54 protein-coding genes (1 of these 54 running past the window's edge) are annotated in these 57,671 nt (G+C 36.5%); 22 read left to right on the top strand and 32 right to left on the bottom strand.

The genetic code is table 11. From position 1 onward, the window contains the following. Positions 1-44: 44 nt before the first annotated feature. Complete coding sequence (locus ES948_RS07160; protein ID WP_152184270.1) at positions 45-797, bottom strand: glycosyltransferase family 2 protein; 753 nt, start codon at positions 795-797, stop codon at positions 45-47. 95 nt (positions 798-892) lie between these two features. Next, positions 893-1,954 carry an aminofutalosine synthase MqnE gene (gene mqnE / locus ES948_RS07165; protein WP_152184271.1) on the bottom strand — a complete coding sequence of 354 codons (1,062 nt, stop codon included), beginning with the start codon at positions 1,952-1,954 and terminating at the stop codon, positions 893-895. A gap of 94 nt (positions 1,955-2,048) precedes the next feature. Here mqnE and ES948_RS07170 point away from each other — a divergent pair, with 94 nt between their 5' ends. Beyond that, a complete protein-coding gene (locus tag ES948_RS07170) occupies positions 2,049-2,585 on the top strand; it encodes a Uma2 family endonuclease (RefSeq protein WP_152184272.1) in 537 nt (178 codons plus the stop codon). Between the two features lie 45 nt (positions 2,586-2,630). Here the strand turns inward: ES948_RS07170 and lsrK are convergent, their stop codons facing one another. Genes lsrK through ES948_RS07185 form a run of 3 tightly spaced genes read right to left on the bottom strand, consistent with a single transcriptional unit; the run spans position 2,631 to position 5,654 of the window. Beyond that, positions 2,631-4,190 (bottom strand): autoinducer-2 kinase, encoded by a 1,560-nt coding sequence (lsrK, locus tag ES948_RS07175; protein WP_152184273.1) that lies wholly within the window; start codon positions 4,188-4,190, stop codon positions 2,631-2,633. Further along, positions 4,187-5,362, bottom strand: coding sequence for a class II aldolase/adducin family protein (locus ES948_RS07180; protein ID WP_152184274.1), 1,176 nt, complete (start codon positions 5,360-5,362; stop codon positions 4,187-4,189). The genes lsrK and ES948_RS07180 overlap by 4 nt, the downstream gene beginning before the upstream one ends. 4 nt (positions 5,363-5,366) lie before the next feature. Further along, positions 5,367-5,654 carry a putative quinol monooxygenase gene (locus ES948_RS07185; RefSeq protein WP_152184275.1) on the bottom strand — a complete coding sequence of 96 codons (288 nt, stop codon included), beginning with the start codon at positions 5,652-5,654 and terminating at the stop codon, positions 5,367-5,369. 69 nt (positions 5,655-5,723) lie between these two features. Between ES948_RS07185 and ES948_RS07190 the strand changes: the two genes are divergently transcribed. The 3 genes from ES948_RS07190 to ES948_RS07200 are packed head-to-tail and all read left to right on the top strand — an operon-like array spanning position 5,724 to position 11,913. Beyond that, positions 5,724-8,234, top strand: coding sequence for a [protein-PII] uridylyltransferase family protein (locus ES948_RS07190; RefSeq protein ID WP_152184276.1), 2,511 nt, complete (start codon positions 5,724-5,726; stop codon positions 8,232-8,234). 12 nt (positions 8,235-8,246) lie between these two features. Next, positions 8,247-10,061: a glutamine--fructose-6-phosphate transaminase (isomerizing) gene (gene glmS / locus ES948_RS07195; protein ID WP_152184277.1), complete on the top strand. Its 1,815-nt coding sequence runs from the start codon at positions 8,247-8,249 to the stop codon at positions 10,059-10,061. 4 nt (positions 10,062-10,065) lie between these two features. Next, entirely contained in the window at positions 10,066-11,913 is a 1,848-nt protein-coding gene (locus ES948_RS07200) for a GGDEF domain-containing protein (protein ID WP_152184278.1), read from the top strand. A 66-nt stretch (positions 11,914-11,979) separates the two neighbouring features. Here ES948_RS07200 and ES948_RS07205 read toward each other — a convergent pair whose 3' ends face one another. Continuing rightward, positions 11,980-13,137, bottom strand: coding sequence for an Mrp/NBP35 family ATP-binding protein (locus ES948_RS07205; RefSeq protein ID WP_152184279.1), 1,158 nt, complete (start codon positions 13,135-13,137; stop codon positions 11,980-11,982). A 105-nt stretch (positions 13,138-13,242) separates the two neighbouring features. Continuing rightward, positions 13,243-14,631, bottom strand: coding sequence for a phosphomethylpyrimidine synthase ThiC (thiC, locus tag ES948_RS07210; protein WP_152184280.1), 1,389 nt, complete (start codon positions 14,629-14,631; stop codon positions 13,243-13,245). A gap of 192 nt (positions 14,632-14,823) precedes the next feature. Here thiC and ES948_RS07215 point away from each other — a divergent pair, with 192 nt between their 5' ends. Genes ES948_RS07215 through ES948_RS07230 form a run of 4 tightly spaced genes read left to right on the top strand, consistent with a single transcriptional unit; the run spans position 14,824 to position 18,520 of the window. Continuing rightward, the gene (locus tag ES948_RS07215) at positions 14,824-15,948 is read left to right on the top strand and encodes a bifunctional 2-C-methyl-D-erythritol 4-phosphate cytidylyltransferase/2-C-methyl-D-erythritol 2,4-cyclodiphosphate synthase (RefSeq protein WP_152184281.1); all 1,125 of its coding nucleotides are present in this window, start codon (positions 14,824-14,826) and stop codon (positions 15,946-15,948) included. Position 15,949: 1 nt separating this feature from the next. Then, on the top strand, positions 15,950-16,837 hold the full coding sequence (locus ES948_RS07220) for a response regulator (RefSeq protein ID WP_152184282.1): 888 nt from the start codon (positions 15,950-15,952) through the stop codon (positions 16,835-16,837). Continuing rightward, complete coding sequence (locus ES948_RS07225; protein ID WP_152184283.1) at positions 16,815-18,005, top strand: sulfate adenylyltransferase; 1,191 nt, start codon at positions 16,815-16,817, stop codon at positions 18,003-18,005. The genes ES948_RS07220 and ES948_RS07225 overlap by 23 nt, the downstream gene beginning before the upstream one ends. A gap of 8 nt (positions 18,006-18,013) precedes the next feature. After that, entirely contained in the window at positions 18,014-18,520 is a 507-nt protein-coding gene (locus ES948_RS07230; protein WP_152184284.1) for a phosphatidylglycerophosphatase A family protein, read from the top strand. Here ES948_RS07230 and ES948_RS07235 read toward each other — a convergent pair. From ES948_RS07235 to gdhA, 4 genes are all read right to left on the bottom strand, one after another. Then, the gene (locus tag ES948_RS07235; RefSeq protein WP_152184285.1) at positions 18,513-19,277 is read right to left on the bottom strand and encodes a hypothetical protein; all 765 of its coding nucleotides are present in this window, start codon (positions 19,275-19,277) and stop codon (positions 18,513-18,515) included. The two genes, ES948_RS07230 and ES948_RS07235, sit on opposite strands and share 8 nt — an antisense overlap. A 263-nt stretch (positions 19,278-19,540) precedes the next feature. After that, complete coding sequence (locus ES948_RS07240; protein WP_152184286.1) at positions 19,541-20,638, bottom strand: 4Fe-4S binding protein; 1,098 nt, start codon at positions 20,636-20,638, stop codon at positions 19,541-19,543. Positions 20,639-20,699: 61 nt separating this feature from the next. Continuing rightward, positions 20,700-22,541, bottom strand: a complete 1,842-nt coding sequence (locus ES948_RS07245) for a mechanosensitive ion channel family protein (protein WP_188109476.1) — start codon at positions 22,539-22,541, stop codon at positions 20,700-20,702. Positions 22,542-22,544: 3 nt separating this feature from the next. Next, positions 22,545-23,900, bottom strand: a complete 1,356-nt coding sequence (gene gdhA, locus ES948_RS07250; protein WP_152184287.1) for an NADP-specific glutamate dehydrogenase — start codon at positions 23,898-23,900, stop codon at positions 22,545-22,547. 180 nt (positions 23,901-24,080) lie between these two features. On the opposite strand from gdhA, the gene ES948_RS07255 reads away from it, so the two are divergent. Then, positions 24,081-26,006: a methyl-accepting chemotaxis protein gene (locus ES948_RS07255; RefSeq protein WP_152184288.1), complete on the top strand. Its 1,926-nt coding sequence runs from the start codon at positions 24,081-24,083 to the stop codon at positions 26,004-26,006. Positions 26,007-26,026: 20 nt separating this feature from the next. On the opposite strand, the gene ES948_RS07260 is transcribed toward ES948_RS07255, so the two are convergent. Then, the gene (locus ES948_RS07260; protein WP_152184289.1) at positions 26,027-26,398 is read right to left on the bottom strand and encodes a hypothetical protein; all 372 of its coding nucleotides are present in this window, start codon (positions 26,396-26,398) and stop codon (positions 26,027-26,029) included. Between the two features lie 57 nt (positions 26,399-26,455). On the opposite strand from ES948_RS07260, the gene ES948_RS07265 reads away from it, so the two are divergent. Beyond that, a complete protein-coding gene (locus ES948_RS07265) occupies positions 26,456-26,854 on the top strand; it encodes a rhodanese-like domain-containing protein (protein WP_152184290.1) in 399 nt (132 codons plus the stop codon). A gap of 112 nt (positions 26,855-26,966) precedes the next feature. On the opposite strand, the gene ES948_RS07270 is transcribed toward ES948_RS07265, so the two are convergent. Next, a complete protein-coding gene (locus tag ES948_RS07270; protein ID WP_152184291.1) occupies positions 26,967-27,440 on the bottom strand; it encodes a hypothetical protein in 474 nt (157 codons plus the stop codon). 74 nt (positions 27,441-27,514) lie between these two features. Here ES948_RS07270 and ES948_RS07275 point away from each other — a divergent pair, with 74 nt between their 5' ends. Further along, positions 27,515-28,222, top strand: a complete 708-nt coding sequence (locus ES948_RS07275) for a DUF445 domain-containing protein (RefSeq protein WP_152184292.1) — start codon at positions 27,515-27,517, stop codon at positions 28,220-28,222. Positions 28,223-28,226: 4 nt separating this feature from the next. Here ES948_RS07275 and ES948_RS07280 read toward each other — a convergent pair whose 3' ends face one another. From ES948_RS07280 to ES948_RS07290, 4 genes are all read right to left on the bottom strand, one after another. Next, positions 28,227-28,436 (bottom strand): RNA-binding S4 domain-containing protein, encoded by a 210-nt coding sequence (locus ES948_RS07280; protein WP_246153843.1) that lies wholly within the window; start codon positions 28,434-28,436, stop codon positions 28,227-28,229. A gap of 77 nt (positions 28,437-28,513) precedes the next feature. Next, the gene (gene msrA / locus ES948_RS10975; RefSeq protein WP_223176043.1) at positions 28,514-29,008 is read right to left on the bottom strand and encodes a peptide-methionine (S)-S-oxide reductase MsrA; all 495 of its coding nucleotides are present in this window, start codon (positions 29,006-29,008) and stop codon (positions 28,514-28,516) included. Then, positions 28,950-29,441: a methionine-R-sulfoxide reductase gene (locus ES948_RS10980; RefSeq protein ID WP_223176044.1), complete on the bottom strand. Its 492-nt coding sequence runs from the start codon at positions 29,439-29,441 to the stop codon at positions 28,950-28,952. The genes msrA and ES948_RS10980 overlap by 59 nt, the downstream gene beginning before the upstream one ends. A gap of 42 nt (positions 29,442-29,483) precedes the next feature. Next, entirely contained in the window at positions 29,484-29,738 is a 255-nt protein-coding gene (locus ES948_RS07290; RefSeq protein ID WP_152184293.1) for a GIY-YIG nuclease family protein, read from the bottom strand. 184 nt (positions 29,739-29,922) lie between these two features. Here ES948_RS07290 and ES948_RS07295 point away from each other — a divergent pair, with 184 nt between their 5' ends. Further along, complete coding sequence (locus tag ES948_RS07295; RefSeq protein WP_152184294.1) at positions 29,923-30,672, top strand: response regulator transcription factor; 750 nt, start codon at positions 29,923-29,925, stop codon at positions 30,670-30,672. A gap of 5 nt (positions 30,673-30,677) precedes the next feature. Here ES948_RS07295 and ES948_RS07300 read toward each other — a convergent pair whose 3' ends face one another. The 6 genes from ES948_RS07300 to truC all read right to left on the bottom strand — a co-directional run bounded on the left by ES948_RS07300 (position 30,678) and on the right by truC (position 39,026). Continuing rightward, positions 30,678-32,969 carry an ATP-binding protein gene (locus ES948_RS07300; RefSeq protein ID WP_152184295.1) on the bottom strand — a complete coding sequence of 764 codons (2,292 nt, stop codon included), beginning with the start codon at positions 32,967-32,969 and terminating at the stop codon, positions 30,678-30,680. A gap of 11 nt (positions 32,970-32,980) precedes the next feature. Then, a complete protein-coding gene (locus ES948_RS07305; RefSeq protein ID WP_152184296.1) occupies positions 32,981-33,796 on the bottom strand; it encodes a peptide deformylase in 816 nt (271 codons plus the stop codon). A gap of 75 nt (positions 33,797-33,871) precedes the next feature. Continuing rightward, the gene (locus ES948_RS10860; RefSeq protein WP_188109477.1) at positions 33,872-34,048 is read right to left on the bottom strand and encodes a hypothetical protein; all 177 of its coding nucleotides are present in this window, start codon (positions 34,046-34,048) and stop codon (positions 33,872-33,874) included. A gap of 16 nt (positions 34,049-34,064) precedes the next feature. Continuing rightward, entirely contained in the window at positions 34,065-35,534 is a 1,470-nt protein-coding gene (locus ES948_RS07310) for an NAD(P)/FAD-dependent oxidoreductase (RefSeq protein WP_152184297.1), read from the bottom strand. 161 nt (positions 35,535-35,695) lie between these two features. Beyond that, positions 35,696-38,257, bottom strand: a complete 2,562-nt coding sequence (gene pepN, locus ES948_RS07315) for an aminopeptidase N (protein ID WP_152184298.1) — start codon at positions 38,255-38,257, stop codon at positions 35,696-35,698. Positions 38,258-38,276: 19 nt separating this feature from the next. Further along, on the bottom strand, positions 38,277-39,026 hold the full coding sequence (gene truC, locus ES948_RS07320; protein WP_152184299.1) for a tRNA pseudouridine(65) synthase TruC: 750 nt from the start codon (positions 39,024-39,026) through the stop codon (positions 38,277-38,279). A gap of 27 nt (positions 39,027-39,053) precedes the next feature. On the opposite strand from truC, the gene ES948_RS07325 reads away from it, so the two are divergent. Then, positions 39,054-39,371, top strand: a complete 318-nt coding sequence (locus ES948_RS07325) for a cupin domain-containing protein (protein WP_152184300.1) — start codon at positions 39,054-39,056, stop codon at positions 39,369-39,371. Positions 39,372-39,407: 36 nt separating this feature from the next. Continuing rightward, positions 39,408-40,124, top strand: coding sequence for a DUF2189 domain-containing protein (locus tag ES948_RS07330; protein WP_188109478.1), 717 nt, complete (start codon positions 39,408-39,410; stop codon positions 40,122-40,124). Here the strand turns inward: ES948_RS07330 and ES948_RS07335 are convergent, their stop codons facing one another. Further along, positions 40,125-41,408, bottom strand: a complete 1,284-nt coding sequence (locus ES948_RS07335; protein ID WP_152184301.1) for a DEAD/DEAH box helicase — start codon at positions 41,406-41,408, stop codon at positions 40,125-40,127. A gap of 153 nt (positions 41,409-41,561) precedes the next feature. Between ES948_RS07335 and ES948_RS07340 the strand changes: the two genes are divergently transcribed. Together ES948_RS07340 and ES948_RS07345 are read left to right on the top strand one after the other, a co-directional pair. Beyond that, positions 41,562-43,412, top strand: a complete 1,851-nt coding sequence (locus tag ES948_RS07340; protein WP_188109479.1) for a bifunctional diguanylate cyclase/phosphodiesterase — start codon at positions 41,562-41,564, stop codon at positions 43,410-43,412. Between the two features lie 44 nt (positions 43,413-43,456). Further along, the gene (locus ES948_RS07345; RefSeq protein ID WP_152184303.1) at positions 43,457-43,945 is read left to right on the top strand and encodes a DUF2062 domain-containing protein; all 489 of its coding nucleotides are present in this window, start codon (positions 43,457-43,459) and stop codon (positions 43,943-43,945) included. Here the strand turns inward: ES948_RS07345 and ES948_RS07350 are convergent, their stop codons facing one another. From ES948_RS07350 to ES948_RS07370, 5 genes are all read right to left on the bottom strand, one after another. Next, the gene (locus tag ES948_RS07350) at positions 43,946-44,239 is read right to left on the bottom strand and encodes a DUF1294 domain-containing protein (protein WP_152184304.1); all 294 of its coding nucleotides are present in this window, start codon (positions 44,237-44,239) and stop codon (positions 43,946-43,948) included. Then, positions 44,239-45,018 carry a prolipoprotein diacylglyceryl transferase gene (gene lgt / locus ES948_RS07355; protein WP_152184305.1) on the bottom strand — a complete coding sequence of 260 codons (780 nt, stop codon included), beginning with the start codon at positions 45,016-45,018 and terminating at the stop codon, positions 44,239-44,241. The genes ES948_RS07350 and lgt overlap by 1 nt, the downstream gene beginning before the upstream one ends. Further along, entirely contained in the window at positions 45,019-46,302 is a 1,284-nt protein-coding gene (locus ES948_RS07360) for a (Fe-S)-binding protein (protein ID WP_152184306.1), read from the bottom strand. Positions 46,303-46,304: 2 nt separating this feature from the next. Then, positions 46,305-47,675, bottom strand: a complete 1,371-nt coding sequence (hemN, locus tag ES948_RS07365) for an oxygen-independent coproporphyrinogen III oxidase (protein ID WP_152184307.1) — start codon at positions 47,673-47,675, stop codon at positions 46,305-46,307. 216 nt (positions 47,676-47,891) lie between these two features. Then, entirely contained in the window at positions 47,892-49,604 is a 1,713-nt protein-coding gene (locus ES948_RS07370) for an ABC transporter ATP-binding protein (RefSeq protein WP_152184308.1), read from the bottom strand. Between the two features lie 138 nt (positions 49,605-49,742). Between ES948_RS07370 and ES948_RS07375 the strand changes: the two genes are divergently transcribed. Then, positions 49,743-50,813 (top strand): glycosyltransferase family 9 protein, encoded by a 1,071-nt coding sequence (locus tag ES948_RS07375; protein WP_152184309.1) that lies wholly within the window; start codon positions 49,743-49,745, stop codon positions 50,811-50,813. On the opposite strand, the gene ES948_RS07380 is transcribed toward ES948_RS07375, so the two are convergent. Genes ES948_RS07380 through ES948_RS07390 form a run of 3 tightly spaced genes read right to left on the bottom strand, consistent with a single transcriptional unit; the run spans position 50,788 to position 53,376 of the window. Further along, entirely contained in the window at positions 50,788-52,077 is a 1,290-nt protein-coding gene (locus ES948_RS07380) for a 3-deoxy-D-manno-octulosonic acid transferase (protein ID WP_152184310.1), read from the bottom strand. The genes ES948_RS07375 and ES948_RS07380 overlap by 26 nt on opposite strands. Beyond that, positions 52,077-52,427, bottom strand: coding sequence for a GtrA family protein (locus ES948_RS07385; RefSeq protein ID WP_188109480.1), 351 nt, complete (start codon positions 52,425-52,427; stop codon positions 52,077-52,079). The genes ES948_RS07380 and ES948_RS07385 overlap by 1 nt, the downstream gene beginning before the upstream one ends. Positions 52,428-52,443: 16 nt before the next feature. Next, a complete protein-coding gene (locus ES948_RS07390; protein ID WP_152184312.1) occupies positions 52,444-53,376 on the bottom strand; it encodes a glycosyltransferase family 2 protein in 933 nt (310 codons plus the stop codon). 97 nt (positions 53,377-53,473) lie between these two features. Here ES948_RS07390 and ES948_RS07395 point away from each other — a divergent pair, with 97 nt between their 5' ends. The 5 genes in view from ES948_RS07395 to rfbC are tightly spaced (at most 10 nt apart) and all read left to right on the top strand, a layout consistent with a single transcriptional unit that may run on beyond the window. Beyond that, the gene (locus tag ES948_RS07395; protein WP_246153844.1) at positions 53,474-54,529 is read left to right on the top strand and encodes a glycosyltransferase; all 1,056 of its coding nucleotides are present in this window, start codon (positions 53,474-53,476) and stop codon (positions 54,527-54,529) included. Between the two features lie 10 nt (positions 54,530-54,539). After that, entirely contained in the window at positions 54,540-55,376 is an 837-nt protein-coding gene (locus ES948_RS07400) for an SDR family oxidoreductase (protein ID WP_152184313.1), read from the top strand. Further along, on the top strand, positions 55,373-56,260 hold the full coding sequence (locus ES948_RS07405) for a glycosyltransferase (RefSeq protein ID WP_152184314.1): 888 nt from the start codon (positions 55,373-55,375) through the stop codon (positions 56,258-56,260). Before ES948_RS07400 ends, ES948_RS07405 begins: the two co-directional genes overlap by 4 nt. Next, the gene (rfbA, locus tag ES948_RS07410; RefSeq protein ID WP_152184315.1) at positions 56,260-57,162 is read left to right on the top strand and encodes a glucose-1-phosphate thymidylyltransferase RfbA; all 903 of its coding nucleotides are present in this window, start codon (positions 56,260-56,262) and stop codon (positions 57,160-57,162) included. The genes ES948_RS07405 and rfbA overlap by 1 nt, the downstream gene beginning before the upstream one ends. After that, positions 57,152-57,671 carry the 5' portion of a dTDP-4-dehydrorhamnose 3,5-epimerase gene (gene rfbC, locus ES948_RS07415; RefSeq protein WP_152184316.1) on the top strand. It continues 29 nt past the right edge of the window, so only the first 520 of its 549 coding nucleotides appear in the window; its start codon is at positions 57,152-57,154; the stop codon falls past the right edge of the window. Before rfbA ends, rfbC begins: the two co-directional genes overlap by 11 nt.

Genomic DNA, 57,671 nt, shown 5'->3' on the forward strand with positions numbered 1-57,671 from the left:
TTTTGAAGAGTTGGAATTATAATCATACTTAACTGAATAGTTCCTTACAAAGTAGAAATTCCATGATAATTCATTTTTGCTTCCAATTCTTTTGCTATTTCTTCTTTCATCTCTTTTTGTTCAACAAATTGAAGTAGTTTTTCTAAAGCATACATACGGTACTTGTCCAAATCTTTCGAAAAACCCAACTGTTTATCGTGTCCTGCATGTTTTATGATGAGTTTTTCATTAATGAGTCCTACTTTGTGTTTTAGTAGTATTCGCAACCACAGATCATAATCTTCACACACCGGTAAGCTCTCGTCAAAAAGTCCAACACTCTCAAAAAGTTTTTTGTGCATAACTACAGAAGATGGTGCGATGTTACAGTAAGAGAGGTTTTCCATAAAAATATCATCTCCTACTTTTCTATATTTTTTAGGTATTTTGATGACCTGCTCATTTCGAACCCACTGCTCTGCTGTATAGCTCATCAAAATATCTGGATTACTCTCATGGAAGCTTACTTGTTTCTCAAGTTTCTTTTCATCCCACTCATCATCAGAGTCCAAAAAAGCTATCCATTCATACTTTGCTGCTTTTATGCCAACATTTCTAGCGCACGATACACCTCTGTTTTCTTGGTATATGTAAATGATGTCTGGGAAATCTTTTGTTATTTGTTTCGTATTATCAGTTGAGCCATCATCAATGATTATAAGCTCTTTTGGTGGATGCGTTTGGGCATATACTGAAGTGATAGCCCTTTTTAACAGTTCATAGCGGTTGTATGTGGGGATAATGACTGTAATATCCAATCTATTCTCCTATTTTTGCCTGGGATGAATCCCGGGATCCGACAAAACTGCCAACCTCTCCGGAAGCAGGGATTTATCCCTGCCCCTCTAAACGCCTACCAAACCTTTATCTCATTATAGACACTGTCCCTCTCTACAGGAATAAATCCACTGTTTTTAATAAGTGCCGTAAATTCATTGACATCCACACCGTTTGCACTCTTTGCACCTGCTGCAGAGTTAATGGACTCTTTTTCAATTGTCCCATCTAAATCATTTGCTCCGAATTCCTGTGCAACAAGGGCCAAGTTTACAGTAGATGTCACCCAGTAGGCTTTTAAGTTTGGTACATTATCAAGAACTAATCTTGCAATAGCATAGGTTTTTAAAATCTCATTAGCAGTGATTGGCTTGTCAATATTTAAGTAGTTATTTTCCGTTTGATAGACCAGAGGAATGAAGGCATTAAACCCACCTGTTTTATCTTGCAGCTCACGTATACGCATCATATGATCGATTCGGTTCTCACGTGACTCTACATGACCAAAGAGCATCGTAACATTTGACTTTTTTCCACGTTCATGCCATTTTCTGTGAATCTCAAACCATTGATCCGATGTCACTTTACCTTTACAGATATAATCCCTAACCTTTTCATCAAAAATCTCAGCACCACCACCCGGCATAGAGTCTACTCCGTTTTCAACCATCAAGTCAAGTACCTCATCATAACTAAGACCATGATGGCGTGAGAGAAAGTCAACCTCAGCAGCAGTAAGTGCTTTTACATGAAGCTCAGGGTACTTCTCTTTTATCTTTTTAAAAATATCCAAATACCAATCAAGTGTCACACTGGGATTGTGTGCAGAGACGATGTGAACCTCTTTGGCATCATTTGCCACGATATTGTCAACAATTTGCATAATCTCTTCATGGCTCATTGTGTACTGGTTTGGATTTTTTCGTGTTGCAGAGTAAGCACAAAACTTACAGACATCTGCACAGACATTTGTCGGATTGATATGACGGTTGATGTTAAAGTATGTCTTTTTTCCATGAAACTCTTGACGCTTTTTATCAGCAAGCTCTCCGAGTTCAAAAAGGTCCATCTCATAAAGCGCTACACCATCGCTCAAAGAGAGTCGTTCACCCACTGCAATTTTTTCACTTATGCTCATACCCACCAGCCTCAATTTTTTCGCAAATTATATCTAAAAGAGATTAATCTTTGTTGTGTTATAATAGTGCATATTAAAGTAAGGGAGTCGTTTTATGTGTGCCATTGAATACTACACTTATGAAGACTATGTCAAATGGGAAGGAGACTGGGAGCTTATCAACGGTGTACCGCTTGCTATGAGTCCAGCGCCCATGATTACCCATCAGGCATTAGCAACAAACATAGCATATGAACTAAAAAATTCATCAGACAACTGCAAGGAGTGTTTAGTTTTACATGAAGTTGACTATAAAATCAATGATGACACCATCTTACGCCCTGATGTTGTACTGACATGCAATGAAACAAATGACGCCTACCTGACAAAAGCACCACAAATCATCGTCGAGGTCATCAGCCACTCCACTGCAAAACGCGATGAGAAGTTTAAATTTGAGATTTATGAAAAAGAGAAGGTAAAGTACTACCTCTTGGTCTATCCTGATGATTTAAAAGCCAAAATCTATAAACTCGATGGCAAAGAGTATGACAAACAGGGAGACTTCACTACTGAGAGCTACACATTTGAAGAGAGCAGTTGCAAAGCTTCTATTGATTTTGAGAGAGTTTTTAAAAAATTTAGAAAATAAAGTTTTTCTGCACTCTCTTCCCACCCTAAAGGATGGGTTCCGAAACTACACTAATCCCGGTGCCATCCACATACTCTGTGTCACACCGCTATCAACCAAGCCAAGTTGCACTTCATACGCTTTTTGCCACTTCTTTTTTAACTTGTCATAAACCTCTTTGTTTTTTCTATTTGGCATATATTTTTTGTCCAAAACGACAAGCTTCTCTGCCGCATCTTCAAGCGTATCATAAACACCGACACCCACACCAGCAGCCATTGCCCCACCAAGTGCTGTTGCCTCTGTCACTTTTGGGATCGTCACTTCACATCCTGTTACATCCGCGAGTATCTGTGACCAAAGCTCTCCTTTACTTGCTCCACCTGCAAAGACGATTTTTTCTATCTTTATGCCAGAGAAAGCTTCTATCTTTTCAAGATTGATACTTGAGACGATTGCTGCATTCTCTTCTAAAGCTCGAAATATTGAGATAGTATTGTATTTTTCGCTATCAAGACCGAGATTTAAAAAAGATGGCGATGCATGATACCACTTGCCATACTTCATAGAGTCTGAAAATATTGGGAGGATTTCATATGAGCCAACAGGAACATTTTGTGCCTTGTTCTCCAAAACCTCATATACATCACACCCCTGCTCTTTTGCCTCAAGCTTTTCTAACTGACAAAAAGCATCTCGAAACCATCTCATTACAAGTCCCGAGAAAAATGTAATCCCCTCTGCCTGAGAGAGGCCCTCTACTACATGGGGGTTAACACGTATGCCCATATCGTTAGGAGGTGTCACATCACTTTTAATATTTACTACCTGCTGCCAAAAACTCCCGCCAAGAACTGCTACATCACCCTCATTTACTACACCAAGTCCAACAGAGCCAAGTTGCACATCTCCACCACCCATCACTACCTGCGTGAGTTTATTGAGTCCTGTTTCGTGAGATGCCTCTTGTGTCACGTTTCCTAGAACTTCACCTGTCTCTAAAACCGCAGGAAAAATATCATCTTTAAGTCCAACTCTCTTTGCCATTTCTTTCTCCCACTTGCGTGAGACAAGAGAAAAAATGCCTGTTGTTCCTGCATTACTTGGATCCACTGCTATTTTTCCACTGAGTTTTGCTAATATCCAGTCCCCTATCATCGAGATAGAAGCTACTTTTTTATAGATGTCAGGGCGATTATTTTTCAGCCATAAAAGACGAGGCAAGGCTCCAAGAGCAAAAGTCTGTCCACTCTTTTTGTAAAACTCTTCTTCGATGCCGGGATAGTTCTCTTTTAAATACTTCACCTCATCAGCTGCTCGTGCATCGACATTTGCCACACCCCAAAGCTCATTCCCATCTGCATCATAAAGTACTATCCCCTCACGCATACTTGTAGCCGAGAGTGCCAAAATATCATCAGCATTGACATCTTGAATAGCCTCTTGAATACAGCTACAAACCAGAGACCAGTTCTGCTCAAAATCAAAGCTCATAGAGTTTGGAATACCATCCTCTTCTAAGTGTGTCCACTCTCTTTGACTCATTGCAAGTTGATTTCCTTTGGTATCAAAAAGCACCGCACGGATGCTTCCTGTTCCTGCATCTATGGCTAGTAGGTATTTCATTTTTTAAGTTTTGCCTGTTCTAATTCCCAGTACTCCATCGCAAAACTATCTTTCTCACTAATGCTTTGATACCCACCAAGTTTATCGGCGCGAAGTACTGCCAACATCGTATGTTCTACAATGTCATAAATTATCTTTGCCTCTTCACGACTTTTACCAAAACAGACAACCGCCAAATTTTTGATAATCATATAATTTGGTGCAGGATTGAGCATTACCTCATCCGTAGCATACTTGTTAAAGTACTCTTTATAAGCTGCAATATATTGTTCTATCCCACCAATAAGGTCCGTATCTTCCATAATAAGCGGTACACGTTTTGTTCTAATAATATGCTCTGGTGTTAAAACCCCACGTGAAGCGAACTCACGCAGATTTGGTTGTGATGCATAAAAAGCGGCAAGTGGTGTTTGGTTGATAGCAATGTGAACTTCATGCCCTTTATACTCACTCATCGTTTTTATAACCCGTGCAATATCACAATCACTGTGTACATAATTATGTTCTATATGAACAATGGCATTTTCATCCAAAAACTCCTCTGCACGGCTCACGGCATCTATCATTTTAGAGTACGAAGCTTTTGCATCATCATCAAAGGTAAAAATTCCATGATTATGTAAAATGATACCCTCTATCTCATCCCAGTTCATATTTTTTGTCAATTCATAAATCTTATGCGCCAACTCAAAGCCCGGCATCACATAATCAACTATCAAAAAGTTCCCAAAAAGCTTGACAATGTGCTCATCTCCATTGACTGAATTTGAGATAGTCACGATTGCATCTGCATGGGTATGGTCCACAAATTTGTAGGGTATGAGTGCGTGCAGTATAGCTTCAACCGAAGGGTTTGGAGCATTTTCATCAAGCATCGCCTCACGCTGCAGTGCTACCATTTCCGAATCACTCAAATGCTCTCTCTTTGCCATATCAAGCAGCGTGTCAAGATAGACCCCAGAAAAACCTTCCGGTTTAATCGTTGCCAGGTCCCAACCACTCCCTTTTACATAAAGAACATCTTCACCGTTTACTTTGCTCTTAACGGAAGTATTACCACCGCCATGTAGAACCAGTTCATCATTTTCACCAAGTAAATTTGATGTATATACCCGCAATTCCAAGTCATTTTTACAAGCCTCAGCCTGTTTATCTATCCATAAATTATCCATAACACTAGCCTAATACTTCCAGCTCATCTGTGTATTTCTTTTCACAGTATGGCTTATAACTTGATTTATAGACTGCATAGTGAGCAGAAGCTTTATGTCCATCAAGTGCGGCTTCATCTTCCCAAGTCTCTACTGCCATAAATTTACGGCGATTGTTCTCATACTGAAATATCTCATAAAAGATACACCCTTTTTCAGCTTTGCTTGGCTTGACCATTGCCCCAAGCAACTCTTTCATCTTATCTTCGCAACCCTCTTTCGCGATGAATGTCACCCTTTTTGTAATTGTCATTTTATTTCTCTCTTCTTCTTTTTTTTAGTTTTAAAGAGAGATTATAGCAAAAATTCAATATAATCATATATGGACTTATTATTACATATTGAAGATATCATAGAAAATAACGGCTCAGACTTTGAACTCTCAAAACTTTTTAAGCAATATATCAAAGAGTACAAAGAGTCACTTCCAGAACTTTTTAAAGAGAATCAGGGAAAAGACTTTCTTGTTAAACATACGAAGAAACTCGACTCTATCATTACACTGATGTACAAAACTGTACTGCGCCGTCTTTTTGGAAACTATCTGCCTATGCGAAGTCAAATTCCGATAGCAATCGTAGCACTCGGCAGTTACGGACGTGAACAGCTCTGTGTCCACAGTGACATTGACCTGCTTATCGTTTATGAAAGAGTTGAAGGGTATCAGACTGAACTCATCATAGAAAAACTTTTCTATCTTGCCCTTGATGCAGGAATGAAACTCGGGCATCGTGTCCATGAGACAAAAGATCTCTTTAAAGCCGCGAATGAGGAGATCACCATTCGTACATCACTAATGGAATCCCGTTTTATTACCGGTTCTCCTTTTACCTGGCATGCAACAGAGAGAGAACTGGGTAAAATCAGATCATATCAGCCAAAAAAGTTTATCTTGGCAAAAATTGAAGAGGCGCAAAAAAGACGGAAAAAGTACCCTATCTCAATGCAGCCTAACATCAAAGAGGGAGTTGGCGGACTGCGTGACTCGCAACTTATCTTCTGGGTGGCAAAGACCATTTACAATGTCAACAACATTAAAGAACTCAGTGGCAAAATATTTTCAGACGAAGAGTATAAAGAGTTTCGCATCGCATTAGAGCTTCTTTATCGTGTCCGTTCTGCTCTGCATCTCATCACAGGGAAACAAGAAGACAAACTTCTTTTAGAACACATCCCGCAAGTCAGCTCTATGCTTGGTTTTAAAAAGCAGGAGAAGTTTGCGTCAAAAGTCCTTCAAGCCGGATGGAGAATCAATAACTTCACGCAGATATTTATCAAAAAAATGGTACGTCCTTTCATTGTCGATCCAGCATATATAACAAAGTTCCGTCATGCGAGACTTCGTAAAGGTGTCTATCTCTTAAACGACAGGCTCTTCGCATCTTACAATCTCAAGCCTCTGCCGATCAATACACTTTTAGAGTTGCTCATCTCTCTTGAAGATAATGATTACCGTTTTGATGCAGGTTTTTTAAACCAGTTTACCTATACAAAAATCTCACACCCTTTGAATAAAAAAACATACACGCTTATTAAAAAGCTCTTTTACAAAAAACATATAGCATCATTTTTAAAACTTTTCTATGATGCAGGTATTTTGGCTGAGCTCTTTGCTAACTTCAAAAAAGTGATGCACCTGCCACAATTTGACGGCTATCATCACTACCCTGTCGATATCCACTCCATTAAGTGTGTTCAGGCTTTGGAAAACATCAAAGAAGACTTCATACAAGAACTCTTTGATAAACTGAGTGAAGAAGAGAAACTGCTTCTAAAAACCGTTGTCTTTTTTCATGACAGCGGAAAAGGCAGAAAACAAGACCACAGTGAAGTGGGTGCAAAACTCATGCTGCAATTTGCAAAGCACATAGGGCTTGGCGAAGAGCTGAGCTCACGTGCAGTAACACTGGTCAAACACCATATATTAATGAGCAATGTTGCCTTTAAAGAGAACATTCATAATGAAAAAACTCTCTATAAGTTTATGTCAAGTGTCGGTGATACGAAAAACCTCAAGCTCCTTTATATCTTGACCTATGCAGACATTAACGGTGTCGGTGGCGATACATACAACTCCTTTAATGCAAAACTGCTTTATGATCTTTATAACAGTGCCCTTGAAATCGCAGAAAACAGTGAGAGAATCACCGATGCGAAAAAACGCCTTATCATAGAAAGACGTGTCAAAAACCTTGAAGCCTTTAAAGCGCTGCCACGTCTTCTACAGAAAAAGATCCTCGCTGTCGAGTCCAATCTTTTCTTTTTTAAACACATACCGCAAGATATCATTGAGATTGCAAAAAAAGCAAATGCTACTAAAGAGTACAGTTTTACGACAAAAAACAAAGAGTCCCTTACGATTGAAATCTACAGACGTATTCCACTCAATGTCGGCTACCTGCTTGCAACACTCTCTCATTTAGATGTTGCCTCTATGGAGATTTTTACACTCTTTGACGATATCAAATACTTTAAAATCGAGTTTATTAAAAATGTACAAGGCAATGAGCTCATCGAAGTGCAAGATATCATTGATAATGCCTTTGATATGAGCAGAGAAGTCCCACTGAAAAAGGTCAATATCAAACGTGATGAGATAAAAATCGACTGTGAGCATTCAAAAACACATGCCGAACTGAGCATTCATACGCAAAATCAGATGGGACTGCTGGCTTATGTCATGCATAGATTTGAAGAGATGCATATCAATATCATTACAGCAAAAATCCATTCAAGCAAATATAAAGTGCGAGACAGCTTCTTAATGGAAAAACAACATGACATATGCGATAATGTCGATAAAATTTATGAAATGCTATCAAATGAACAGTAGAGGACTTTTTTTATGTGCGGAATAGTTGGTTATATCGGTCAAAAGAATACAAAAGAGATTTTACTCGAAGGGCTTAAAGAGTTAGAGTACCGTGGGTATGACTCAGCAGGTATTGCAGTACTGAGTGATGGGGTATTTTCAAGTTTTAAAGCAACAGGAAAACTTGTCAATCTTGAGGAAAAGACAAAAGATTTCACTACAGACAAATTTGCTGTAGGTATCGGCCATACACGCTGGGCGACACATGGAAAACCAACAGAACTCAATGCACACCCTCACGTAGGAGAAAACTCTTATGTTGTTCATAACGGTATCATAGAGAATTATGCAGAATTAAAAAAAGCACTCATTGATGATGGTGTAACTTTTCTTTCACAGACCGATACCGAAGTCATTGTCCATCAGTTTGAGAAAAATCTTAAAGGCAGTGATGATGCATTTGATGCCTTTAAGAAGACAATAGCAGAACTTGAAGGTGCTTATGCCATCTTACTTGTGACAAAAGCAGAAAATGACAAAATCTTCTTTGCAAAACACGGTTCACCTATGCTTGTCGGTATCAATGCTGAAGATGAGAAATATTTTGCCTCTTCAGATACACCGCTTATCGGTCACTGCACAGATGTAAATTATTTTGAAGATGGAGATTATGGGTATGTCTCACGTGAGGATATTCTTATATTTGACAAAGACAACCAGCAAAAACAACCTCATTTTGTAAAACTCTCTACAAACAAACTCTCTGCTCAAAAGGATGGCTACCGCTTCTTTATGGAAAAAGAGATTTATGAGCAAAGCGATGTCATAGCCGATACACTGCTTGGACGTGTTACGGAAAAAGAGGTCATCTTTGAAGAGCTCGATTCTAAGCTGTTTGAAGGCATCAATGAGATAAAACTCTGTGCATGTGGGACATCCTACCATGCAGCACTTACAGCTTCTTATATGTTTGAGCGCTACTCAAAAATAAAAACATCGGTAGAAATAGCATCAGAATTCCGCTATCGTGAGCCGATTATGACCAAAGATACTCTTTTCGTCGTTATCAGCCAGAGTGGTGAAACAGCAGATACACTTGAAACATTAAAAATGGCGAAAGAAGCAGCTCTTAAGACACTTGTTATATGTAATGTTGACAACTCTTCTATGGTGCGTCTTGCAGATGCAACAATCCTCACGCGAGCAGGAGTAGAAAAAGGTGTCGCATCAACAAAAGCATTTGCAACACAGGTCACTCTGTTTTGGATGCTCTCTCTCTATCTGGCAAAAATAAAAAGCTCTCTCACGCAAGAAGAAATTATGCATCAACTTGAGCTTTTGCGCACCATTCCAACATCTGTAAAAGTTGAGGACAGCATGCATGAACGCATCAAACGACTCTCAAAACGCTATCTTCACGGACATGGATTCTTCTTTATCGGACGTGATATATTTTTCCCACTTGCATTAGAGGGTGCACTTAAACTCAAAGAGATAAGCTATCTTCACGCAGAGGGTTATCCAAGTGGTGAGATGAAACACGGACCTATCGCTTTGGCAGATCCTGAGCTTTTTACTATTGCCCTGCTTCCGGAACACCTTTTATATGAAAAGTCCAAATCAAATGTAGAAGAGCTTAGTGCAAGAGACTCAACAATTTGTGCCATTAGTCCGATAGCATTTGAGAAAGCAGATGACTTTATCCAAACAAAAAAACAAAAAGATTATATGTTGGAATTTTTTGAGATGATGGTTGTTGTTCAACTATTATCACTTGAAATTTCTGTACGTCTTGGTAACGATGTAGATATGCCAAGAAATTTGGCAAAAAGTGTAACGGTGGAGTAATAAGATGAAAAGTAAATTAAAACTATTAATTATTGTCACCTTAATGCTTCTTGGTTTAGGAGTTGCGACCATTGTTAATATCTCTTTGAATTTTAGAGAATACAGCCTAAAAAGTGCCACAGAGAAAGCAACTACTACAGCAGCAATTGTAAAAGATGGTCTTACTGCCCATATGGTAAACGGCATTATGGATAAAAGACAATACTTTTTAGAACAGATATCTTCCAATAATACTGACATCAAATCTCTTTGGTTGGTACGTTCACCTAATGTTATCAAACAGTTCGGACCTGGTTTTAACAGTGAAACCATCAGAGACTCTCTGGATAAAGAGGTTTTAAAAACAGGAAAAACTACGAAACAGATACATGAGACTACAGATGCTATTACCCTAAGAGTTTCCATTCCATATAAGGCAACAGCAATAGGTCGTCCAAACTGTTTAAACTGTCATGATGTCCAACGAGGTGATACGCTTGGTGTTATCAGTATGGAGTTTGATATTACAAATATGCGAAATGCAGGACTGATTACTATTTTAAAGATTCTTGGTATGAACCTCGTATTTATAATCGTAGTATTATTGCTTATAAATCATTATATTACACCCTATATGCACCTATTCTCCAACATGCAAGAAGGCATACAAAAAGCCTATAGTGGTGATTTTACGCATAAGTTCACAACAACCGTTCAGGGTGATGCTAAAAAAATCGTAGAACAACTCAACACTCTTTTTCGAAAAATGCAAGATACCTTTGGCGATATCAAATATAATCTTGCAACCTTTATTCCCCAAGGTTCTGTATCTTCCACTGATCCACTCTATGAAGCAAAGATGATCATAAAAGAGCTCTCAGATATCTATAAATTTAAAAAGACGATAGAACTCGACCTTTCAAAAAATGCAGTATATGACAGAATTATTGATGTATTAAGAACTAAATATAATTTTACTCATTTTGCTTTTTATGAAATAAATACCAATAATAACTCTCGAAAGCTCATCTATATATCCACGGGTGAAAGCATTTGTGATTTGGAAGTAGAAGAAGATGCTATTCTCTGTCGTGCATATCGAACAAAATCGGATGTCATATCTACAGAGTTTGTCAATTTATGTCAATCATGTTCCTCTGATGATCTTGATTATATTTGTATTCCGTTTGATATCAATGATGAATATTCACTCGTCATTTCAATCACAACAAAAGAGAGTTCAGAAATCAGTAAAATAAATTCTTACATTCCAAGTATAAAAAACTATCTGGAAGCTGCAAAACCGGTAATTGAGAGTAGAATTCTCACAGATAAGTTACGAGAAAGCTCTTTAAAAGATGGTATGACTGGACTTTATAACAGAAGATTTTTAGAAGAGTTTATCGACACTTTCATGAAACAGGCACAAAGAAGTAAAGAGAGCTATAGTCTTTTAATGCTCGATGTTGATTTCTTTAAACAGGTTAATGATACTTATGGCCATGATGTAGGTGACAAAGTTATTGTCGCTATTGGTGAAGTGTTAAAGGAAAATATCCGTGAATCAGACTTAGCTGTCCGATATGGTGGTGAAGAGTTTTTAGTACTGCTTCATAATGCCAGTGATGAAGGAGCACTCATGGTTGCCAAAAAGATTCATGAAGCATTTGCCGCACTTATTTTTGATGTCGGTCATAGCGAAACTATACAAAAAACAATGAGCATCGGCATAGCAAAATTCCCTTATAATGGTGATACTATCTGGAAATGTATAAAGCTCGCAGATACAGCTCTATATGTTGCAAAAACAACAGGTAGAAATAAAATCGTAGAATATACAAAAGAGATGAGTGAAAATAAAGATTTACGTTAGAGGAAACATACTTAATAGTATGTGACGAGCAAAGCAACGCAAAAGAAGCGTTGCTATTATACTTTTTTAGCTACAGCCGCATCCGCCGCCGCTACTCTGTGGTGCTGAAGACGCCCCACCAGTAGAACAAGCCGATACACCTGGAGGTGTTGTAGGCTGAACAGCTTCATTGTCCACTCCACCATTAGCATTGATTTCTTCGATAGTTGCCCAAATAGACTCTGCTGCTTTCATATAGCGTTTTGCAGACTCAGAATCTGGAGCTACGAAAGTGATAGGTTTTCCTTCATCACCACCCGTTCTGATTGCCGGCTCGATTGGAATCTCAGCGATAACTTTTGTATCGAACTCTTTTGCCATAGGCTCAGAAGTTCCTTTACCAAAGATATCATACTCTACACCGGTATCCGGTGCAATGAATCCACTCATATTCTCAACGATTCCAGCGATTGGGATGTTCAGTTTTTTGAACATATCAAGTGAACGACGTGAGTCATCGAGAGATACCCCTTGTGGCGTTGTAACTGTAAGACCAGCTGTTACTGGAACAGATTGTGCAAGTGTAAGCTGTGCATCACCAGTTCCCGGTGGCATATCAATTACAAGTACATCTAGCTCTGACCATAAGATATCACGTAAGAACTGCTCGATTGCCTTCATGATCATAGCACCACGCCAGATTAAAGATTGTCCCTCTTCCATGAGTGAACCCATAGACATTACTTCAATGCCATAAGCCTTGATAGGAAGCACTTTGTTTCCGTTTACTTCTGGTTTTACATCAGCAACACCAAGCATACGAGGAACATTTGGACCATAGATATCTGCATCTAAAAGACCTACTTTTTTCCCTTGCTGTGCAAGAGCGATAGCAATGTTTACAGATGTTGTAGATTTACCAACGCCACCTTTTCCAGAACTTACCATCAAGAAGTTTTTAATTTGCGGTGCGATATTTTTACCTCTTGAAGAGCTCTCTCTTGGCATTACTGGTGCTTTAATATTTAGAGTTACATTTATTGCACCTGCACGCTTTAGCTCCTGTGTTGCTTCATCTTTAATCTGCTGTGCAACTTCTGGTGCTGATGAAGTGATATCTACTGTCAGACTCACATCATTACCATTGATTGCAATATCTTTTACAAAACCAAATGTTACGATGTCCTTGGTAAAACCAGGGTACATAACTTTTGACAATGCTGATTTTACTATTTCTTCAGTCATTTGTATTTTCCTTTAATTTATTTTATAAATGTTATTTTCGAAGCTTATCATATCTAAATAAGACAAATATTGTCTTATTTAAGATCAATTTTTTCAAAAAAACGTTTAAGCTAAGGCTTCAGCCTCTTCTTTTGCTTTTGACTCATCGATGATTTTCTGGATTCCTTCTGGATTATCCATAATATCCTGTGTAATTTTGTATGAACAGAATTTCGGTCCACACATAGAACAGAACTCTGCTTCTTTAAATACATCTTGAGGCAGTGTCTCATCATGATACTCACGTGCACGTTCACTATCAAGTGCCAACTCAAACTGTTTCTCCCAGTCAAATGTATAACGAGCATCACTCATAGCATCATCAACATCACGTGCACCTTTGCGACCACGAGCGATGTCAGCTGCGTGAGCTGCAATTTTATACGCGATGATTCCCTCACGTACATCATCTGCATTAGGCAGTCCCAAGTGCTCTTTTGGTGTTACATAACAAAGCATACTAGCCCCATGCCATCCACCAACAGCAGCACCGATTGCAGATGAGATATGGTCATATCCAGCTGCGATGTCAGTTACTAAAGGTCCTAAGATATAAAAAGGTGCTTCATGACAAAGCTCACGCTGAATCTTCATATTACGCTCGATTTGATTAAGAGGTACATGTCCCGGACCCTCAATCATAACCTGAACATTTTTCTCCCATGCGCGAAGTGTTAGCTCTCCAAGAACTTTCAACTCACCAAGCTGTGCATCATCAGATGCATCTGCCAAACAACCAGGGCGCAGTGAATCACCTAAAGAGAGACTTACATCATACTTTGCACAGATATCCAAGATATCATCAAATGCTGTATAGAAAGGATTTTCTCTATGATAGTGCATCATCCACGCAGCCATTAATGACCCACCACGAGATACGATTCCCATTTTACGTTTTGCAACTTTTGGCATAGTCTCTAACAGGAAGCCTGCATGAATTGTAAAGTATGAAACACCCTGCTTTGCTTGACGTTCTAGAACTTCAAGCATTACATCAATAGTTAAATCCTCAATCTTATTACCAACATCATGTAAGATCTGATAGATTGGCACTGTACCGATTGGGATCTTAGAGTTTGCGATAACAGCTTTTCTGATCTCATCAAGATCTCCACCTGTACTTAAATCCATCGCTGTATCTGCTTTATAGTGTTGTGACACTTGAACTTTCTCTATCTCACCTTGTACATCAGAAGCGATTGCCGATGAACCTATATTTGCATTAATCTTACATTTACTAGCGATTCCGATTGCCATCGGCTCTAATGATGTATGATTTACATTTGCAGGTATAATTAATCTTCCTCTTGCTATTTCACTACGAACGAGCTCAGGAGACAAATCTTCTATTTTTGCGACATACTCCATCTCTTCTGTGATGATGCCTTGCTTTGCGTAATACATCTGTGTTCTAACAGGATCATTCTCACGCTTTTTTACCCATGAAGATCTCATAAGTCTCTCCTCAAAATTATCTTTGTCTTTATATATATGATGGAAATATAATCAAATAAAGTTAATCTAATATAAAGTGGATAGATTTATTGGTGAGCTAAAGGAACTCTCAGTAGGAAAGCTGCTCTTTTAAGATTTAAAAAGCTTTTGATGTGTATAATTTCGTAACACTTTTAATCACGAGGAGACTTTTTGTCCAACTTGACACTTATTTTACTTGCAGCTGGAACTTCTAGACGCTTTGCCCAAGATGTCAAAAAACAGTGGCTTCGCATCGAGCATAAGCCTTTGTGGCAATTTGTAGCAGATAATTTGAAAAAAAGTGAGTTTTTTTCTCAAATTATTATCGTAGGTTCTGCTGATGAAATAGAGTTTATGAAACTATACTCCTCATACCAGTTTGTAGCAGGTGGAGCGACAAGACAAGAGTCTCTTAAAAATGCACTTGAAATTGTTACAAATGAATATGTTCTTGTAAATGACATAGCACGTGCCTGTATCTCGACAAATTTACTAGAACGCATTATCTCACGCAAGGGTTCGGCTGATGTTATCGTACCCTTTTTAAATGTAACCGATACTATTGTATATGAGAACGAAACCATTGACAGAGATAAAGTAAAAAGAATCCAAACCCCACAACTCTCCACAACAAAAGCACTCAAAGCTGCACTTGATACAAATCAAACATTTACAGATGAGAGTAGTGCTATAGTTGCAAATGGGGGCTCACGTGAGTTTGTTACAGGTGAAGATGAAGCCCACAAGATTACATACCCACAAGATTTAAACAAAGTCCCATGTCTGAGTGCACCAAGCAGTGACATGCTCAGTGGGAACGGTTTTGATGTCCATGCCTTTGATGACAAAGGTACAATGTGGCTAGGTGGTGTAAAAATAGAATCTGACTTTGGATTTAAAGCGCACAGTGATGGTGATGTAGCCATTCATGCGCTCATAGATGCCCTCTTGGGAGCTGCAGGAATGGGTGATATAGGAATGCTTTTTCCTGATAGTGATGATGCGTATAAAGGGATCGATTCAAAAGAGTTACTCAAAAATGTTGTAGCAAAAATTTATAGCTTTGGTTTTGTCATCATCAATGCAGACATAACCATAGCAGCACAAACGCCTCGTATAGGAAAGTATAAACTGCAAATGCGTAGAGTTTTAGCTGAAATCTTAGGTATTGATGCATCGCGTATGAATATCAAAGCAACTACAACAGAAAAACTAGGCTTCATTGGAAGAAGCGAAGGTGTTGGCGTCATTGCCAATGCAAACTTAAAATATTTAGATTGGAAGATGATAGGATAGTATGAAGATATTAATTATAGAAAATGAAGTATATTTGGCACAGAGTATTGCAACAAAATTAGGTGAATTAGGGCATATATGTGAAATGTGTACCTCAACAAAAGATGCCATTCGTGGCGTTAGTTATGATGTGGTACTCCTCTCTACAAATATAAATGGGCAAGATTTTAATCCGGTTATAGAAACATTTAAAAACTCCATCGTTATTTTGATGGTCTCATACATTTCAAATGACACAGTATCAAAACCACTATCAGCAGGGGCAAAAGACTACATTTTAAAACCATTTATGATAGAAGAGCTTGTCCGTAAGATTGACCACTATCAAGATTATGAAAAGCTCAAAAAAAGAAATGAGGCGTATGAGAAATATCTTGCACACACATTTGCAAATGCAAAACATGGTCAGGATTTAGAAAATATCGAACTGCCTCTCTTTGTCTCATCAAACTTTCAAAAATATGCGGATGCTTTTGCCTTTGAATATGCACAAAAAAAGAATCTTCCACTTCATTTTATCTCACTCAGTGATACAAAAGCACTCAGTGAAATAGAATCACTGCCGCAAAATTCCATAATTTACATTATCGACTATCAAACACTCAAAAAATCAGACAAAAAAATCTTTTGTGAGCTAATAACAGATAAAAAGGCTATCATTGTCAGCAGTGATAAGATTGAAGATGTAGAGCATCCTGTTATTGAGATTAAAAGTGAGAGCAATGTCTTTGACAAAGGGGAAATCCTTCCAATTGAAGATTATGTAAAATTTATTGTACTCAATTACCAAGACAAATATCCAGATACAGAACTCTCCAAAAAACTAGGTATCAGCCGTAAAAGCCTTTGGGAAAAAAGAAAGAAATATGACATCGTCAAGAAAAAATAAAACGCTCTATATCGATAAAGAGGCAGCTTCAGCATTAGAACTTGTAGATGACGGATTACTGCATCCGGTAACAAAACTAATGAATGAAGCAGAGTCTGCAGAAGTTTTAAAAACTGGACTCATCGATGGAAAATCTTTTCCTTTCCCTTTTATACTAGCACCCTCTGGAAAGAAAAATGAAGAAATAATCTCTTCCCTTGAAGTAGGTGAAGAGATCACAATCATCTGTGATAAAGAGGAGTTCGCAACACTTATTGTTGAAGAGATTTTTAGAATAGACCCAAATGAGCGTGTAAAACACATTTATGGCACAGATGACCTCTCTCACCCTGGTGTTATGGCAACCATCAAGCGTATCGGTAGATGGGCAGTAAGTGGTAACTATACTATACTGAACAAAAAAGAGAATATCAACAAGAAAAATATTGCCAAAGCAAAAGAGCTCATAGGTGCCAACCATACAAGTTCTCTTGTGATGGGTGTTAATCCTCTGCATCGTGCACATGAGCGTCTTATCCGTCAAACTTTAGAGACTACAGACCTGCTCATCATTTTTCTCTTAAAGCCTTATGACAGTGCAAATATTGCTTTTGATGTGAGATATGAGGCTTTATCATATTTTATAAATAACTTTTTACCTAAAAACCGTGTGGTTATCGTACCACTTGAGAACAGTTACATCTTTGCAGGCTATAATGAGATCATCATTGATGCTATTGTTGCAAAGAACTATGGTTGTGACAGACTCACAATCGGACGAAACCATGCAGGTCTTGGTATGTTTTACGATTGTAACTCAAACAAGTCTATTATTGACAAAGTAACCGGTATCGATATTGAGATAACAGTGGCAAGTGAGTATGTTTATTGTGATGAGTGTAAAACACTGGTAAGTAAAAATACCTGTCCTCACGGGCAACATCATCAAATCTCTTACCATGCAGACTCAATACTCGAGTTGCTTGAAGCCGGCCTTTTACCACCAGCTGTACTTATTCGTAAAGAGATAAGCTCCTTTTTACTCTCAAAACTCTTTCCAAACAGATTTAAAAATCTGGAAAAACTATACTATGACACTTTCCCTGTCAAAGGTCTTTTAGAAGAACATACGGAAAAAGATTTCTACCTTGAGCTGATGAAGCTCTACCAAACAACTTCACTTACATAAGGGTATACATGAACTGGTTTTTTCTTACTGTAGGCTACAGCGGCCTCTCACCAAAAGCACCCGGGACTATGGGGACACTTGTTTCTCTACCACTTGGTATGGCGATACTTATCTATTTTGATGCGACAACACTTTTCTTGGCGGCTTCACTCGTCTCTATTCTTGCTATCAAGATCATTAATCAGTATGAAGAAGAATCAGGCACACATGACAATCAAAAAATCGTTATTGATGAACTGGCAGGAATGTGGTTTGCACTCTCAGTTGCGCCGGCAACAACTATTGCTATGCATCAGGTTCTTGATCTGCAAAACGGATTTTTGATTCAGTCACTGCTCTCTTTTGTTCTCTTTCGAGTGTATGATATTACAAAGCCGTCTATCATAGGAAGAATCGACAGTGAAGCAAAAGGCGGTGTTGGTGTTATGGGTGATGATATTATCGCCGGATTTGCAGCAGGAATCTCTTCGGCTGCACTTTGGCAAGGATGGCTCTATCTAAAAGATCTTATTTAGAACGCTTTATCTCTTCGTAAGCCTTCTGCGTGAGTTTATCTAGCATATCATCATATGATGTGTAAGCAGACTCCAGTTCGCTTGCACGCTGTCTGAGTGCTGAGAACTGTTTTGTGTTTTTCATATCAAAAGAGTTTTTCGGCAGTTTTTCTATCATAGAGAGCGTCTCAAAATCTGAAAAATCAAGAACAGCATCAAAACCTGATAAGTCAACTGGCATATCAACTGCTATTCTATTTATATCTGCGTGAGATATCTCTACTTCTTGAGTAAATGCCATTAACGCTTCAAGATTGTCATGAAAATAGCTCACTTCAAAACCACATGCTAAAAATGAAAAGGCTTTTGCATAAGGGTTTATTCCAATAATGGCGATTTTAGATGCATACAGGTCCTTGAGATACTCTGTTAACACCCGAACAGTAAAAATATCACCACGCAGGCTTTCATTTTCTTTATAGACAATATCACACATTCCGCTTCGAGCAGCAATAGAACTCATCTCATCCATCATATCAGGCATCTGTGCTACATATTCACTTGAAATCACTGCACCGTTTACATGAGACTTCTTCATATTTGTCACGGTAAAATAGAGATCATCTTCGCGAATGTTCATCGGGATTATCATCACATCATCACCGTTTTGTTTAAAAAGTTTGTTGAGTTTTGCAGAAAAACTGCTCGCTCCTGCATGCTCACCAATATAACCAAAAAGACGTGTCTCTTTGGAAATCTTATTCTCATTGTTCATCATAATAAAGTCCTTAATTAAGAGGAATCCCCAACTTCAGCGACAAATAAAGAGTTCTAGTTCTAGGCAAATTTTCGCAGGACTAGTTTTAACTAATTCAAGAAAATTTAACGACGAATTAGGACTCTTTATTTGTCGCCCAAAGGGAATTTCAAAAAGAGGGCTACTTCTTCGTTGAAAACATTTGAAGCTACTAGTAGCTCCTTCATATCTTCGCCTTGAATTAGCCCTCTTTTTGAAGTTCTGAAGATGGGGATTCCTCTTAATTAAGGACTTATCCCCCATAAAGCTCTTGCTTCATCTTCTTCTATTTGACAACGTCTGCACAAGGTATCGTCTGGATTGTTTGAACTAAAGACCATATTACACTCATCGCAGCGTTTTACACTAAAAGCTACCAGATTTACTACTTCTGGTTCAAAGAACTCTTTAATATTGTACGCATTGGAAAGTGTAATGGCATCTGGTTCACATACATCATGACAGATATGGCATTTGATACACAAAAACGGATCAAAATCGATCTTTGAGTTTTTTAAATCACTTGTGAGTGCTCCGGTTGGACAGACTCTGTAACACATCTGACATGCCGTACAAGCCTCTTCATCCATCATCTTCTGCGAAGTAAAGCTCACTTCATCAGCATCAACTGTATGAAATACAGAAGGCTTCTCTACACGCTTAATAGCTGTAAAGAATATCTTGCGCTTGTTTGGTATGCTCTTTTTCTTTAGTAGCGCAATATCTCTCTTTTGCAGCGTATGTTCTACCAATTCATCACTTGCTTTTTGTACCTCATCTTCAAAACTCTTTTTGACCTTTGCAACGGTTTTAAGGTTCAATGCACTTAAAAAATCACGTCTGTCACTTGGTTTTTCAGAGTCATTTTCATATTTTACATCTTCAAGTTTTATGAGAGCATCATTTTCCATCGCTTCAAGCAGATAGGTTGCCTCTTCATAGTTTGCTTCTATCTGTAGTTTACAGGTTGCAGCTATTTCACAGCTGTTACAGTAACCCATATCAAAAACAAGTTCACCTTTAAGCACTGCCATCGATATAATATGTTCAACACTCAATGCGGCAATACATGGAACATTTTTTCGACAGGAAAGAAGATTATCCTCATCTTCTATAAAGTCAAAAAAGAAGTTTGTTGCTGAGAACTCTTCAAGCTCTAATGCTTCACTTGGACAAACTCCCGCACAGGCACCACATGTCACACATTCATGAAAGTTAATAGCGGGCAGAGGATTTGCATCTATAAATGAGATAGCATTTGTTGGGCAGACCACTTCACACTTATTACATTGACTCTCCACACTTAGTGATCGAACACACAGTCCTGCATTTAGTTTTATCATTATCTATCTTTCTATATCTAAAAATTTTTGATGATTTTATCACAAAAGACTGAAAATAGATTTAGCTATTTTCAGCTCTTTTGGTCTCATCATAAATAGAGAGTGAAGGAAATGCAAATTCTAAGTTGTTTTGCTCAAAAATCTCCATGATTTTATCCATAACATCCTGTTTCGTTCTAAGCCAATCTTCCCACATTACAGATTTGGAAAAACAGTACACTAGGATATTGATACTTGAATCTGAAAATTCGTCCAAATAAACCAAAAGGATGCGCTTAATACCTTCAAGATCATCTTTTGAGACCAGCTTTGCGACATGCCCACGCCTCCCAGCAACATGTTCATACTTTGTCTCTTTGGTTGCGATATCAGGGTGATTTTTCAGCATCTCTCTTATCTCTTCTATGGCCTTTTTAATATCTTCTCGCTTAGAATCATACTTCACACCGAGTTTCATCTTGATACGACGACCAAGTTTACGCTTGTTCCAGTTTTTGATATCTTTAGAAGCAAAAGTACCATTTGGAATGGCAATGAGTGCATTATCAAATGTTCGAATCGTGGTCACACGCAGACCAATCTCTACAACCGTTCCCTCACGCCCGTCTATCTCAATCCAATCCCCTTGAGAAAAGACATCAGAGAAGAGAATAGAGAGTGTTCCAAAGAAATTAGATATTGTATCTTTTGCAGCAAATGCAACAGCAAATCCCCCGATTCCAAGACCAGAAAGAACTGCTGTAAGATTAACTCCTGCAAAGTAGAGAATAAATAAAAAACCTATCATAAAGATGAAAAAGTTGATAATTTTAATACCAACATTGATAAGCTCACCTTTGACAGTTGTCTTGTCTTTTTCAAACTTTTTAAGATTGAGTGCTGCAACGGTGTTGATAACGATGTAGACAATATAGGTCACAATCATCGTATAGATAATATTAAAAAATCTCGATATAAATTCTACAGTGCTAAAGTCATTATAGACATATGCCACCATATTGATATTGATGACAATAATTAAAAACTCTATGCTTTTACGAGTTCTCAGTAGTATGTCTTCTGCATACTCATTTAAAAAATCACTTTTGAGAAGGTATTTTTCAAGTACTATGTAAAAGAGCTTTCTAAAGAGATAGATAAGAAAGATAAGCGTAAAGATAATTATCAGTTTGATAACACTAAGACCAAAGGAATCCAACACTCTGTCAAATACCTGTACAATATCGAGTGAATTGATGTAGACGGCAGGTTTGATGAGATGATATTTTGAAAACATATTGAGTCTGTACATCTTGTTCTCAAACTTATAAAGGTATGCAATCATATCATTGTTGATATCTTGCAGTGCATAAAACTCTTTGATGTTGTTTTGCGCTGCTCGTAATACTTTTGAACTCCCTTGCAATGCCAAAATATTTGCATATTTACTACTGTTTTTCACTATTACACTGAGCTGTTTTTGATTTTGTGCTGTCAACTGGTTGAGCTTACTCTCAAAAGTCTCTATATCATTACTGTCAAGCGCAATTAAAACATTTTTAATCATATTGTTAATATTACGCACGATCAGATAGGACTTTATCTGTGCTTCATCACGAATGACAGCATATGAGTTTCCTGCTCTTTTATTAATAGATATAATCTTTTTGAGCGAAAAAACCTTAGAACTGAAATCTTTCAGATTATTAACATAGTATGATTTATCTGCCATAAGTTTATAAAATGCATCCTCATACATATCTTCTTGTTCTTTGACAAGTTTTGAAGCCTCTTCTTGTGAAATATTGGCATCATTCATCTTATAGACCAGTTGGATCTGGCTGTCAATAAACTCCGAATATTTCACACCCGCATGAGCTGTTAGCGTGAGAACAACAAGAAAGAGAAAAAATATCTTTTTCATACTTTAAATACCTTCCGCTATCATTGCATCTGCAACTTTCTTAAAGCTGGCAATATTTGCACCATCAACATAGTTGCCCTCAACCCCATAGTCTTTTGCAGTAAGCGCTACCCTTTTACAGATTTTCTGCATCGTATCTTTAAGCTTTTCATCTACTTTTTCATAGCTCCATCTACTCATAGAAGCATTCTGACTCATTTCAAATTCACTTACAACAACACCACCGGCATTTGCTGCCTTTGCCGGTGCAAAACAGATCTTATGAGACTGTAAGAGAGTAATAGCCTGCGGAGTTGATGGCATATTTGCACCCTCTGTGACACTTACACAACCATTCTCTATAAGGTTCTGCGCATCAAGTTCTGTCAATTCGTTTTGTGTTGCACATGGAAAAGCCGCATAACATGGGATCTCCCATACAGCATGTCCACCTTCTGGGTAATCCGAAACTGGAATATATTTCGATTCGGGATGGACCTCTGCATATTTTTCCAATGATTGGCGTTTATTTAACTTGATATCTTTTAAAAGTTCCACATCAATGCCTCGAGAGTCATAGATGGTCCCTCTTGAGTCCGAGCATGTTACTACAATGGCTCCAACTTGTGTCAATTTTTCTATGGCATGCACTGCGACATTCCCTGCACCACTGACAACGCACACTTTACCCATCAATGGCTCTTTATTTTCGATCTCCAACATACTTTGAGTAAAGTAGACAGCCCCGTAGCCTGTCGCCTCAGGACGCATAAGTGAACCACCGAAGAAAAACGGTTTTCCGGTAAGCACACCTTCATACTTTGATGTTACTTTTTTATATGTTCCAAAGAGATAGGCTATCTCACGAGATCCGACACCGATATCACCTGCTGGAACATCCATACGAGGACCTATATATTTATGCAGTTCTGTCATAAAAGCATTACAAAACTTCATCACTTCAAAATCACTTTTACCTTTTGGATCAAAGTCACTTCCACCTTTTGCTCCGCCAATAGGTAGACCCGTCAGTGAGTTCTTCAGAATCTGTTCAAAACCCAAAAACTTCAAAACGCCTTCATTTACTGTCGGATGAAAACGAAGTCCACCTTTATAGGGTCCCAGAGCATTGTTAAACTGTACACGATACCCTGTATTTACCTGAATATTATTATTATCATCAAGCCACGTTACTTTGAACTTCAGGGTTCTGTCAGGAACCACCAGCCGCTCCAATATTGCATATTTACTGTATCTGTCATCTGATTCAAGAAGTGGTGCGATAGAGTAGATAACTTCTTCCATTGCCTGATAAAAAACTGCGTTTTCAGCACAGTTAGTATTTTCAAATTTTTTTATCTCTTTTTCCGCTATCGTCATATATGACCTCTATCTATGTTAATTATCATTTTTTAAAATTGTACCACAACTATACGAAAACAACTACATTGCAAAAAAGTTACATTTTTTTACTTTATCCAAAGAATATTCATTTTTTTTATATTTATGCTCCCTATCTTATGCTAGAATATCACAATTTAATCAAAAAAGGTTTCACCAATGTTTCAAAGTTTAAGTATTAAAAAGAAGATGAACTACCTTGTAGCCATAGCTACGATCTCCATTCTCTTTGCTGCAATATTTGTTTTTGGCGCCATGAGTGACCTGGAAAATGATTATGACAATCTTTATGAAAACTCTATGAAAGCAGGCCTGAGCACACTTGTCATTGAAAAGCATATGAACCATGTAAGCAGAAACGACAGAGATATCATGCTTGGAGGTCCGAAAGAAAAAGACCTGCAGCAGATAAAAAGTGATATTGCTACTATTGAACAAAACTTTGAAATATTAGAAAATCTCAAAAACAGTACAGAAACACAGGAGTTAGTTACAAAAGCAAAAAGCTCCACTATGCGCTTTTTAAACAAAGCTTTTTCCATGATGGAGTCTCTGACATCAGAAGATATTCGCAATCACGAAGCGACATTTCAAAAATATCGTAAAACTCTGACACCCTTGGCAGAAGAGTCAAGAAAATACTTCAAAAAACTTGTAGTACTAAAACAAAAAGAACTAGCTGAGAACTCAAAGTTTTTACAAACAAAAATATCATTTTACAAATATTTAGTACTGATTGCCGGTCTTTTTGTTGCAACTGTTGTCTTTATCTTGGCAATAATTATTAGAAAATCTATCACTTCTGGCATTGAGAAGTTTACAGAGCTTATAACATACTCTGCAAAAGGTGATTTCTCTAAAAAATGTACTAAAAACAGCGAAGAGACAGAACTGGGTATAATGGGGAAACATCTGGCAGATCTTCTTGGTCATGTCCAATCTTTAATCAATGAAATCAACACAACCATTACAAATGCATCAAAAGGTGACTTCTCGAAAAAGATCTCTGCTGAAGGTATGGAAGGTGAATTTGTCATTGCAATTAACAATGTTGCAAAAAGTATTGACTTTATGCAACAACAGCATAAAAAATCTCTTCGTGATTCATTTAACTCAAAACTAAGTGTAAAAAGTGTGAATGTTTCTGAATCGCTTACAGTCATTCAAAAAGATCTAAAAACGAATATCTCTGCAATTAAAGAGATTACAGAAGCAACACGTTTTGCATCCAATCTTGCAAATGAATCAAGAGAGAACATCAACAATGTTGTCAATGAACTTCACAACCTCAACGAACAAGCAAGTATGAACAATACTAACATTGAAGAGTTAGCATCACAAACCAACAATATTACTTCTGTCATTGAACTTATCACGGACATTGCAGACCAGACAAATCTACTCGCACTTAATGCCGCAATCGAAGCTGCACGTGCGGGTGAGCATGGTCGTGGGTTTGCCGTTGTTGCAGATGAAGTAAGAAAACTTGCAGAGCGTACACATAAAGCGACAAGTGAGATCGCAATATCAATCAAGTCATTACAGCAGGGTATGAGTGAGATTCAAGAGAGCTCAGAAAATATGAAAGTCACTGTAGATACTTCAACGCAAAAGATAGAAAAATTCGAAGATACACTTATTGAGCTTAGCAACGGTTCAAATAGAATTGTTGATCAATCCTACTTTATGGAAAATTCAATCTTCGTTGTTCTTGCAAAAATAGACCATATTCTTTACAAATCTCGAGCCTATAACTCGCTCGTATCACTTAACAAAATTCTTAAAGCTGTTGATTCTCACTCTTGTAATCTTGGAAAATGGTATGATGGAGAAGGGAAAGAGAGATTTGCATCTACTACTGCTTATCCACAGATGGCTCTCCCACATAATATTGTCCATACTAATGCAAACAAAAACCTTACATATATTGATGCAAAAGACCCTGAAGCCGAAGTTATCACACATGCTGATGATATCATTGAAAGTTTTGATAAAATGGAAGCTGCATCAGAAGAGCTCTTTAGACTTCTTGATCAAATGCTGCGTGAAGTGGAGCTTGATAACTCAAACAATAAAGAAGCATAAAATTTTGCTTCTTGACTTTTTTACTCCCACTCTTCGTACTTCGCTTTAGAGTGTTTATCTTTTTTATACCTTCTGGCATTTTTACTTTTATCTAACTGATTTGAACTATAGAGTAAATCTTCTTTAATATTTTCTATTGTCTCGTCACTCTCTTTATAGGCAATCATCTTTTTTACAAGTTTTTGTAAATCTTGTAGTTCTCCTTTATAAAGAGCAATTTCGTCAACACGATTATATACCTTAAGAGCATTATCAATCTTTTTATTGTAACGTTCTTTCGTCAGTTCAGGAGTGTTACTGAGATAAGAAGTTATACTTTTGTGAAAGCGCTCTAGTGCACGCACATAGCGAAGTCTATTTGAATTTTCTATAGCTTTTTTTGATGCTGCCATTTTCTACCTATTATTTATCTGTTGTTATAATTATACACTTAATTCACGGAGATAATTTTGAAAAAAATATTTTTAACTTTACTGATTTTAACCGTTTCACTTTTTGCAGAGTATAAAAGCCAATACCTCACGCAGAATATTTTAAAGTCCGGTATTCCTATTGTAGATATCAGGACACCTGGAGAGTGGCGTGAAACAGGAATACTAAGAGGGGCCATTCCTATCATGTTTTTTGATGAGAGAGGTAATTACAATGTCAATGCATTCCTGCGTGAGCTTAATGCAAAAGTCGATACGAAAAAACCTTTTGCCATAATTTGCCGAACAGGAAGCAGAACTTCGATGGTTGGACCATGGCTTGCAAAAGAGTTAGGTTACAATGTAACAAACCTCAAAGGTGGCATGATGTATGCCACGCAGGCTCTTGGAATCAGACCAGTACCATATAACAAATAATGCCTCACTGGTTACGATTTCTCTTTTTTCTTACACTGCGAATCGCTATAACTTTTGCAGTGCTGGGATTTTTCATCTTTTTACTCTGGTGGATGCTTTACTCTATCTTTTATTAAAGCAGTGATTTTATAACGTTCGTTACACCTTGATGCAGATTATAGTTCGCTATTGGAAAGTCCAACTCTTCACGTTCAAGATTTACTGTATAGCGTGAAAGATACTCCCCTAAGAGTTTCAGATCAATCGGCTTATATCGTTTACATGCTTCTCTATCGACTGAGGTACGTAGAAGTTCTCCTGTGTCATTTGATTTTGCCAAAGTAAATGCTAAAGTCTTGAGACTTAAAAAATCACTCCAATCCAAAAAAAGTTCTGGTGTCAATTTTGCAACATGCTTCCCTTCCGGGGTAAAAAGCAGGTCCATCTCACGCAGTGGCACAAGCACCGAAAGAATAGCACGAGAAAAAGGAACAACCTTATCAGACCAAAAAGGAGACTCATTTCTTGTTTGTAACTCTTTATCTATGACATTTACAATTGTCTCACCATCTGCATTTTCAAATAGCTCATAACTCTCTTGTTTCATTATAATTTCCCATATATTTGTATAATTTTCCAGATTCATAGTATATAATTTCATTTTTAAAAAGGAGATATATTTTGAAACTAAATAAAAGCTTTATAACTAACCTTATTGCTCTACTTCTTGTCGGGCTCTCTTTTATATTTTCAGCTTACAAAGATGCACTTTTATATACAGGACTTTTTGCTCTCTCCGGAGCTCTCACAAATCAGTTAGCTATCCATATGCTCTTTGAAAAGGTACCCTTTCTCTATGGTTCAGGCGTTATACCTCAGAGATTTGAAGCCTTTAAAAAAGCCATTAAAGATCTCATGATGGAGCAGTTCTTTACTCATGAACAGCTGGAAAACTTTTTTGCCAAAGAGGAGAAAAAACTCAACCTTACTCCCATCATAGAAGAGACTGACTTCTCACCTGCATTTGATGCTCTTTCCAAAACAGTTATGGAGTCCTCTTTTGGCGGTATGCTTGGGATGTTTGGTGGAGAAGCAGCGTTAGAGGGTCTGCGTGAGCCTTTCTCGAAGAAAATGAAGTCAGCTGTCATAAAAATAGTAAATTCAAAAGCTTTTGATGCAACACTGCAACAGCATCTGCACAACTCATCCTTAAGCGATGACCTACTTGAATCAATCGAGAAAGTAATTGAAGCAAGACTCAATGAATTAACACCGCAAATGGTCAAAGAGATTGTAGAAAAACTCATCAAAGAGCATCTAGACTGGCTTGTAGTATGGGGTGGTGTTTTTGGTGGACTTATAGGACTTTTAAGCTCTTTTGTCCTCTAAAGTCTTACTCCACTTCGATAGTTACGTCATCACCGACGACTAAAACATCGCCTTTTATTATTTTGGCACGTTTTCGTGTCTCTGTTTCACCATTACGCAAAACATACCCCTCTGCAACGATCATTTTTGCCTGTCCGCCGCTGTCAACCAAATCTAAAACCTTTAAAAGTTTATAGAGTTCTATATATTCATCTTCTAGTTTATATTTTATCATATTGTAATCATACCCAAAGAGTGTTATAATTTAGATTATGCAAGTAGCTTTCAATCAATCTAGTCTAGTATCTCAGCTTAAAACCGTTTAACATAAGCATGACAATATGGTTTTTTCCTTTTTCTTTCATAATAGTTTTGATGATACGCTTCTGCTTTATAAAAAACTTTTTTCTCTTTGACTTCTGTAGCAATATCATAAGATTTCGATTCCAAAAGCCTTATGAGTTTTTGAACTGTTTTTCTCTCTTTCTCATTTGATACAAAAATGGCAGACTTGTATTGTGAACCAATATCAGGACCTTGTCCCTCTTTTTGTGTTGGATCATGAATCTCAAAGAAGAGTTTTACCAAAGACTCATAGCTTACTTGTTGTGGATCATAGGTCACCTCTACAACTTCCAAATAACCACTGTTCCCACGTGAGACATCTCTGTATGTCGGATTTTTCATCTTACCACCCATATACCCAGAGACTACGTTTTTCACACCTTTTTGTTTTTCTAGATAATACTCAACACCCCCAAAAGCATCCTCCTGCAAAGTATGCTTGTTTAAGTCTCTCTTTTGCATCTGCTTTTTGAAAATTCAAAGAGAGTGAATTGACACAGTATCTAGTATCTTTTTGTGTAAATCCTTCACCTAAAAAAACATGCCCTAAATGTGCTCCACATTGTGCACAAAGGATTTCTGTACGATATCCGTCAGCATCTCTGACTCGTTTAACGGCTCCCGGTATGGCATCATCAAAGCTCGGCCATCCACAATATGCATCAAACTTATCACTTGATTTATAGAGTGGTGCATTGCACTGCTTACAAAGATATACTCCTTCTTCATTAAATTTATAATATTTTCCGCTAAAGGGTCTCTCTGTTGCTTTAAAAAGAATAACCTGCTGCTCTTCTTCTGTAAGCTTGTTAAGTTTGAGTTGTTGTAACTTATTTCCATCTGCATGTAGTAAAGAAATAACAAATAACAACAATATTAATATGCTCTTTTTCATAATTCTTCTCTCTTTTTTTATTTTCATTCAATTATATCTCGTCTATGTGCACTCTTTGTGCAATAATTTTAGCTTCTCTTTTCGTGAGAGTTTTTTAATTACATACTCTCGTTTTGTCGCACTGCTTCTATCTTCATATTTTTCAAAATAGAGAAGCTCTACAGGACGTCTTGCTTTTGTATATTTTGCTCCTTTATCTGAACTGTTATGCTCATCTATACGCCTTGTTAAATCTGTTGTGATTCCTGTATAGAGACTACTGTCACTACACGATAATATATAAACAAAATAGTCCATATCACTCCCTTAGTATCTTTCTAATTTTACACTAAAATTTTAATTTTTTTCGTCACATTCGTATCATTTTGTAACAATGTTTTTATATCTTCTCTCCAACTATTGTAAATAATATAAAGTTATATTATAATCATAAACATATTTATCACAAAATAGTCATATTTTTTTGATACAGGACATAACTATGGAAAAACATAAAGTAATAATAGTAGAAGATGATGAAATAACCTCACTCAATTTAAATATGTCCTTACAAAAACACGGTTACAGTGTTGTTGCAATGTGTGACAATGCTACGCAAGCCAAAAGTAAAATTGCCACACACAAGCCTGATGTTATCATTATTGATATCTCTCTGCAAGAGAGCAATGACGGTATTGAACTTGCAAAAACCATCAAACAAAAATATGATATACCTTTTATCTACCTGACATCCTACAGTGATGATGACATCATCTCTCAGGCAAAACTGACAGAACCATATGGATACATAGTAAAACCCTTTGATCCGGGTTCACTGCATGCAACCATTCAGATGGCACTTTTTAAGTACCAGATGGAAAATGAAAGAAAAGAGGATATCAACTCTTTAAAAGTTGATAAGCTTAACCTTGAAAAACTGCTTTACTCTAAAAGAGTCTCAGACAAGCCGATTGTTCCATTTGGAAAAGATTACCATCTAGATATCAGTATCTGTGAAACTTTTTACAAAGGTAAAAAGATAAAACTGACAAAAAAAGAGAATGCTTTTTTACGTCTTTTAGTGGCACAACTGGGTATTGTTGTAAGTTTTGAACAGGCTATGAACTATGTTTGGGATGAACACGGAGCAACAGAAAATAGTGTAAGAACACTTGTTTGGAGACTGAGAAACAAACTTGAGACTGATATCATTAAAAATGCTTCTGGTATTGGTTACTATATCGAAGAGTAAGATACTCAGCTAATCTTTATCGACTCTATCTTCTTTTTTATCCTTTGATATGCCTCCTCGTAGTCATACTCATGCATCTCATGTTTTGCCATCTGCTCCATCTCTGTAGAGTCCTTGAGCAACTCCTCTATACGGAAGTTTCCACTTGAGCCTTTGATACTGTGTGCTTTTAGAGCTATCTGTTTATGGTCTCTTTTATCGATAGCTTCCTGCAACTCTGGCAGTGTCGTATGCATTTTTTTGATAAAAAGCCGTAAAAGTAAAACCAGTTCATCCTGCGTGAGCATTAACTCTTTTGAGAGTTTATCTGCGTCAAGTCCCTCAATCACTTCTTTACCCACATCATTTTTTATTTTCTTCTCTTCTATTTTAACAAAGGTATCTACTTGCAAGTAAGAGAGAAAAATACGTTCTAACTCTTTTAAAACTACCGGTTTTCCTAAAAATGCATCAAAACCGATAAGCAGTCCTCGCTCTTTTGCTCCTTTGATAACATTTGCGGTAAGTGCTGAGATAGGTGTATGACGTAACCCCTGACTCTCCTCATACTCTATGATTTTTTTCACAGACTCAATGCCATCCATCACAGGCATCTGTTCATCCATTAAGATCAGATCATAAGAGTTCTTTTTATAGAGTTCATAGGCTTCAAGGCCATTCCTTGCCAAATCAAAGGTCAAACCATATTTACTCAAAATGATCTTAATGAGTTCCTGATTTGCTTCATTATCCTCCGCTATTAAAATATGCCCTTTAAATTTTTGTGAAATCTGTTTGTCATACTCTGCAAACTCTTCAGGGTTCATCAGCTCATTGAACGACATATGAATTTTCGAACAATAAAGTGGAAAACACATTGCATTGATATGTCTATATTTATCATAATTGTCATATTCACGGCTCATCAGAGCAATAAATTTTTTCTCTGATGTCAGGACCTCACGTTTAAACTCCAGATCAACATCTTCATGAACAAATATACATACATCAAAATCATCTGGAAGCTTCTCAACAACAGTGATGTTCATATCAAATATTTTTGCATACTTTAAAAATGACTTATGTTTAAAGTCAAGTTGCTTATTATTCGCATATAAAACCATTCTAAGCTTTTGAAAATCTTGAATGTTATCAATGATTTTGCACTCTTTTGTAGCTACTTCTATGGGAATTTCCATCCAAAAAGTACTTCCTTTTCCAAGGACTGAAGCTACTTCTACTTTACCATGCATCAACTCCGCAAGTTGATACGATATTGAGAGTCCAAGACCTGTACCTTCTATGTTTTTGTTGTCACTGTACTGTGCCTGAGCGAATGCCGTAAAAACTTTTTTCAAGTCAGCCACATCAATACCGATACCATTGTCACTGACAGATATCTTGAGTATGCCATTTTCATAACTTCCCTCTATCTCAATCACACCACCTTCAGGTGTAAACTTAATAGCGTTACTGATAAAGTTTGATATTATCTGCTTGATACGCAGGGCATCTCCATAGAGCTCACGTGGGATCTTTGGATTGATAAAAGAGGTCATTGTGATATCTTTAGCATTGGCACTTGCAACAAAAAGCTCCATCGTATGACTGAGTTCATCATGTAGAGAAAAGACCTTTGGCTCGATTGTAAACTCACCACTTCTGAGTTTTGAAAAATCTAAAATATCATTAATGATACTCAGCAGATTCTCTCCGCTGTTTAAAATAATCTCAAGATAATTACGATGCTTTTTCGGTAGATTCTCATCAATTAAAAGATTTACAAAACCTAAAATAGCATTGAGCGGTGTACGGATTTCATGGCTCATATTTGAGAGAAAGTACTCTTTTGCCTGTCCTGCACGAATCGCTTCCTGTCTTGCATCAACAAGTTTTTGAAAGATGGTATCTGTGTAAAATTTCAATATTCCGCGGAAATTTTTGTCAAATATATATGATATCTCATCAAAGAGCTCTTTTGAGTTCATCCCTGCATCATAAGAAACATCAACCATAGAGCGGCGAAAATGACTGCATATCTCAAAAAGCTCATCTGCACCAATTTCACGAAACTTCAAATATGCCAAGAGTTCCTGCATAACAGGACAGTTTCCTATCTCCACCTCTCCGGCGATAACACCCATAAAGTAATCAAACACACCACTTGCATACTTCTCTATAAAGTAGTTTTCATCAATGTCATGAAGCGCTAAAATCTCTTTTGGTGAGTCATAAGAGACCCACTGTCTTAAGATAATATCTTTTGATTCTACAAAAAGTGCCTGATGTTTAATGAGTGTCGGGATATTTTCTAACATACTATCTACTTCTATTGATATACAAAGAAATAAGAAAGCAGCATAATAATACTCAATTTAAAAAGTACTATCAGTGCCGTTCCAATAATGTTCCCTATCTGACAACTGCTACATCCACTTTGTTGTTTTCCCTCATACTGTGCATAAAAGAAATAGACTACATCAAGAAGAACAACCCCGATAGAACCATACAGAAGATACTTCCAAATATTTTGCAGCAGTAAGCTATCCTCAATAAAAAGAGATGCAACAAAACCAAGTGCCATAAATACCATAATCACATTCATTATCAGTACAATTTTATCTCTTTTAAAACTTGTTTGACAGTAGTCTGCACTTCCTACTTCACCACCATACTCAAGTCTGTTTTCAAAAGCCTCTTTTGCCTCTTTGGACATCTTATGAATGAATGTCGCACCAAAGGTATAATCAATTTTTCTCTGGATTACAATAGCCATAGACCCACTTGCTTTGAGAGAACAATCTTTTGCATCTCGGTCTTGATAAACCACACTGATATTTTCATAACGTGTTATCTCTGCTGTTTGGTTTGGATAGTATGCAGTTGATTCTTCGGTAGTGACTCGGCCGCTGTGTGCGATAAGACGAGGGTTGATTATCTCTATAAGTTCACCATCCTCATTTTTCACAACAATCACATTATAATAGCTCCCAATCTGAAAAGCGGCAAGACCATCCAAATTATTTTCATTGATAGTATCTTTGAGATCTTCTATCAAGGCAAATAACTCGTCATTAAAAACTCTTACATCAGTTGCATATTCGACACTAAGTGGAGTTGGGTATGTGATAATCTCTTTAACCATAAAAGCGCCTTTTATATCGTTTTTGGGAAATATTTAAAGGGGAATCACTTTGGGATAAATCCCAAAGTTATAAAATTAGTGGCTTTTTCCTACCACGATAATCATTTTAATATTGATCACTACAAATCTGATAAATTGCCAGATAAGACATGTTCTCATTTTTCTAGCGAATGCACCTGGAATCATTGTAAGATTAAATGCATCACTTTTTTGAAAGTTTACTTCTTCTTCTACTAGTTTTTTCTCGCTCATGTTGTCTCCTTATATTTTATTCTGGAATTAAAGTCCAGCCTGGATTTAGTTTTGCTTTATAGATAAACAGGTGATGTAAAATATGTTTAATCCAGTGTCCAGCAAGACCGATTTCACCAAATGTATAGTCTGTATCACGACCTGTTCCAGGATATTTTTCAAAGTCAGGAACAACAGGGTAAACTGTCATCGCAGCCGCAGTTCCGTCAAATATACCTTTACCTGCAGAAGCAACACAAGCAGCACCCATTTCAGCCATAGAAGCTTCATGTAAATGAGCATTTTCACCTTTTGTCATTAAGTCACAAACAGAGTGTGCAACAGCTTTACCGATAATACCAGAAGGCATACCAGTTCTTGGTGGTGTTGGGTTAATCGGAGTTCCATTTGGAGAACTCATAGGTTTAGAGATGATATGTGGTGGTGCGAAAGCGATACCAGCAGCAAACATATTTTTATATGTAGGGTTTTGGTATGTTCTTGGCCAGTCAGATGCTTTCCAGTTCTCATAAGCACCAGCATTATAGTTTGCATCAACTTTCATAAATCCGTTTGGAGCAAACACAGTATCAGTGATATCTTCACCTGCTTTGTTGTAAGCTTTAAGACCTACACCTGCAAATGGTGGAATAAGCATTGAGAAATCGAACTCCTCTTCACCCGTTGAACCATCAAGAAGCTCATAATGAACTTTCCCTTCTTCAACTTTCGAAACATGCGCACCTATAATCCATTCAACATCACGCTCAGCAAAAAGTGATTCAGCAAAAAGCTTAGAAGATACAACATATCCACCAACTTTCATATGAAGTCCACCCATACCAAAGTCACCAAGGAATGACTCATTTGAGATCCATTTCATATCTGCCATATCACGTACACCGGCTTTTCTTAACTCATGTTCGATATTGAAGATATACTCAAATGCAGCACCTTGACATGTACACATACCGTGACCTGTACCAATAAGGAATTTTTGACGTGTTCCAGCTTTCATCTTTTCAATAGCTTCAGCTAATTTTTCAGAAGCGTGAACAGCGTGGTCTGCAGTACATACTGAAACCGTATGCTCACCTAATTGACTTCCTTCACCTAAACCTGGTGTTGCACCGAAATTAAGTTTTGGACCAGTTGCATTTACTAAATAATCATATTCAATAGTTTCACTTTGACCTGCTTTATCTGCACTTGTATATTCAATAGTTACAAAAGGCTTATCGCTTGACTCATTACCTTCTGGATTGATTGATACTGCTTTAGCCTGATGATATGTAATTCCAGCTTTTGCATATACAGGGGCCAAATCAAAAGTAACATCCTCTTTTGTCATTTGTCCAACGCCAACCCAGATGTTTGATGGAATCCAGTTCCATTTTGCATTTGGAGTGACAACTACTACTTCGTGCCCAGATCCTAACCATTTTGCAGCGAATGTTGCTGTTGTATGTCCAGCAACACCACCACCTAATACTACTAATCTTGCCATATATTCATCCTATTTTCAAGTTCTAGAAAATCTTATCAAAAAATAATCACATTTGTATCACAAAAAGTAATTACAATTACTTATAATTTTGATAAATTTAAGAAATACATGCTATTTTTGCCCTATTTTAGGAGAGATAAAAAGTTCATTAAACAAAAAAACTAATTTGATTTTAAAATTTTCTCTATAATCTCAAAAGAATTTTTTGAAAGTGACTGTGTAGAAACTACACGCATCAATTCTCGCTTCATTAATTTTTGGTTTTCTTTGTTCATTTTATCATATATTTTAAATGTTGAGCAGAGCCCAGAGGCCATTTGTGGGTTGATTTTATCAATCTCAATGATCTTATCTGCAACAAATTTATATCCCTCTCCATCTTTTGCATGAAAATGTTTATGATTTCGAGCAAAGGTTCCTACTAAAGAACGTACAAGGTTTGGCACTTTATCATCATATACCTCATCATTCTGCAGTGCTTTTACACGATGCAAAATATCATCACGCAATGAAGATGAAAGCAGAGCAAAGTATTTGTTCATCACAAGTGTGTTCTCTTTATACTTATTGTAAAAATCTTTAAAAGATTCTTCAGCTAACGGTTCGTCAGTATGCTCTAACACATCAAGGGCCACCACTCTGTCTGTCATCGTAAGAGATTTATCATACTGGGCTTTTGCAATGAGCGCTATCTCTTTACTCTCTAAAGCAGAAAGCAGTTTTAAGACTCTGTTTTTGATAGCACGCTTAGAAATACTTTTTGCGTCCAAAGAAGCACTTGTAGAGTGATTTTCGCGGTAGAGTTCTAAAAGCTTCTCTTTAAAAGTAAGTGCAAGCTCTTTTAATAGGTCCTCTTGTGCAGCATAAATTTTTTGACAATCAACAATCTCCTGTCGCTGCATTAATGTAGAGACTGATGGCAGTTCTAAAAGAAGTGCCTTATATGAAAGATCGATATCCAGATCAAGCAGATACCCAAAAGCTTCGATGTAAGCCTTATTGATATCATGACCTTCCATCATTGCTTCCAATGTTGCAACAGCAAAGTTTTGTGCTGCTTCATACTGCGTAAAACTGTTGGTATCATACTTCATTAAAAAAGCATAATCTATCTGTTCCTGTTCTACTATAATAGGTGCAGAAAAATCTCTATTAATGGAGAGTACCGGTTTTGCATCAAAACCTTCAAAGGTAAATGTCTCTTGCTCTTTTGAGATGATAAGCATCTCCTCAAATGCCTCTGCGCCATCTTGATGAATCAATGCCATCTTTAAAGGATAGTACATCGGTTCCTGCTTTGAGCCATCAACGTCATCAGGAATCTTCTGCGTGAGCTTTAAAGTATATCTACCATTTTCAAAATGCTCTTGAACGACAAGACGAGGTGTACCACTTTGGTGATACCAGAGTTTAAACTGCTCTAAATCAATCTCACCTGCTTTGCTCATTGCCCAGACAAAGTCACCTGTCGTTACTGCTTCACCTTCAAAACTTTTAAAGTACAGATCCATAGCCCCGCGGTACTTCTCTTCTCCTAGCAGTGTATACATCATACGAATGACCTCAGCACCTTTTTCATAGACGGTCGAAGTATAGAAGTTATTCATTGAGATGTATGATTTTGGCTGGATAGGATGACGTGTAGGCGATGCATCTTCAACAAACTGACGCTCACGCAATCCTTTTACATCTTCTATGCGTTGTACCTCACTTGAGTTCATATCTGCTGAGAAGCACTGGTCACGAAAGACGGTCAACCCCTCTTTAAGGGTGAGCTGAAACCAGTCACGACAGGTTATACGATTTCCTGTCCAGTTATGAAAATACTCATGGGCAATAACAGATTCAATACCCATAAAATTTGCATCTGTTGCCGTATCGCTGTCTGCTAGAACATAGGCAGAGTTAAAGATATTGAGCCCTTTGTTCTCCATGGCCCCCATATTAAAACTGTCAACTGCTACTATATTATAGATATCAAGATCATACTCTCTTCCATACTGTTCTTCATCCCAGAGCATAGCTTCTTTGAGTGAGCTCATTGCGTGAGAGCATTTGGACTCATTTCCTCTGTCTACATAAATGTTAAGAGCAACTTCTTTGCCGCTCATTGTTATAAAACTGTCACTTACCTCCCCCAAATCTCCGGCAACCAAAGCAAAAAGATAGGAAGGCTTTGGATGTGGATCATGCCAGGTCACTCCATGACGACTGTCAAAGCTGTCATGGCACTGCAATCTGTTTCCATTACTCAGTAGTACTGGATACTTCTCTTTGTCAGCTATAACCGTTGTAGTAAAGAGACTCATAACATCAGGACGGTCAAGATAAGGCGTGATTCTTCGAAAACCTTCTGGTTCACACTGAGTACAAAAGATATCTCCTGATCTGTATAGACCTTCAAGCTCGGTATTTTTATGCGGATAGATTTTATTGATGATTTTGAGTTTAAAAGCTTCTGGTACATTACTAATCGTTAATGATTCTGCATCAATGTTATAATGCTCACCTGAGAGTACCATACCATCGAGTTCAATCTCCAAAAGTTCCAACTCTTCAGTGTGAAGTCGTAAGTCAGTCACATTTTCAAGTTTTAAAAACTCCATAACATTGGTAACAATGGTCTCTTCTTCATAAAGCTCAAATGTTAGATTGACACTTTTAATGGCAAAAGAGGGTTTTTTGTAATCTTTTAGATATATCGCTTTTGGTTGTTCACTCATCTCTATTCTCTTTTTATTTTTAATTATAAAATTCTATCTTATCTTGCCATCCAAACTCATTAAAGAGTTTTTGAAACGTTGCATCTAATTTTGCTTTAAATATCAGATTTGCACCACTATAGGGATGTTGCAATTCAAGACTCACGCAGTGAAGCAAAAGTCTATGTACTCCATATTCTGCACGTATAAATTTATTATGCTCCCCTCTTCCATACTTTGTATCACCAAGAATATGATGCGAAATATGTTTCATATGACGGCGAAGCTGATGCTTTCTGCCCGTCTGTGGCAAAAGTTCTACTAAGGAATAACGTGTTTTTTCATAACGTCCTACCGGTCTGTCAATCTCGACAGTTTCCACTCTCTTATACTCTGTTATAGCATCTTGGGCACCTTTGTCTTTTTGTGCATCCTTATCGCTGATTTTATCAAGCTTCTCTTTAAGGGCATGCTCTATCAGACCTGACTCATCTGTATAGCCTCGAACGACTGCAATGTATTTTTTTCGTGTTGCATGCGCTTTAAACTGTTCATTGAGCAGTTTTGACGTATGAGAATCCAGTGCAAAAAGAAGAACCCCTGAAGTCGGTTTGTCTAATCTATGAACAGGATATACCCATGCACCTATCTGATCACGCAGCATCTTCATCGCATAATAGATCTCATGCCTATCTATCATAGACTTGTGTACCAAAAGTCCACTTGGTTTATTGATAGCCACCAAATAGTCATCTTTATAAAGAATCTCTAACTCATAATTTTCAAACATAGTGCAATAATATCATATAATACTGCTATGCAAACATCAAATGTCTTTACAAATATTCCATCAGATTTATCACAAGAGGTTTTTGAGACACTGCTTGAAGCAGATGATATCCGTATAGAGCGTATCATCTCCTATGGTCATACATCACCAAAAGAGGGATGGTATGACCAGGAAGAGAATGAATGGGTCATCGTTTTAGAGGGGAGTGCTACTTTAGAGTTTATCGATAAAAAAGTAAACCTGAAAAAAGGCGATTTTATCAATATAAAAGCACATGAAAAGCATAAGGTAATCTGGACTGTAGAAAATAAAAAAACAGTTTGGCTTGCAATCTTTTATAAGTAAAAGTATAATAACTCAAAATTATTCAAGGTTACGCTAATGCAAGACTATACTTTCTCTATATTTGGTGTCATTAAAGAGGCTTTTAGGCGAACAGATGGTGTTAAATGGACATTTATCGCTTCACTGCTTCTTTTTTTACTTATTCAGTTGACTATTGCTTTTACACTCCTGCTGATTATGCCTGAAGTTGAACAGTATCTGGACCTTCTTTTAAATGTACTTACACTGCCTATTGCTGTTGGAATTATCATTCTTGGTATCTCACGTGCACGACAAAAAGAGCTGGCTGTTAAACAGATATTTGACTATTTTGGACGCTATCCATATCTCTTGCTCGGTTATATTTTAGTAACGCTTTTTACAATTCTTGGATTTATCGCTCTTGTCATACCTGGTATCTACCTTGCAGTAGCATATACTTATACACTTCCCCTTATAGCAGATAAAAATATGAGTGTCTGGAATGCAATGGAGCTCTCACGTAAGACTGTTACAAAACAGTGGTTTCGCTTTTTTGGCCTTGGAATTGCCATATTTATCATCGTACTGCTTGGTGCAATTCCTATGGGTATCGGACTGATATGGAGTGTTCCAACGGCATATATCACTTACGGACTTCTTTACCATAGACTTTTTGATGATGAAGAGATAGAGTATGATAACAATGATATAGAAGAAGAGACTATAGAAGAAGAAAAAACAGTAAGCACTTCACCTAAAGAACCTATGAAGATCTATCCACCAGAGAGTTGATTATCCATCTCTCTTGGTTGTTTTTCTCTTTTTCTTGGCACTTTTTAAGAGTTTCGCCGTTACACGTTTAGGCTCTTTTTTATGTTTGACAAACTTCTTTGCCTCACGTTTATGCTCTGCTTTTAATTTGACTTCATCAACATCTTTACGACGAATATTCGGGTCTGGCTCGAAACCTTCTACAACATCTTTCGGAATCTTTTGACCGATGAGCTTTTCAATCTCTTTGATATCATACTTCTCATAGATATCAATCAAACTAATAGCCTCACCTTCACGCCCTGCACGCCCGGTACGCCCAACACGATGCACATAATCTTCAGAAATGGAAGGAAGTTCATAGTTAATGACATATGGTAACTCCTCAATATCAAGTCCACGTGAGGCAATATCTGTTGCAACGAGTACTCGAAATTTACCCTCTTTAAACTGTGTAAGCGTTTTTAAACGTTTTGCTTTTGTCTTATCTCCATGAATCACACCGACTTTAAGCCCATCTTTTTTGAGTTCTTCTGCAAGCTCATCTGCACTTGCCTTTGTGCGTGTAAAGACAAGGACCTGAGGAAAGTTGCGTGAGCCTATAAGATATGCCAAAAGTTCTGCTTTTCTTGCAGTATCAACCTGATAGGCTATCTGATTGATTGTATCAACCGTCGTATTTTTCTTTGCAGTTTCAATAAATGCAGGTTTTGTCAATATAAGTTTTGAAAGCTTTCTCACCTTATCTGAAAATGTTGCAGAAAAAAGGAGTGTCTGATGACGTTTTGGTAACAATGGATGAATCTTTCTAATATCTTTCGTAAAACCCATATCAAGCATTCTATCTGCTTCATCAAGTACAAAAATCTCTACATCACTTAAATTGAGTCCATTCTCAATATGTTCTAGCAGTCGTCCAGGCGTTGCTATAACTATTTCAGTACCATGTTTGAGACGTTTACGCTGTTTTTCCAAATCTTTTCCACCAACCAAAATATCTGTTTTTATATCCATATATTTTGCATAAGCATTGATATCTTCATATATCTGAATAGAAAGCTCGCGTGTCGGAGAAAGAATGATTGCACGAATCCCTTTACTCTCTTGATGTTTACGAAGACGCTGTAAAATAGGAAGTGCAAAAGCAGCTGTTTTTCCCGTCCCAGTTTGTGCTGTAGCAAAAATATCTTTTTTCTGTAAAACTAAAGGAATTGCTCTTTGTTGAATCGTTGTCGGCCTTGTGTAAGCCAAATCTTCTATGGCATCAAGCAGAGGTTTAAAGACTCCTAGTTTTTCAAATGACATTTTTACCCTTATAAATATATTTATATAGCGGTATTTTAGCATATTAACTCAAAGATTACAGTTATAAATGTGATAATAAAATTTAATATAAGGATGTGATACTTTTGTGATATAATTCTCACAAAAATATAAGAAAATGACACGTAGACAATGATGGCAACATATAAAAATTATTTAAATGACATTATACAACTAGATAAGCTTCATCTCAACCCATATAAGCTTAAAGAGATCTCTGTTATTATAGTACCGATACTTATAGGTCCTATCAGTTTTTTATGGGCACTTATTTATCTTATCTATGGTCAGTATACTGCTGCAACTATTCCTATGTTTTACAGTTTTATCTCTCTATTTAATCTGTGGCACTACAAAAAAACCAATAATCTTCTCGCTATTCAAAAAACACAGATGCTTCTTGTTCTTATCTTGCCTTTTTTATTGATGTGGGTTTTAGGCGGTTTTGCAAATAGCAGCTATATCATGGTCTGGGCATTTTTTGCTCCGATTGCCGCTATCATTCATGAAAAACGAGGAGAAGCAAAGTATTGGCTCTTTTCATTTTTAGCCTTGATGGGCTTTTCCGTTTTAATCGATCCATGGCTTATCGCACATCATAAAGAGACTATGCCAAAGAGTGCGAAAGAGATCTTTTTCTTTTTAAATATCTCTGCATCACTGACGGGTATCTACTATCTTCTCAAATTCTTTGTTTACAATAAGAACAGAAATATCACAACAAAGCTCAAAGAAAAGAACCAACAACTCCTAGAGTACACAAAAGAGCTGCGAACCATGCTCTACACAGACTCTCTGACAGGACTTAAAAACAGAACGGCACTCTTAGAAGATAAGAACAAAAGAGACTCAATGGTACTTATCCTGCTCAATATAGACAGATTTTCTCAAATCAATGACCTTTTTGGGGAAAAATTTGGAAATAGAGTACTCATCGCTTTTAGTCAACTGCTCAAGAACAATCTCAAAATACATAAAAACTGTGAGGTATATCGCCTTAGCGGTGATGAGTTTGTCATTCTCTCTGGAGAGAGAGATGCAAAGATATTGACAAATAATATCGCTCAACTTGTCAATTATATCAATGAAAATCCTTTAGAGATTGAGGATCAAGAGATCGCACTCCATATTACAGTCGGAATCTCTACAGAAAGTACCGAACAACTGCTTCCTACTGCGAATATGGCTCTCAAAGCTGCAAGACGCTCTAAAAAAAGTATTATCTTCTATACAGAGGAGATCTCCTTAAATGAAGAGTACGAAAACAACATTCGCTGGATAAAAGAGATAAAAGAGGCGATCAAAGAAGATAGAATTGTTCTGTTTTATCAGCCGATTATGGACAATGAGAGTAATGAAATATGTAAGTATGAAACGCTGATACGGCTCATTGACCAAGAGGGGAACATCATTGCTCCAAATAAGTTTTTGGAGATTGCCAAAAAATCAAAGCTCTATAAACAACTGACAAGAATTGTCATCCAAAAAAGTTTTGAAGCCTTTAAAGAGAATGACTTTGACTTCTCAATCAACCTTACAATTGATGACATTCTTGATAAGAAAATCACAACTATGATAGAGAGAACTTTGCAAAACTATAATATCTCACACAGAGTTATCTTTGAGATCGTAGAGAGTGAGAGTATTGAGAATTTTGAGAAGGTAGAAGATTTTATCAATATGGTCAAATCATACGGTTGTAAAATCGCTATCGATGATTTTGGTACAGGATATTCCAACTTTGAACATCTTATGAAACTTCAGGCTGACTTTATCAAAATAGATGGCAGCATCATTAAAGAGATAGTCCATAACAAACGCTCAGAAATTATTACTTCTGTTATTGTTGCTTTTGCAAAAGAGATGCAGATAAAGACTATTGCAGAGTATGTAGAAAATGAAGATATTCACAATAAACTCATCAAACTTGGTGTTAATAAGTCTCAAGGCTATTTTTTCGACAAACCTCAGCCAAATTTACCATAAAAGCGATATACTTTCGAAAATTAATTTGAAAAACAAGCTTTGGTATGATACGAAAAACACTTAAAAAGACTTCCTCACATAAAAAACTCAGAGACTTTATCAAAAAATACAAAATTCCACCCGAATATCTCTCTACAAACAGAAAAATGATTACTCGAGGTGTCCTTATCGGTCTTTTTATAGCCTTTATCCCTATGCCGATGCAGATGGCTGCCGTACTACTGTTTGTTCCGTTTGTAAAATTTAATGTTCCCATAGGGCTTGCTATGTGCTGGCTGAGTAATCCCATCACAATGCCACCAATGTACTATATGGAATATCTTACAGGGTCTTTCTTCCTAGGCATACAACCAGAACCAGTCGAGATGACACTAAAGTGGTTTAAAGACAATCTTGATGATATTTTTATTCCTCTTTATTTTGGAACTGCCATCTACTCTGTATTTGGTTCTATCAGTGCATACCTTGCTGTTAATTTTTTATGGAAAAAATCTGTTGAACGAGATAGAAAACGTCATAGAAAAGAGAGATAACTAACGCAAAAAGTTAATCACATCTATCTGCGTGAAGTAGTATGCAATAGCTACTATCCATAAAAGTAAAATCACGATATGCTTAATAAGAAAACTGCTTTTTGCAATTTTATGATGAAAGAGTGCCATAGCAAGTGATGCACCCAAAAATCCGCCTATAATGGAAAAGGTATGTAACTCTTTTTCAGAAACTCTGCGTTTTTTCCCATAACGGGAGATAAATTTATCATAACTATAGATCAAAAATGTAAGCAGATTGATAAAAAGAAAGTAAAAGAGAATAACACGCTGCATCAAATGCGTTTTCTCAAAGAGTAAAAGATAAGAAAAACACCTGCAAGTAAAAAAGGAATACTCAGCAGCTGCCCCGTTGTCAAATCAATCCCAAGCGTATAATCAGCCTGTCTTACTTTGACAAACTCCACAAGAAAGCGTACTGTAAATATAAGCACTAAAAAGAGTCCAAAGATAAAGCCGGGACGCAGAGTTTTATACGATTTTTTATAGACAAAGAGTAAAATAAAAAAGATTGCAAGATAGGAAAATGCCTCATAGAGCTGTGCAGGATGGCGCGGCAACATATCTACGCGCTCAAAAATTACGGCCCACGGCACATCTGTCGGTTTTCCCAAAATCTCAGAGTTCATAAAATTACCCATACGAACAAAAAAACCAAAAAGTGCTGTTGGAATTACAAGCCGGTCAATCAGCCACATAAAATCTATCTTATACTTCTTAGCGCCAAGATAGAGGGTCAAAAGCACTCCCGCCCCTCCTCCGTGAGAAGCCAAACCGCCTTCCCAGACAGCAAAAATCTTAAGCGGATGCGCAAGATAATAATCAGGGTCATAAAACAAGCAATGCCCAAGCCTCGCCCCGACAACGATTCCGATAATGGCATAGACAAAAAGCGGCTCTATGGTATTTTCATCTTTACCCTCAAGGCGATATACCCGTTTCATAAACTCCAAACCGCTTAAAATCGCAGCAGCAAATAAAATTCCATACCAAAAGACATGAACAGAGCCAAAAGAGAGCGCTACCGGATTGGCATTCCATACAAAATAGTGCATCTACGCTCGCAATGCATCAGCAATGAGCTCTATTGGGTTTTTAAAGACAGTTTCAACCCCCGCATAGTTCATCGAAGCATTTATCTGCATACGACAAGCTGAGCACTCCGCACTGACAATTTCAGCTTTTGTCTCTTGAATCATCGCTGCTTTTGGAGCACCAGCAGCTTTTGCAAAATGGTACTTCTCAGACTGCATCGTTACCCCGCCAAAGCCACAACACTGATTTGGGTCGCTCATCTCTACTATTTTGTAGTTTTGGCGGATGAGACTTCGCGGCTCTTCATGGATACCCTGCATCTTTTTTGCATGACACGGATCATGGTACGTTACAATCTTCCTGTTTTGTTTTTTCTTTGCAAGAATAGACTCAAGCTCGGTATGATACTGTAGCCACTCTGTTGCCATAAAAACTTTTTTCATCACAGCTCTTGCACGCTCTTTCCACTCCGGTTGGTCATGGAAGTAATGCTCATAGTCAATTTTAAGCATCGCGCTACATGTGGCTTCTGGAACCAAAATAGCCTCAACATCATCAGCGAACTTCTCAAAGTATTCAATGTTAAATTTCGCATTATGATCAACTGTATCAAAATCACCTGTAAAGTATGCAGGTGCAGAACAGCATTTCTGGCTTTTTGCCAAAAAGGCATCAATCTCTAGATGCTCTAAAATCTCCAAAAGAGAATCACCGATATTTCTATAGTTGTAATTCCCCAGACAACCGATAAAAATCGCCACTTTTCGCTTGCCGCCATTGTTGATATTTTCGGGATGCGCATTTAAAAAAGAGGTTTTTCTCAAACTTGGCAGCAGTCTGTCTGCCTTTAGCATCGGAATATTAAAACGTGAATGCATAGAGTCAATATCCGCTTTAATCTTAAACCCACAGGTCTGAAATACCCAACCGAGTTTAAAGGCCAAGTCATTAAGCCATCTATGGCGCAGCAGTAAAAAGAAAGCTTTTTTGTACCATGCAATACCAAACTTTTGAGCAATATCTGCACGGGCCTGCTCTATTATCATATCAGTCGGGAGTGATTTAGGACAGACATCAACACAATTTGTACATAAAAAACAGCTCTCAAAAATATCTTTAGCCGTCTTGTCTAGCTCTAGGTTTCCACGCTTGTATGCACCCAGAAGATCAATGAATCCGCGCGGGCTTGTTACCTCATCGGCATTGACATTATGAATAGTACATACAGGAATACATTTCCCGCATTTAACACAATCATCAGCAATCTTATCGAAGCTAAAAATATCTTCCAGTTTTTTATCCATCTCTACACCGTTTTTGAAAATGTTTTATCACTTTGTGCATACTTTTTCATATATGCATCAAAAGGCTGGGCAATATTACGGATAAGCAGTGTTCCCGTCGCTGAGCACTCAAGTTTATCATCACACACTACAAGAAGTTCTTCTTCTACAAAAGGCTCCAAAGCCTGAAGTGCATCTGCAAAATATTCAGCAAAAACAACATCAAAGAGTGATTCAAATCTTTTGATATCAAGTTTGAAGTTACTCATTAGCTCCATAATGACATATTGACGGATCATATCATCTTCACTGAGTACTACACCACGTTCAAACGGCAGTTTTCCTGCATCAATGGCAGCTTCATAGCTCGGCATATCTTTAAAGTTTTGTGCATAATAGTCCACACCTTCACCGATGGACGTAAGTCCCACTCCGATTAAGTCCGCTCCGCCTTTAGTTGTATAGCCTTGGAAATTTCTATGGAGTTCACCTTTTTCTATCGCCTGAAAAAGTTCGTCTTCAGGTTTTGCGAAGTGATCCATCCCAATCATTTTATAGCCATTTTCTGTTAAGAAATCAATTGTGTACTGCATAATTTGGAGTTTTTCATCAGGACGCGGCAAGGTTGTTTCATCTATTTTTCGCATCGTCTTTTTCAGCCAAGGAACATGCGCATAGTTAAAGACTGCAAATCTGTCAGGATTAAGTGTAAGTGCCAAAGAAAGTGTCTCTTTAAAAGTCTCTAAAGTCTGATATGGCAGACCATAAATCAAATCCACATTAACTGATTGCATATTGTACTTGCGCGCCAGATCCATTGCATCTTTTGTAATGTTATATGGTTGTACACGGTGGACTGCGACTTGTACTTTTTCATTAAAGTCTTGAATACCAAAGCTCACGCGGTTAAATCCATGCTCACTCATAACACGCATCTGATCTTCATTGATATGACGTGGATCAATCTCACAAGATATCTCCGCACCCTCTACAAAATTTGGAAAGTAAGATTTAATCTCTTTAATAATCTCATCTAGCTGTGCAGCCGAGAAAAAAGTAGGTGTTCCCCCACCAAAGTGCATTTGAATCACTTCTCGTGAGCAATCAAGGTGCTGTGAAAGTATTTTAAGCTCACGCTTCAAATACTCCATATAGCGTAGCATCTTATCCTCTTTGGAAGTAAAGACGACATTACAGCCACAAAAATAACAGGCATTTTTACAAAACGGCAGATGAAAATAGAGACTCAAAGGACGCGAAGAGTCCTGTGTTTCAAGTTTTTTAATATAGTCATCATACTGAAAATCATCACTAAACTCCAAGGCCGTCGGATATGAAGTATAGCGAGGTCCCGGTTTTGAGTATTTTGTAAATTTTGCGAAATCTAATTCCATCTGCTTTATGTCCTAAAATAGTATATGTGCGATTATCTCTAAAAAGTGTTTATAGTTTGATAAAGTTTTTGTTTTATGTTATAATTTTGGCTGTGAGTATCGCTTTAGTTGGTTTTATGGAGCGGCAATTTGGGTTGGGGAAGTCATGAGCCTCAACCCTTTTTTTTGCCCTCCAAAAACCAATTAGGAGGACATTTAATGGATAAGCTGATACTCCTACTTTTTTAGCTCTCCAGCCAACCTTTGATAGACCCCTGAACTTTTCAATAGCTCTTTGTGTGTACCACTCGCAACAATACGTCCTTTTTGCAATACTAAAATCTTATCTGCATCTTCAATCGTTGAAAGACGGTGCGCGATGGTAATGGTAATCTTATCTTTTGTATATTCATCAAGTGCAGCTTGAATACGTTTTTCACTCTCATTATCAAGGGCTGATGTTGCTTCATCAAAAAGTAGCAGCGAAGCATGTTTATAGATAGCACGCGCGATGGCAATTCTCTGACGCTGTCCACCGGAGAGGTTGGCACCTGCCTCATGCATCATCGTATAGATGCCATCTTCGAGTTGCATAACAAAGTCATACGCATCTGCAAGTTTGAGGGCTTCTATGATTTTTTCTTCATCTATCTCCTCCTGCCCATAAGCAACATTGGCTGCCAAAGTATCTTGGAAAATATAGATACGCTGTGTAACAAGAGCGATGTGATGCTTGAGTGACTTCTGCGTAAACTCTTTAATGTTTGTGCCGTTGATACAAACCTCACCCTCATCAGGGTCATAAAAACGAAGCAGCATATTCATAAATGTCGACTTTCCGCCACCGCTGTCACCGACAAGTGCGATATGTTCACCCTGTTTGATACTCAGACTCACTCCATCTAAAATATTGTAGTTCTCATATCGAAGTACAACATTTTTATACTCTACCTCTTTGATATCCTCACGCAGCTCTTTTTTGCCATCAAGCACTACATTTTCTTTATCGACAATCTCAAAGACACGCTCACTTGCAGCAAGAGCATCTTGAATCTTAGAGTATGTTCCGCCAAGTTTACGAATTGGCTCAAAAACAAGCCCAACAGCCGTAATGAAAGCCGTAAACTCACCGACTGTCATCTTGCCATCAAACACCTCTTTACCACCGACATAGACAACCATCGCAAGCCCTGATACTGCAATAATCTCCATAATAGGTGAAACCAATGCCCCTACATAGATTGCTTTCATATTTATCTTAAAAAAGTTCCAGTTCTCAATACTAAAACGTTTCATCTCAAACTTCTCAGTTGCATTGGCTTTTATAATCTCAGAGTTATTAAAAACCTCTGTCAAACGTGAGACTAAATCAGCATTTTTTGACTGCGAACGGTGTGAGTATTTTTTGAGTTTTTTAGCAATCATCATTAAAGGGTAAATAATAAGCGGTACAACAACAAGTGTATAGAATGAAAGCAAAGGATTTAAATAAACAATATAGCCAACAAGTGCAATGACAGTTAAAAAATCCCGAAACATATCCGGCAGCATATTTGAGACAAAAAACTGAATACGGGCAATATCATTAGTCACACGTGAGATAAGCTCCCCACTTCTGTTTTGATACAAAAACCCCATATCAAGATGGATCATCTTATCTAAAAGTATCTCACGAAAACGCGTCACAATACTCTGTCCGATATACTCCATAAATACTGTTTGGATGTATTTCCCAACTGCTTTTGTAACATAGATAGCAATCAGACCAAAAGGAATGATATAAAGCATGGTTTTATCTTTTTTGATGAACATATCATCCATCATCGGTTTCATAATCTGCGCAGTTCCAACTGTTGAGATAAGAATCAACAAGCCACCAAAAATGACTAACAAATAGTAAAGTTTATACTCTTTTATATAAGGCCAAAATCTTTTTACAATCTCTTTCAAAGTTTCTCCAGTAAATAACTGTGCAATTTTACCCAATTAGAGGTTAATTGTTAAGTACCTATCCAAAAGGAAAACTAAAACTCTTCCTTTTGGATAGGTACTTAATTTGCTATAATTACATAAAAAATAAAGAGTCTTATGAAATATCCTCTTCACGTAATTATTAGAAAAAAAGTATCCAGCCTGTTTAATGGTTTGTTATCATTCTTCTCTTTAAAAAAAGCCCATAAAACAACCATCCATAAAGATGAAATAAAACATATTGTTATTATCCGTCCAAACTACCGTATCGGTAACTTGATTTTTCTGACACCACTTATCAATGAACTCAAAAAGCATCTTCCCGATGCAAAAATTGACATAATTGTCGGAATGAAGCTTGCCGGAAAGATTTTAGAACCAATGCCAAATGTAGAAAGAGTCATCGATATTCCACGAAAACTTCTGCTACATCCGCTTGATATGTTTGAGTATATCAAGCAGACTCGAAGAAAAAAATATGATGTAGCCCTCAATATCTCGGGAGGCTCAACAAGTGCACAAATAGTTTCACTCCTTGTTAAAGCTAAGTATAAAGCATCATTTTACAGTGACAAACTCTGGGCAGATTTTACCCATGTGCAAGAGCGAGGTAGACCGACACATCCTCATATGGGACTTGAAGTTCTAGAGTTTCTACGATTTTTTGACATTAAAGTACCTCAAAAAGCACCTTCGCTTGATATAAAGCTCACACAAGAAGAGATTAACACTGCAAAAACTGACCTGAACAAAATTTTAGAAGAAAATGATATTGATAAAGAAAAAAAAGTTATCACTATCTTTCGAAATGCCCGTTTTGATAAAAAAATAGCTGATGCATGGTGGAGCGAGTGGGTGGATTTACTCTTACAAAAAGATAAAGATATTGTCATTATTGACATATTATCTCCTGATATTCCAGAAAAACTTAATGATAAAGTTTTATCTTATTCCAACAAAAACCTGCGTGTTCTGGGAGCATTTTTTAGAGCCTGTGATCTTTATGTCAGTGCAGATACAGGGCCTATGCATTTAGCTGTAGCTTCGGGTGCCAAGGTATTGGCACTCTTTAACAAAACAAATATTGCAGTCTATGGTGCCTTAGGTGCACAGAACAAAACCATAGATATAGAAAAACTCTCTTGTGAAGAGGTAGCTAACATTACTTTGAAACAGTTACACTCTTAGCCACGTAGGCATTAACATCATTTACATAATTGACTTTGATATCATACTTTCTACTGTCAATTGCACCCATAATATTTATAAGTAAAAAATAGCTTACAGTAAAAAGTACAAACTTTTTGAGATAGTTCTTGCTATAAGGCTTAAAATAGATCAAAAACGGCATTATTGCAAACGGAAATACAATTATAAGATGCCAGTAACTAAAGATTATCGGGGAGAGAATCGAGCTGATAAAAACCCCTAAAAGTGCTCCAAAAACATAGAGTAAAAGCCACTCCCCTTTGGAACTGCTTGCCTCACGCACAAAGAGTCTCCCTTTAAGACGATCATATAAAAGACGGTTTGCTTTATAAGAGAAGTAAAGTGTTGCAACACCAACAGCAATTACAAGAGCTTTATAGAGATACGTCAAAATAAGCTGCACCATATGCACACTACTAATCCAATCAAAATGTGCACTCATAATAAGCTTGTTTGGAAAGAAAAATGAACCATAACGTAGCCAGTAGATAAAAGACTTTAAAACCGGATATACATGTACTCCACCCCAGCCAATATAACGTCCAGTATCATCAGCATGTTTTGTGATACTGCTGTTTTGCATTACAGCCTGTAGGTATGGAATCAAAGAGATGCCAATAACAATAACACCAAAAACCACTCCAAACCAGTTTACTTTTACTATTTTTCTATAAACCAGATAGAGGGAGATGATAGAGAGAATAATCCATGAATAGTGAAACTGCATAGCGAGACCAATTGAGAGCATATGTAAAAAGGAGTACCAAAAAGAGCTCTTCTCCCGCTGCTTGTAGGCTGAGTAAAAATGCAGAGCTGAAAAGAAAAAGAGATAAGATGGATTGTAGAGTATATTTTCAAATAAAAACCAAGGATTGAGCCAGTAGATGATTAAAAATACTAGACGAATATCTGCTTTAAAGATATCTTTTATAACAGTGTCAAGTAAAAAATACGATACCAAATGCAAAAAGATCAACAAGAGCATCGGTGACCATGGAGAGTCAAAAAGCATCACTGGCAGTGCTACAACATAGGTCAGCATACTACCGGGAACATTACCTACTGCACTGGCAGCGTTACCGTAGTTTATCCAAACATCTTTATAAGCTGCCATATAACCTTTGAAGAGCATCTGGGTCTGATCACCTGTAAGTATCTGGTGTGACGCATAAAAGAGCGAGAGTCCAAGCCCAAGCATAAGCAGTAAAATCTGTAAAGTTGTAAAGTTTTTTTCTAAGTGCATCATATCTCTTTAAAAGTCCAAAATTTGTGAATCAAAAATGTTACAAGCGGCATTATAGCAACAATGACAAGGGTGTGTAAATAGCTGTTTGCGATAGGGAAAATATCTGAAAGAGTGTAAGAAAAAAGAAAAGTACCAAACTGTACTGCAAAAAATTTTGCTAATTTTATAAAATGAAAACTGCTTTGAAACACATAAAGTGTTTGAAACACATAAGAAAAGACAAAAGCTGTCAAAAAAGCAAATAGGTTTGATACAAAGACGCTACTGTTGAACAGATAGATAACTGTCCATGCAACAAAAAGGTGTACCAGTGTAGCGACTACTCCAAAAAAGCCATATTTAGCCAACTGGAGAATATGACCTTTAATACTCATTTTCGATGATATAGACCGGTCTGTTTTTTGACTCTAAATATATCCGTCCAATATACTCACCTAAAATTCCAATACCCATCAGCTGTATACCTCCCAAAAAGAGAACAACTGTTATCATGGAAGCATACCCTGGTGTATCTGCCCCAAATATAAGTGTTTTAAGAATAATCCATGAACCGTATAAAAAAGCAATAAATGCCAATACCATTCCAACATAGAGCCAGATACGAAGCGGTGCTGTTGAAAAACTCGTAATACCGTCAAGTGCAAAGTTCCAAAGTTTCCAGCCATTGAAACTTGTATCACCTGCAGCTCTCTCTTCTCGCTTGTACTCAACAACAGCTGTTTTAAAACCAAGCCAGGCGAAGATTCCTTTCATAAAACGCTGTGTTTCAGGAAGTTTTTTCAGCTCATCCACAACTCTGCGTGACATCAGACGATAATCTCCGACATTGTGTGGAATCTCAATATCTGAGATTTTATTGTGCATTTTATAAAAAAGCTCAGCACTAATGCGTTTTGCATGAGAGTCAGTTGTACGGTCAGCTCTTTTACCCACAACTACATCATATCCTTCTTCATACTTTTTAACAAACTCCAAGATAAGCTCAGGGGGATCTTGCAAGTCAACATCAATAGGAACAACAACCTCTCCACGTGAAGCATCAATTCCGGCAGTAAGTGCCGCCTCTTTGCCAAAGTTGCGTGAGAGGTTGATAACTCGTACACCGGCATACTCTTTTGACTTTGTCTTGAGAACTTCCAAAGTATTATCACGACTCCCGTCATTGACAAAAACTATCTCAAAACTGCGACCAAGTCGCTCTAGTACTTCAAAAATTTTCTCTAAAAAAATATCTATAACAGCCTCTTCGTTATAACACGGGGCTACTATGGATATGTAAACATCATTTTTTTCCATCTAATACTCATATTTATTAATTTTTATCCATAATTATATCTATTTTAAACATAATTAAGTACACTTACATAATTATATTTAACTAAAGGTTAAGAATTTGACAATTCAGAAAAAGCCTGTGGCTATTATTTGTTTGTCCCCAAATAGCGGGGGAATGGAACTAGATGCTATATCTTTTGCAAAAAAATTAGATCCTCATGTAAAAACTATACTAATAGCAAAAGAAAATAGTTTTATACATAAACAATTAGGCCATGAATCTCTTATATTTGAAACTATTAATTTTTCTAAAATGTTTAGTTTTTCTATAATCTTCAATATGCGAAAAATTCTACATAAATATGACATTGAAAATATTGTTTTTTTTGGGGCTAGTGAGTTGAGATCATTATATTTCTCTTTCTTAGGATTAGATATAAATTTAATAATTAGACACAGTACTACAAAATCATCACCAAAGAAAGATTGGTTCCATAAATTAATCTACAGTAATGTAAACTATCATGTTTCTACATCCAAACATTTAGAAAAAAATGTACAATACATCATCCCTTTCGGAAAAAACTCAAAATCTAAAATGATATATTCTTCTTTGAATTTTTCAAAACCAACTCATACCCAACAAACTACACTCACTTTAGTCCACACTGGTAGAATCACTGACGGAAAAGGCCAAATAGATGCTATTTATGCTTGTAAAAGTCTTGTTGAAAACAACATTGATTTTAAATTCTATATAATTGGGGGATTTGAAGAAGATTATAAAGATAAATTTTTAGATCTATATAATAGTATAACTTATAAAGACAAAATAATTTTAGTTGGTTTTACAAATGATGTCGATTCATATTTAAATGCAGGTGATATTTTTATTTTTCCGAGCTACGGAGAAGGACTCAGTTTATCTTTTAGAGAAGCACTAGCAAAAAATATGATTTGTATAGCTTATAACAATACTTCCTTTCCTGAACTAAAAGAATTAGGACTGGATTTTACATTAGTTGAAGATAGGAATATAAATAAATTAGCTGAAAGTTTACTTGAAATATCAAAAAATATAAATAACTATCAAAATTTAAATAATTATGAGATAATGAGAGATGAATTTTCTGAAACAAAAGAGTTAAATGCATATTTTGAAATATTTCATTAAGAGTAGATAAATGAGAAATACACTTACTTTAATTATTGGAAAAAACAGTAACTTATCAATAAACCTAAATAAAAATCTTCATGATTCAATATTAATTTCTACTCTAAATATTACAGATTCATTAAATTCAATTGAGTTAAAAAAACATCCAAATATTAATATAATTTTCAATCAATTTCAAAAGTCTACAAAACTGTATACATTAGATGATCCTATAGACTATATCCAAAGAAGTATTGTAAGTACTTCGAAAGTTCTCTCCTATATCATAGAGAATAACCTTAAAATCAATAAAATAATATACACAAGTAGTAGTTCAGTATATGGTAATAACACAAACTGTCATGAATATGATAATCTTAGTCCTCAAAGTCTGCATGCGTCATTAAAACTAGCCAATGAAAAATTAATTGAAAAGTTTTCACAAGAAAATAATATCAACTATACTATAACACGCGTATTTAATATGTATGGGGACAATGATTCTTTTTCTATAGTAAACAAAATTATAAAATCTTATAATAATCACTCTCTAACCCTCATAAATAATGGTGAAGCAATTAGAGATTTTATTCATATTAATGATGTAGTTATAATCTATAAAAAATTATTAGAAAAAAACAATATTCCAATTATAAATATTGGAACAGGCATAGGAAAATCAGTTTTATTTATTCTAGACTTTTTAAGAAAACACAATATTAATATAAAAACTTCCTCCATAACCAAAGATGAATTAAAGGTATCTATATCAAATAATCAGTTACTTTTAGATCATATAAATGATTATAAGTTTATTGAAGTTGAAAAATATATTTTAAAAAAACTAAAGGATAAAACAGTTTGAAAGAACAACCACTTGTAACAGTACTAATGCCTGCTTATAATCATGCAAGTTTTATCAAAGAAGCTATTGAAAGTCTTATTGAACAAGACTACACAAATATAGAATTTATTATCACCAATGATGGGTCGACTGACAATACACATGATGTAATAATGGAACTAGATAATATCTGTAAAACAAGATTTTCAAAGTTTCAGTATATTAATAGAAGAAATAAGGGATTAATAAAAACACTCAAAGAGATGGAAACACTTATTAATGGTAAATATTTATCCATACTCTATTCAGATGATATATTCACCAAAAATAAAATTACCAAACAAGTTAATGCCTTAGAAAACAATCAAGATTATGCTTTATGCTTTGGAAATATGATAGGAATTGATGATAATTCAAATATTGTAAAAAAATATAAAACAAAATATGCAAAATCGGGAAATGTCTTTAATGATCTACTTATCAGAAACTTTATACCAGCACCAACTGTAATGATGAGAACAAAAGCTTTCAAAAGTGTGGGAGGATACGATCTTAACTTTGAATATGATGATTATCCATTATGGTTAAAAATTGCTCATAAATATAAAGTTTTATATTTAAATGAAGATTTAGTATTCTATAGAAGCCATGATAACAATGTCAGTTCTAATATGCTTAGAACATTAAAGTTAACTGAGAATGTTTTATTATCATGGAGGGACGAACCAATATTTTTAAAAGCTATAAAACGATTTTATTTAAGGGCATTTTATAATTTAGCAAAATATGAACCTCAGCATAAACAAGCAACTAAAGAATATATGAACAAAGCATTAGCATCATCTTGGTATGATCCTCGATTCATCAAGGCAGTATTAAGATATTATCTATTAAAGGAAGAATAATGAAAGGTATAATTTTAGCAGGAGGGAGTGGTACACGTTTATATCCTATTACAAAAGGTATCTCAAAACAACTTACACCAATATATGACAAACCTATGATATATTATCCATTGTCCGTTCTTATGTTAGCCAATATTCAAGAAGTTCTTATTATTTCTACCCACCAAGACTTACCGCGATTTCAAGAACTACTTGGAGATGGCTCTGATATTGGAATGAAGTTTACATATATTGTTCAACCTTCTCCAGATGGTTTAGCACAAGCTTTTATCTTAGGAGAAAAGTTTATAGGAAACGATGATGTTTGTCTTATATTAGGAGATAATATATTTTATGGACATGGTTTAACCAATATACTGCTAAAGTCTGCCAAACGTACCCATAATGAGAATAAAGCAACTATTTTTGGCTACTACGTGAAAAATCCTGAGCAATATGGTGTAGCAGAATTTGATACAAATAACCAGGTAATATCTATTGAAGAAAAACCTAAAAAGCCAAAATCAAATTATGCAGTTGTAGGACTTTACTTTTTTCCTAATGATGTAGTTCAAAAAGCTAAAACTATCAAACCAAGTAAAAGAGGAGAGCTAGAAATAACATCTGTCAATCAGTTATATCTAAGTGAAAACAGACTTAATGTTGAATTAATGGGTAGAGGTTATGCATGGCTTGATACAGGTACACATGAATCCCTCTTAGAAGCAGGGCAATTTATTCAAACTATAGAAAAACGGCAAGCCTTAAAAGTTGCTTGCATTGAAGAAATTGCTTTTGAAATGGGCTATATTGATAAAGAGAAACTACTTAAATTAGCAGAACCGCTTAAGAAAAACCAGTATGGAAAATATTTAATAAAAAGAGCTCATCAAGGTGTTTTGGGACATAGTAATGACTATTAAAAATCACGAAATATTTCAAGATATTTTAATTATACAGCCTGAAGTTTATACCGATGACCGAGGTTATTTTTTTGAAAGTTTTCAATACAAAAAAATAGAAAAATATATAAATTATAATCAATTTGTACTAGAATTCGAATCACAATCTAAAAAAAATGTTTTAAGAGGATTGCATTATCAAAGTAATCCAAAAGCACAAACTAAATTAATCAGTGTAAGTTATGGAAAAGTTTTAGATATTATAGTTGATTTACGAAAAGAGTCAAAAAACTTTGGATCCTATATAACACTTGAATTAGATGCAAAAAACCACACTCAAGTATTAATTCCAAAAGGTTATGCTCATGGCTTTCTATCACTAAGTGATATTGTTATTATGCATTATAAACTTGATGATTATTATTCAGAAGAACATTATACAGGTGTAAATATTTTTGATAAACAATTAAATATAAACTTACCTATTGAGAAAAATAATATTATTCTATCTGATAAAGATAATAAGTTAC

It is taken from the genome of Sulfurimonas indica (genome assembly GCF_009192995.1).
GTDB lineage: Bacteria > Campylobacterota > Campylobacteria > Campylobacterales > Sulfurimonadaceae > Sulfurimonas > Sulfurimonas indica.

What these genes read in the sequence shown, in the direction of transcription:
- ES948_RS07340 (WP_188109479.1), top strand. Translation starts at nt 41,562, where the DNA reads ATGGCAACATATAAAAATTATTTAAATGACATTATACAACTAGATAAG.
- ES948_RS07325 (WP_152184300.1), top strand. Translation starts at nt 39,054, where the DNA reads ATGCAAACATCAAATGTCTTTACAAATATTCCATCAGATTTATCACAA.
- lsrK (WP_152184273.1), bottom strand. Translation starts at nt 4,190, where the DNA reads ATGAAATACCTACTAGCCATAGATGCAGGAACAGGAAGCATCCGTGCG.
- ES948_RS07375 (WP_152184309.1), top strand. Translation starts at nt 49,743, where the DNA reads ATGAAATATCCTCTTCACGTAATTATTAGAAAAAAAGTATCCAGCCTG.
- ES948_RS07390 (WP_152184312.1), bottom strand. Translation starts at nt 53,376, where the DNA reads ATGGAAAAAAATGATGTTTACATATCCATAGTAGCCCCGTGTTATAAC.
- ES948_RS07270 (WP_152184291.1), bottom strand. Translation starts at nt 27,440, where the DNA reads ATGAAACAAGAGAGTTATGAGCTATTTGAAAATGCAGATGGTGAGACA.
- rfbA (WP_152184315.1), top strand. Translation starts at nt 56,260, where the DNA reads ATGAAAGGTATAATTTTAGCAGGAGGGAGTGGTACACGTTTATATCCT.
- glmS (WP_152184277.1), top strand. Translation starts at nt 8,247, where the DNA reads ATGTGCGGAATAGTTGGTTATATCGGTCAAAAGAATACAAAAGAGATT.
- ES948_RS07295 (WP_152184294.1), top strand. Translation starts at nt 29,923, where the DNA reads ATGGAAAAACATAAAGTAATAATAGTAGAAGATGATGAAATAACCTCA.
- ES948_RS07240 (WP_152184286.1), bottom strand. Translation starts at nt 20,638, where the DNA reads ATGATAAAACTAAATGCAGGACTGTGTGTTCGATCACTAAGTGTGGAG.
- mqnE (WP_152184271.1), bottom strand. Translation starts at nt 1,954, where the DNA reads ATGAGCATAAGTGAAAAAATTGCAGTGGGTGAACGACTCTCTTTGAGC.
- ES948_RS10980 (WP_223176044.1), bottom strand. Translation starts at nt 29,441, where the DNA reads ATGAAAAAGAGCATATTAATATTGTTGTTATTTGTTATTTCTTTACTA.
- ES948_RS07330 (WP_188109478.1), top strand. Translation starts at nt 39,408, where the DNA reads ATGCAAGACTATACTTTCTCTATATTTGGTGTCATTAAAGAGGCTTTT.
- ES948_RS07380 (WP_152184310.1), bottom strand. Translation starts at nt 52,077, where the DNA reads ATGCACTTAGAAAAAAACTTTACAACTTTACAGATTTTACTGCTTATG.
- ES948_RS07310 (WP_152184297.1), bottom strand. Translation starts at nt 35,534, where the DNA reads ATGGCAAGATTAGTAGTATTAGGTGGTGGTGTTGCTGGACATACAACA.
- msrA (WP_223176043.1), bottom strand. Translation starts at nt 29,008, where the DNA reads ATGCAAAAGAGAGACTTAAACAAGCATACTTTGCAGGAGGATGCTTTT.
- thiC (WP_152184280.1), bottom strand. Translation starts at nt 14,631, where the DNA reads ATGAGATCTTCATGGGTAAAAAAGCGTGAGAATGATCCTGTTAGAACA.
- truC (WP_152184299.1), bottom strand. Translation starts at nt 39,026, where the DNA reads ATGTTTGAAAATTATGAGTTAGAGATTCTTTATAAAGATGACTATTTG.
- ES948_RS07205 (WP_152184279.1), bottom strand. Translation starts at nt 13,137, where the DNA reads ATGACTGAAGAAATAGTAAAATCAGCATTGTCAAAAGTTATGTACCCT.
- ES948_RS07360 (WP_152184306.1), bottom strand. Translation starts at nt 46,302, where the DNA reads ATGGATAAAAAACTGGAAGATATTTTTAGCTTCGATAAGATTGCTGAT.
- ES948_RS07290 (WP_152184293.1), bottom strand. Translation starts at nt 29,738, where the DNA reads ATGGACTATTTTGTTTATATATTATCGTGTAGTGACAGTAGTCTCTAT.
- ES948_RS07190 (WP_152184276.1), top strand. Translation starts at nt 5,724, where the DNA reads ATGGACTTATTATTACATATTGAAGATATCATAGAAAATAACGGCTCA.
- pepN (WP_152184298.1), bottom strand. Translation starts at nt 38,257, where the DNA reads ATGAGTGAACAACCAAAAGCGATATATCTAAAAGATTACAAAAAACCC.
- ES948_RS07230 (WP_152184284.1), top strand. Translation starts at nt 18,014, where the DNA reads ATGAACTGGTTTTTTCTTACTGTAGGCTACAGCGGCCTCTCACCAAAA.
- ES948_RS07180 (WP_152184274.1), bottom strand. Translation starts at nt 5,362, where the DNA reads ATGGATAATTTATGGATAGATAAACAGGCTGAGGCTTGTAAAAATGAC.
- ES948_RS07170 (WP_152184272.1), top strand. Translation starts at nt 2,049, where the DNA reads ATGTGTGCCATTGAATACTACACTTATGAAGACTATGTCAAATGGGAA.
- ES948_RS07305 (WP_152184296.1), bottom strand. Translation starts at nt 33,796, where the DNA reads ATGGTTAAAGAGATTATCACATACCCAACTCCACTTAGTGTCGAATAT.
- ES948_RS07300 (WP_152184295.1), bottom strand. Translation starts at nt 32,969, where the DNA reads ATGTTAGAAAATATCCCGACACTCATTAAACATCAGGCACTTTTTGTA.
- ES948_RS07400 (WP_152184313.1), top strand. Translation starts at nt 54,540, where the DNA reads ATGAGAAATACACTTACTTTAATTATTGGAAAAAACAGTAACTTATCA.
- ES948_RS07255 (WP_152184288.1), top strand. Translation starts at nt 24,081, where the DNA reads ATGTTTCAAAGTTTAAGTATTAAAAAGAAGATGAACTACCTTGTAGCC.
- ES948_RS07235 (WP_152184285.1), bottom strand. Translation starts at nt 19,277, where the DNA reads ATGATGAACAATGAGAATAAGATTTCCAAAGAGACACGTCTTTTTGGT.
- ES948_RS07225 (WP_152184283.1), top strand. Translation starts at nt 16,815, where the DNA reads ATGACATCGTCAAGAAAAAATAAAACGCTCTATATCGATAAAGAGGCA.
- lgt (WP_152184305.1), bottom strand. Translation starts at nt 45,018, where the DNA reads ATGCACTATTTTGTATGGAATGCCAATCCGGTAGCGCTCTCTTTTGGC.
- ES948_RS10860 (WP_188109477.1), bottom strand. Translation starts at nt 34,048, where the DNA reads ATGAGCGAGAAAAAACTAGTAGAAGAAGAAGTAAACTTTCAAAAAAGT.
- ES948_RS07350 (WP_152184304.1), bottom strand. Translation starts at nt 44,239, where the DNA reads ATGCAGCGTGTTATTCTCTTTTACTTTCTTTTTATCAATCTGCTTACA.
- ES948_RS07245 (WP_188109476.1), bottom strand. Translation starts at nt 22,541, where the DNA reads ATGAAAAAGATATTTTTTCTCTTTCTTGTTGTTCTCACGCTAACAGCT.
- hemN (WP_152184307.1), bottom strand. Translation starts at nt 47,675, where the DNA reads ATGGAATTAGATTTCGCAAAATTTACAAAATACTCAAAACCGGGACCT.
- ES948_RS07220 (WP_152184282.1), top strand. Translation starts at nt 15,950, where the DNA reads ATGAAGATATTAATTATAGAAAATGAAGTATATTTGGCACAGAGTATT.
- ES948_RS07185 (WP_152184275.1), bottom strand. Translation starts at nt 5,654, where the DNA reads ATGACAATTACAAAAAGGGTGACATTCATCGCGAAAGAGGGTTGCGAA.
- ES948_RS07335 (WP_152184301.1), bottom strand. Translation starts at nt 41,408, where the DNA reads ATGTCATTTGAAAAACTAGGAGTCTTTAAACCTCTGCTTGATGCCATA.
- ES948_RS07260 (WP_152184289.1), bottom strand. Translation starts at nt 26,398, where the DNA reads ATGGCAGCATCAAAAAAAGCTATAGAAAATTCAAATAGACTTCGCTAT.
- ES948_RS07345 (WP_152184303.1), top strand. Translation starts at nt 43,457, where the DNA reads ATGATACGAAAAACACTTAAAAAGACTTCCTCACATAAAAAACTCAGA.
- ES948_RS07280 (WP_246153843.1), bottom strand. Translation starts at nt 28,436, where the DNA reads ATGATAAAATATAAACTAGAAGATGAATATATAGAACTCTATAAACTT.
- gdhA (WP_152184287.1), bottom strand. Translation starts at nt 23,900, where the DNA reads ATGACGATAGCGGAAAAAGAGATAAAAAAATTTGAAAATACTAACTGT.
- ES948_RS07200 (WP_152184278.1), top strand. Translation starts at nt 10,066, where the DNA reads ATGAAAAGTAAATTAAAACTATTAATTATTGTCACCTTAATGCTTCTT.